This is a genomic window from Aquimarina rhabdastrellae (assembly GCA_947387485.1).
GTDB lineage: Bacteria > Bacteroidota > Bacteroidia > Flavobacteriales > Flavobacteriaceae > Aquimarina.
Window position 1 is genome coordinate 115,344 of record CANDNT010000005.1, and the last position, 57,671, is coordinate 173,014.

At 31.1% G+C, this 57,671-nt stretch carries 51 protein-coding genes and 1 tRNA gene (2 of these 52 cut by a window edge); 33 read left to right on the forward strand and 19 right to left on the reverse strand.

The annotated features are described in order from the left end of the window. The 4 genes in view from ACYEKI_RS10270 to ACYEKI_RS10285 are tightly spaced (at most 12 nt apart) and all read left to right on the forward strand, a layout consistent with a single transcriptional unit that may run on beyond the window. Nucleotides 1-435, forward strand: partial view of a hypothetical protein gene (locus tag ACYEKI_RS10270; RefSeq protein WP_459211100.1) — the 3' portion only. The gene continues 399 nt to the left of window position 1, outside the view; only the last 435 of its 834 coding nucleotides appear in the window; its start codon lies beyond the left edge, outside the window; it ends in the stop codon at nt 433-435. Nucleotides 436-447: 12 nt separating this feature from the next. Beyond that, the gene (locus tag ACYEKI_RS10275) at nt 448-1,329 is read left to right on the forward strand and encodes a DUF350 domain-containing protein (protein ID WP_459211101.1); all 882 of its coding nucleotides are present in this window, start codon (nt 448-450) and stop codon (nt 1,327-1,329) included. Further along, nucleotides 1,317-2,891: a polyamine aminopropyltransferase gene (locus ACYEKI_RS10280; protein WP_459211102.1), complete on the forward strand. Its 1,575-nt coding sequence runs from the start codon at nt 1,317-1,319 to the stop codon at nt 2,889-2,891. Before ACYEKI_RS10275 ends, ACYEKI_RS10280 begins: the two co-directional genes overlap by 13 nt. Before the next feature lie 12 nt (nt 2,892-2,903). After that, a complete protein-coding gene (locus ACYEKI_RS10285; protein WP_459211103.1) occupies nt 2,904-3,191 on the forward strand; it encodes an S-adenosylmethionine decarboxylase in 288 nt (95 codons plus the stop codon). A 3-nt stretch (nt 3,192-3,194) separates the two neighbouring features. Here the strand turns inward: ACYEKI_RS10285 and ACYEKI_RS10290 are convergent, their stop codons facing one another. After that, complete coding sequence (locus ACYEKI_RS10290; RefSeq protein WP_459211104.1) at nt 3,195-3,689, reverse strand: metallophosphoesterase family protein; 495 nt, start codon at nt 3,687-3,689, stop codon at nt 3,195-3,197. A 135-nt stretch (nt 3,690-3,824) separates the two neighbouring features. On the opposite strand from ACYEKI_RS10290, the gene truA reads away from it, so the two are divergent. Beyond that, nucleotides 3,825-4,583: a tRNA pseudouridine(38-40) synthase TruA gene (gene truA, locus ACYEKI_RS10295; protein ID WP_459211105.1), complete on the forward strand. Its 759-nt coding sequence runs from the start codon at nt 3,825-3,827 to the stop codon at nt 4,581-4,583. Then, complete coding sequence (locus ACYEKI_RS10300) at nt 4,576-6,348, forward strand: ABC transporter ATP-binding protein (protein ID WP_459211106.1); 1,773 nt, start codon at nt 4,576-4,578, stop codon at nt 6,346-6,348. The genes truA and ACYEKI_RS10300 overlap by 8 nt, the downstream gene beginning before the upstream one ends. A gap of 15 nt (nt 6,349-6,363) precedes the next feature. Here ACYEKI_RS10300 and ACYEKI_RS10305 read toward each other — a convergent pair whose 3' ends face one another. From ACYEKI_RS10305 to ACYEKI_RS10320, 4 genes are read right to left on the reverse strand one after another with little or no spacing between them, the layout of a single operon-like run. Further along, nucleotides 6,364-7,152, reverse strand: coding sequence for a DUF3667 domain-containing protein (locus ACYEKI_RS10305; RefSeq protein WP_459211107.1), 789 nt, complete (start codon nt 7,150-7,152; stop codon nt 6,364-6,366). Then, a complete protein-coding gene (locus ACYEKI_RS10310; protein ID WP_459211108.1) occupies nt 7,152-7,928 on the reverse strand; it encodes a diadenylate cyclase in 777 nt (258 codons plus the stop codon). The genes ACYEKI_RS10305 and ACYEKI_RS10310 overlap by 1 nt, the downstream gene beginning before the upstream one ends. Before the next feature lie 54 nt (nt 7,929-7,982). Continuing rightward, on the reverse strand, nt 7,983-8,813 hold the full coding sequence (gene folP, locus ACYEKI_RS10315; RefSeq protein ID WP_459211109.1) for a dihydropteroate synthase: 831 nt from the start codon (nt 8,811-8,813) through the stop codon (nt 7,983-7,985). 2 nt (nt 8,814-8,815) lie between these two features. Next, nucleotides 8,816-9,052: a hypothetical protein gene (locus tag ACYEKI_RS10320; protein WP_459211110.1), complete on the reverse strand. Its 237-nt coding sequence runs from the start codon at nt 9,050-9,052 to the stop codon at nt 8,816-8,818. 60 nt (nt 9,053-9,112) lie between these two features. Between ACYEKI_RS10320 and ACYEKI_RS10325 the strand changes: the two genes are divergently transcribed. From ACYEKI_RS10325 to ACYEKI_RS10355, 7 genes are all read left to right on the forward strand, one after another. Next, nucleotides 9,113-9,661: a DUF1599 domain-containing protein gene (locus ACYEKI_RS10325; protein ID WP_459211111.1), complete on the forward strand. Its 549-nt coding sequence runs from the start codon at nt 9,113-9,115 to the stop codon at nt 9,659-9,661. A gap of 100 nt (nt 9,662-9,761) precedes the next feature. Then, on the forward strand, nt 9,762-10,862 hold the full coding sequence (locus ACYEKI_RS10330; RefSeq protein ID WP_459211112.1) for a BT_3928 family protein: 1,101 nt from the start codon (nt 9,762-9,764) through the stop codon (nt 10,860-10,862). Nucleotides 10,863-10,872: 10 nt separating this feature from the next. Further along, nucleotides 10,873-11,955 carry an ABC transporter permease gene (locus tag ACYEKI_RS10335; protein ID WP_459211113.1) on the forward strand — a complete coding sequence of 361 codons (1,083 nt, stop codon included), beginning with the start codon at nt 10,873-10,875 and terminating at the stop codon, nt 11,953-11,955. A gap of 30 nt (nt 11,956-11,985) precedes the next feature. Beyond that, nucleotides 11,986-12,738, forward strand: a complete 753-nt coding sequence (gene tpiA / locus ACYEKI_RS10340) for a triose-phosphate isomerase (protein WP_459211114.1) — start codon at nt 11,986-11,988, stop codon at nt 12,736-12,738. Nucleotides 12,739-12,886: 148 nt separating this feature from the next. After that, on the forward strand, nt 12,887-13,726 hold the full coding sequence (gene prmA, locus ACYEKI_RS10345) for a 50S ribosomal protein L11 methyltransferase (RefSeq protein WP_459211115.1): 840 nt from the start codon (nt 12,887-12,889) through the stop codon (nt 13,724-13,726). An 86-nt stretch (nt 13,727-13,812) separates the two neighbouring features. Next, the gene (locus ACYEKI_RS10350) at nt 13,813-14,088 is read left to right on the forward strand and encodes an ATP-dependent Clp protease adaptor ClpS (RefSeq protein ID WP_459211116.1); all 276 of its coding nucleotides are present in this window, start codon (nt 13,813-13,815) and stop codon (nt 14,086-14,088) included. 541 nt (nt 14,089-14,629) lie between these two features. Further along, nucleotides 14,630-15,472 (forward strand): M57 family metalloprotease, encoded by an 843-nt coding sequence (locus tag ACYEKI_RS10355; RefSeq protein ID WP_459211117.1) that lies wholly within the window; start codon nt 14,630-14,632, stop codon nt 15,470-15,472. Nucleotides 15,473-15,574: 102 nt separating this feature from the next. Here the strand turns inward: ACYEKI_RS10355 and ACYEKI_RS10360 are convergent, their stop codons facing one another. Next, complete coding sequence (locus tag ACYEKI_RS10360) at nt 15,575-15,805, reverse strand: ferredoxin (protein ID WP_459211118.1); 231 nt, start codon at nt 15,803-15,805, stop codon at nt 15,575-15,577. Nucleotides 15,806-15,809: 4 nt separating this feature from the next. Continuing rightward, nucleotides 15,810-17,051, reverse strand: a complete 1,242-nt coding sequence (locus tag ACYEKI_RS10365) for a peptidase U32 family protein (RefSeq protein WP_459211119.1) — start codon at nt 17,049-17,051, stop codon at nt 15,810-15,812. A gap of 502 nt (nt 17,052-17,553) precedes the next feature. Between ACYEKI_RS10365 and ACYEKI_RS10370 the strand changes: the two genes are divergently transcribed. From ACYEKI_RS10370 to ACYEKI_RS10405, 8 genes are all read left to right on the forward strand, one after another. Further along, a complete protein-coding gene (locus ACYEKI_RS10370) occupies nt 17,554-18,033 on the forward strand; it encodes a hypothetical protein (RefSeq protein WP_459211120.1) in 480 nt (159 codons plus the stop codon). A 150-nt stretch (nt 18,034-18,183) separates the two neighbouring features. Beyond that, nucleotides 18,184-19,890 (forward strand): tetratricopeptide repeat-containing sensor histidine kinase, encoded by a 1,707-nt coding sequence (locus ACYEKI_RS10375; RefSeq protein WP_459211121.1) that lies wholly within the window; start codon nt 18,184-18,186, stop codon nt 19,888-19,890. Then, entirely contained in the window at nt 19,883-20,629 is a 747-nt protein-coding gene (locus ACYEKI_RS10380) for a LytR/AlgR family response regulator transcription factor (protein ID WP_459211122.1), read from the forward strand. Before ACYEKI_RS10375 ends, ACYEKI_RS10380 begins: the two co-directional genes overlap by 8 nt. A gap of 234 nt (nt 20,630-20,863) precedes the next feature. Next, nucleotides 20,864-21,718, forward strand: a complete 855-nt coding sequence (locus ACYEKI_RS10385) for a glycoside hydrolase family 18 protein (RefSeq protein ID WP_459211123.1) — start codon at nt 20,864-20,866, stop codon at nt 21,716-21,718. A gap of 79 nt (nt 21,719-21,797) precedes the next feature. Further along, a complete protein-coding gene (locus ACYEKI_RS10390) occupies nt 21,798-23,915 on the forward strand; it encodes an alkyl/aryl-sulfatase (RefSeq protein ID WP_459211124.1) in 2,118 nt (705 codons plus the stop codon). A 341-nt stretch (nt 23,916-24,256) separates the two neighbouring features. After that, a complete protein-coding gene (locus ACYEKI_RS10395; protein WP_459211125.1) occupies nt 24,257-30,073 on the forward strand; it encodes a hypothetical protein in 5,817 nt (1,938 codons plus the stop codon). 11 nt (nt 30,074-30,084) lie between these two features. After that, on the forward strand, nt 30,085-31,176 hold the full coding sequence (locus tag ACYEKI_RS10400; RefSeq protein WP_459211126.1) for a T9SS type A sorting domain-containing protein: 1,092 nt from the start codon (nt 30,085-30,087) through the stop codon (nt 31,174-31,176). Nucleotides 31,177-31,309: 133 nt separating this feature from the next. After that, complete coding sequence (locus tag ACYEKI_RS10405; RefSeq protein ID WP_459211127.1) at nt 31,310-32,386, forward strand: adenylate/guanylate cyclase domain-containing protein; 1,077 nt, start codon at nt 31,310-31,312, stop codon at nt 32,384-32,386. Nucleotides 32,387-32,456: 70 nt separating this feature from the next. Here ACYEKI_RS10405 and ACYEKI_RS10410 read toward each other — a convergent pair whose 3' ends face one another. From ACYEKI_RS10410 to ACYEKI_RS10465, 12 genes are all read right to left on the reverse strand, one after another. After that, complete coding sequence (locus ACYEKI_RS10410) at nt 32,457-33,203, reverse strand: hypothetical protein (protein ID WP_459211128.1); 747 nt, start codon at nt 33,201-33,203, stop codon at nt 32,457-32,459. A gap of 410 nt (nt 33,204-33,613) precedes the next feature. Beyond that, nucleotides 33,614-34,846 (reverse strand): metallophosphoesterase, encoded by a 1,233-nt coding sequence (locus ACYEKI_RS10415; RefSeq protein ID WP_459211129.1) that lies wholly within the window; start codon nt 34,844-34,846, stop codon nt 33,614-33,616. Further along, the gene (locus tag ACYEKI_RS10420; protein WP_459211130.1) at nt 34,839-35,528 is read right to left on the reverse strand and encodes an NAD(P)H-binding protein; all 690 of its coding nucleotides are present in this window, start codon (nt 35,526-35,528) and stop codon (nt 34,839-34,841) included. Before ACYEKI_RS10420 ends, ACYEKI_RS10415 begins: the two co-directional genes overlap by 8 nt. A gap of 2 nt (nt 35,529-35,530) precedes the next feature. Then, nucleotides 35,531-36,421 (reverse strand): oxidoreductase, encoded by an 891-nt coding sequence (locus ACYEKI_RS10425; protein ID WP_459211131.1) that lies wholly within the window; start codon nt 36,419-36,421, stop codon nt 35,531-35,533. Nucleotides 36,422-36,501: 80 nt separating this feature from the next. Further along, complete coding sequence (locus ACYEKI_RS10430; protein WP_459211132.1) at nt 36,502-37,050, reverse strand: cyclic nucleotide-binding domain-containing protein; 549 nt, start codon at nt 37,048-37,050, stop codon at nt 36,502-36,504. A gap of 350 nt (nt 37,051-37,400) precedes the next feature. Next, nucleotides 37,401-37,970, reverse strand: coding sequence for a nuclear transport factor 2 family protein (locus tag ACYEKI_RS10435; protein WP_459211133.1), 570 nt, complete (start codon nt 37,968-37,970; stop codon nt 37,401-37,403). Nucleotides 37,971-38,003: 33 nt separating this feature from the next. Continuing rightward, nucleotides 38,004-38,588, reverse strand: a complete 585-nt coding sequence (locus tag ACYEKI_RS10440; RefSeq protein WP_459211134.1) for an NAD(P)H-dependent oxidoreductase — start codon at nt 38,586-38,588, stop codon at nt 38,004-38,006. Nucleotides 38,589-38,691: 103 nt separating this feature from the next. After that, a complete protein-coding gene (locus ACYEKI_RS10445; RefSeq protein WP_459211135.1) occupies nt 38,692-39,558 on the reverse strand; it encodes a helix-turn-helix domain-containing protein in 867 nt (288 codons plus the stop codon). Between the two features lie 289 nt (nt 39,559-39,847). After that, a complete protein-coding gene (locus ACYEKI_RS10450) occupies nt 39,848-40,798 on the reverse strand; it encodes a bifunctional helix-turn-helix transcriptional regulator/GNAT family N-acetyltransferase (protein WP_459211136.1) in 951 nt (316 codons plus the stop codon). A gap of 337 nt (nt 40,799-41,135) precedes the next feature. Continuing rightward, nucleotides 41,136-41,212, reverse strand: a tRNA-Arg gene (locus ACYEKI_RS10455). A gap of 188 nt (nt 41,213-41,400) precedes the next feature. Beyond that, nucleotides 41,401-42,183 carry a hypothetical protein gene (locus ACYEKI_RS10460; protein ID WP_459211137.1) on the reverse strand — a complete coding sequence of 261 codons (783 nt, stop codon included), beginning with the start codon at nt 42,181-42,183 and terminating at the stop codon, nt 41,401-41,403. Between the two features lie 127 nt (nt 42,184-42,310). Beyond that, entirely contained in the window at nt 42,311-42,466 is a 156-nt protein-coding gene (locus tag ACYEKI_RS10465) for an SsrA-binding protein (RefSeq protein ID WP_459211138.1), read from the reverse strand. A gap of 163 nt (nt 42,467-42,629) precedes the next feature. On the opposite strand from ACYEKI_RS10465, the gene ACYEKI_RS10470 reads away from it, so the two are divergent. From ACYEKI_RS10470 to csgH, 12 genes are all read left to right on the forward strand, one after another. After that, on the forward strand, nt 42,630-43,577 hold the full coding sequence (locus ACYEKI_RS10470; protein WP_459211227.1) for a calcium/sodium antiporter: 948 nt from the start codon (nt 42,630-42,632) through the stop codon (nt 43,575-43,577). Nucleotides 43,578-43,782: 205 nt separating this feature from the next. Further along, a complete protein-coding gene (locus tag ACYEKI_RS10475; RefSeq protein ID WP_459211139.1) occupies nt 43,783-45,969 on the forward strand; it encodes a glutamine synthetase III family protein in 2,187 nt (728 codons plus the stop codon). A gap of 339 nt (nt 45,970-46,308) precedes the next feature. Beyond that, a complete protein-coding gene (locus ACYEKI_RS10480; RefSeq protein WP_459211140.1) occupies nt 46,309-47,907 on the forward strand; it encodes a hypothetical protein in 1,599 nt (532 codons plus the stop codon). Between the two features lie 69 nt (nt 47,908-47,976). Then, on the forward strand, nt 47,977-48,489 hold the full coding sequence (locus ACYEKI_RS10485) for a hypothetical protein (protein WP_459211141.1): 513 nt from the start codon (nt 47,977-47,979) through the stop codon (nt 48,487-48,489). A 10-nt stretch (nt 48,490-48,499) separates the two neighbouring features. After that, the gene (locus tag ACYEKI_RS10490; protein ID WP_459211142.1) at nt 48,500-49,222 is read left to right on the forward strand and encodes a CsgE family curli-type amyloid fiber assembly protein; all 723 of its coding nucleotides are present in this window, start codon (nt 48,500-48,502) and stop codon (nt 49,220-49,222) included. 1 nt (nt 49,223) lies between these two features. Further along, nucleotides 49,224-49,637, forward strand: coding sequence for a curli production assembly/transport component CsgF (locus ACYEKI_RS10495; RefSeq protein WP_459211143.1), 414 nt, complete (start codon nt 49,224-49,226; stop codon nt 49,635-49,637). A gap of 10 nt (nt 49,638-49,647) precedes the next feature. Continuing rightward, on the forward strand, nt 49,648-51,198 hold the full coding sequence (locus ACYEKI_RS10500; protein ID WP_459211144.1) for a CsgG/HfaB family protein: 1,551 nt from the start codon (nt 49,648-49,650) through the stop codon (nt 51,196-51,198). Nucleotides 51,199-51,245: 47 nt separating this feature from the next. Further along, nucleotides 51,246-52,736: a carboxypeptidase regulatory-like domain-containing protein gene (locus ACYEKI_RS10505; protein WP_459211145.1), complete on the forward strand. Its 1,491-nt coding sequence runs from the start codon at nt 51,246-51,248 to the stop codon at nt 52,734-52,736. A 355-nt stretch (nt 52,737-53,091) separates the two neighbouring features. After that, entirely contained in the window at nt 53,092-54,420 is a 1,329-nt protein-coding gene (locus ACYEKI_RS10510) for a hypothetical protein (protein WP_459211146.1), read from the forward strand. A 542-nt stretch (nt 54,421-54,962) separates the two neighbouring features. Further along, nucleotides 54,963-56,501, forward strand: coding sequence for a hypothetical protein (locus tag ACYEKI_RS10515; protein ID WP_459211147.1), 1,539 nt, complete (start codon nt 54,963-54,965; stop codon nt 56,499-56,501). Between the two features lie 72 nt (nt 56,502-56,573). Then, nucleotides 56,574-57,080 (forward strand): hypothetical protein, encoded by a 507-nt coding sequence (locus tag ACYEKI_RS10520; protein ID WP_459211148.1) that lies wholly within the window; start codon nt 56,574-56,576, stop codon nt 57,078-57,080. Between the two features lie 8 nt (nt 57,081-57,088). Further along, nucleotides 57,089-57,671: the 5' portion of a curli-like amyloid fiber formation chaperone CsgH gene (gene csgH, locus ACYEKI_RS10525; protein WP_459211149.1), read on the forward strand. Its footprint extends 137 nt past the window's final position; 583 of the gene's 720 nt are visible here — the first part of the coding sequence; its start codon is at nt 57,089-57,091; the stop codon falls past the right edge of the window.

The window sequence follows — 57,671 nt, forward strand, 5'->3', positions numbered from 1 at the left end:
CCAGCGGGATATGATCGATATGTTGGTAATGAACGCTATGGAAGATGGCAAACACATTCAAACGGAAGTTCATTTTGGGTGTTTTATGGACAATATCGCTTTTTAAGTGACTTGTTTTACGGACCATCATACCGTTATTATAGAAATGATTATAGAGATTATGATCGAAATTATAGAGGAAAGAAAGCGTATTATGGTTCTGGAAAAAACAAATATGGAACATCCTCTACAACTGCTCGTACTGCGTCTTCCTCTAAATGGAATTCAAAAAGTAGCTCTTTTAAACAACGAGTAAGAAGTAATGTAAAAAAGAGCGCTGCTGCAAGTAATAGTAGAAAATATAGTTCAGGTTCTAGATATTCAAAAACAAAAAGAAACAGCTCAAGATATTCAAGATCTTCATCAAGATCAAGAGGTGGAGGTTTTGGTAAATAAAAAACAAGACAAATGGAATTAATAACAACATATTTTCACTGGGAAGATATATTACATTCGTTAAGTTATATTGTATTAGCAAGTGTCATTTTTGGTATAGGAAAAATAGTATACCAAATGATACATAAAAACATAAAGGTAAATCATGAGCTAGTAGAAAAAGATAATCTAGCATTTTCATTTACGTATATAGGATATTTTGCAGGCTTGTTAATCGTTATTGGTGCAGCAATTGTAGGCGAAAGTTATGGATGGATAGAGGATTTAATAACAATAGGATACTATAGTATTTTGGGAGTTATTTTATTAAATATTTCTGTATGGGTAATGAATAAGTTTTTGACTACAGCTTTTGAAATAAAAAAGGAAATCATCGATGATCAAAATGTAGGAACAGGAGTGATAGAAGGTGGTATCTATATAGCTACAGCATTAATTCTATTTGGAGCTATAACAGGAGAAAGTGGTGGCGGATATTTACATGGAACCATAACTGCGGTAGGATACTGGGCTATAGGAATGGTGATTATGATCTTTACATCTAAGCTTTATGCAAAATTTGTTGGATATGATATTCACGCAGAGATAGAAAAAGATAATATAGCGGCAGGTGTAGCGATAACAGGAGCAATAATAGCAATTTCGATTATTATCATGAATGCATTGCTAGGTGATTTTGAAGATTGGATAACAACAGTAATAGAAATCGTAATCGAAGTACTTTTAGGATTAATGATTTTACCTTTGATGCGTGTGGTTGCAGATAAAATTTTATTACCAGGACAACGCCTTACAGATGAAATAGTAAATCAAGAAAAGCCTAATGTAGGAGCAGCTTTAATAGAAGCGTTTGCCTATATAGGATCTGCAATTTTGATTACATGGAGTCTGTAACACATAAGACCAAAAAGAATTCTAATATTCTTAAAATAGCAATCTTTGCAACTGGTTTTGCAGGTATTGTGGCAGAATATGTATTGTCAACTTTGGCTACATATTTTATAGGAAACTCAGTCTTTCAATGGACAATGATAGTTTCTTTGATGCTTTTTTTTATGGGTATTGGTGCGCGCTTGAGTAAACGAGCTTCAGGAAATTTAATAGCAAAATTTTTAATACTAGAAATAGTACTATCGATACTAGTCTCATTCTCATCGATGATAGTATATACATTGGCTGCTGTTTCTACCTATTATGAATTGGTAATTTATTTATTATGTGTCTCTATAGGATTACTTATAGGATTAGAGATACCAATTGTAGTAAGAATTAATGAACAATATGAAGATTTAAGAACGAATATCTCATCGGTATTAGAGAAAGATTATTATGGTAGTTTATTAGGCGGGGTCTTTTTTGGTTTTATAGGATTACCTTTATTAGGGCTAACATATACACCATTTATATTAGGTTTTGTTAATCTAGGAGTAGCAATTATTGTTGCTTATATGTTGTATAATAAGCTAGGAGCCAAACAAGGAAAACAAATAAGTGTTTTAATTATTAGTACAGTAGCAGTACTAGGATTGGGATTGTTTTATACTAAGCCAGTAATACGATGGGGAGAACAAAAAAAATATAAAGACAAGGTTATATTTTCTAAACAAACCAAATATCAAAAAATTGTACTTACAGAATGGAAAGATGAGCACTGGTTGTATTTAAATGGTAATTTGCAATTCTGTTCTATAGACGAAGAGATGTATCACGAACCTTTGATTCATCCTGCTATGGGATTAGCATCTAAAGCTCAGAATATTTTGGTTTTAGGAGGAGGAGATGGATGTGCAGTAAGAGAGTTGCTTAAATATAAAGATGTAAAGCATATTGACCTTGTAGATCTTGATCCAGAGATGACTAGATTAGCAAAAGAGAATAAGATTTTAAGAACTCTTAATCAAGATGCTTTTCTTAGCGAGAAAGTGACAATCTATAATCAAGACGCTTATACTTTCTTAGAACAGCAAGATAAAAAATTCTATGATGTAATTATAGTGGACTTACCAGATCCCAGAACAATAGAATTAGGGCGTTTATATAGTCATGAATTTTATACTATTTGTTATAGGAAATTAAGACCCAATGGTGTAATTATTACACAAGCAGGAAGCCCGTATTTTGCGACCAAAGCATACCAATGTATCGATGCTACAATGCAATCTGCTCAATTTAAAACAGTAGCAATGCATAATCAAGTATTGTCTATGGGAGAATGGGGATGGATTTTAGGTGTAAAGAATCATAATGTTAGTGATGAAATAATAAAGAAGCGATTAAAGACATTAAAGTTTTCTGAAATAGATACTAAGTGGATCAATAATGAAGCGATGCAATTATTAACATCATTTGGAAAACAAGATTTTTTTACAAAAGATGAAGATACAATCAAGATTAATAGAATTCATGATCCAGTATTGTATCAATATTATTTAAACGGAAATTGGGAAATTTATTAAAGTGATATAAAAATGGAGTTGGAAGCAAAAGAAATAGAGGCACAGATCTATAACCATCAAGAATGGGTAGAAGAAGTAGTGCCTGATATATTGAAAAATAAGTATGAAGAAAAACTAAAGAAAGCAGGGTTTACCATTATTAAATTTGATGAATATTACTTTCCAGAAAAAGGATATACTTGTTTTTGGCTATTAGCCGAAAGTCATTTGGCAATACATACATTTCCTGAAGCACAAAAATCTTATATCGAATTAAGCAGCTGTAATGAACAAAAGTTAAAAGACTTTATAAAGCAATAAAAATTATTTCTTTCCCAATTCTATTACTTCAAGATTTTCAATTTTTCCTTTATCAAGTGTAAATCTAAGCATGGTTCTAACCTTGTGAAAACCGTGTGTTCCTGCAGCACCAGGATTAAGGTGAATTAACCCTAATTTGTGATCAGGAATGACTTTAAGAATATGAGAATGTCCACAAATAAATAATTTAGGAGGATTAGCCCTAATTTCATCACGAGTATTTACATTGTATTTAGGAGGATAACCTCCTATATGAGTAATCCATACAGAAACACCTTCACAAACAAAACGTTGATGTAGTGGAAATGAAGCTCTAGCTACATGATCATCAATATTTCCATAAACAGCACGTAGTGGTTTTAATTCTTGAATACGATCAGTAACAGATAAATCTCCTATGTCACCAGCATGCCATACTTCGTCTGCTTCTTGTACATAATGTAGTATACGATCATCTATATAGCTATGTGTGTCACTAAGTAATAGGATTTTTTTCACGATAAAAAATAATAATTAAGAGTACTATTAATAGTGTCGATAACGATATAAATAAACAATAAAAAAAGTGTAAATAAATAATGCTTAATTAACCCTATCTTTGTACTCGATTTTGAGCAAAAATACCATATTAGATTGAGATATTTTATAGAACTTTCATATAATGGAACGCCTTATCATGGATGGCAAATTCAACCCAATGCGATCTCTGTTCAAGAAGTTATTGAAAAAGCGTTAGGTACATTATTGAGAACCACAATGACTATTGTTGGTGCTGGGCGAACAGATACAGGAGTGCATGCTAAACAGATTATGGCTCATTTTGATGTAGCACAAGAATTAGACGAAGCACAAATGAGGTATAAACTAAATTCTATACTACCTCCAGCAATAGCAATTCATAAAGTATATCGAGTACAAGATGAGGCACATGCACGTTTTGATGCTACGAGTAGAGCTTATGAGTATCATATTACATTAGCAAAGAATCCTTTCTTGACAGAGAGTGCATATTATATGAAAAGAGCAAGCTTAGATATCTCAAAGATGAATGAAGCTGCTAAATTGTTGTTAAACTATACCAATTTTAAATGCTTTAGTAAATCAAAAACAGATGTAAAAACGTATAATTGTACTATCACAGAAGCTTATTGGGAGCAACGTGGAGATCATTTGGTTTTTACTATAGCGGCCAATCGTTTTTTGCGTAATATGGTAAGAGCTGTAGTAGGAACGTTACTCGAAGTGGGGCAAGGAAAAATGGCTGTCGAAGAAATTCACGAAGTAATCAAAAGTGAAGATAGAGGTAAAGCAGGATGCTCTGTACCTGCACATGGATTATATTTAATAAAAGTGGATTATCCACAATCAATACGATACAACATAAATGGCTGAAAAAAGCAGAAGTGCATTTGATTTTAAATTATTTAGAAGACTGATTGGATATGCTAATGTATATCGATTAACTTTTTATTTTGTTGCCATAGGAGCAATATTATTATCTGCTTTTGGAGTACTTAGACCATACCTGTTACAACAAGCGATAGATAAAACTATAGTAGTAAAAGATGGATCACAATTGAGCTTTTACATCATTTTAATGATAAGTGCATTAATGATAGAAGTGATTGTTCAGTTCTTATTTATTTATAATGCAAACAAGTTAGGACAAGATGTAATACGTGATATACGTGTTAAGCTTTTTGATCATATGTTGGCTTTTAGAATGAAGTATTACGATACTTCTGCAGTAGGTAGGTTAGTAACAAGAGCTGTAAGTGATATAGAAACTATAGCAAGTATTTTTAGTCAAGGGTTGTTTATGATTATAAGCGATTTACTAAAAATGGTAGTCATCTTAGGATTCATGTTATATCAAAGTTGGCAGTTGACGTTATTGGTTTTTGTAGTATTACCATTAGTATTATATGCAACGAGAGTATTTCAGAAAAAGATGAAAGCTGCTTTTGAAGAAGTTCGAACTCAAGTTTCTAACCTCAATTCTTTTGTTCAAGAACGTATAACTGGAATGAAAATCGTTCAGCTATTTACAAGAGAAGATTCAGAGTATGAAAAATTTAAGGCAATTAATGACAAACATAAAAAAGGATGGATAAAAACTGTATGGTATAACTCTATCTTTTTTCCTATAGCCGAGATGTCTAGTTCGATAACTATAGGATTAGTAGTGTGGTTTGGAGGATTGCAAGCAGCACAAGGAGACGGAGTTACTCTAGGAACCGTGATTGCTTTTATTGAATTGTCACAAATGCTATTTAGACCATTAAGACAAATAGCAGATAAGTTTAATACATTACAAATGGGAATGATTGCTGCAGGTCGTGTATTTGATGTATTAGATACCGAATCTAGAATTGAAGATAAAGGAGAAACTATACTACAACAAATTGATGGGGCTATTGGTTTTGAAAATGTGAGATTTGGCTATAAAGATGATGAAGAGGTACTTAAAGGAATTTCATTTAATGTAGAAAAAGGACAAACAGTAGCAATAGTAGGAGCTACAGGAGCAGGGAAATCTACTATTATTAATTTATTAAATCGCTTTTACGAAATTAATAGTGGAGTTATTACTATTGATAATACAGATATTAAATCGATAAAATTAGCTTCGTTACGCAGTCATATAGCATTAGTACTTCAAGATGTATTTTTATTTGCAGATACGATTTTTAATAATATTACATTAAAGAAATCAGAGATCACTGAAGCACAGGTGCGCAAAGCAGCCAAAGATATCGGGATACATGATTTTATTATGAGCCTTCCTGGAGGATATCAATATAATGTAAAAGAAAGAGGTGCTATGTTATCTTCTGGACAACGACAATTGATTTCATTCTTGAGAGCTTATGTAACCAATCCTAGTATCTTAATTCTTGATGAAGCAACATCTTCAGTAGATTCACATAGTGAGCAATTAATTCAAAAAGCTACAGATAAAATAACTGAAGGAAGAACTTCTATTGTCATAGCACACCGTCTAGCAACAATAAAACAAGCAGATCGTATTATTGTGATGGATCAAGGTCAAATAGTAGAACAAGGAAACCATCAAGAACTACTTAAGCTTCAAAATGGGTACTATAAAAACTTATACGAAGTACAGTTTGCTAGTGTCGAAAATATAGATCGATAAAAAAAAGACTCAGTTTTATTTAGTTGGAGTAGGAGGTAAGGTATCTGTAATAAACATTAGTATTGCTGCACCAATAGATGCTATGATAAATAAAAAGAGTAAAATGACTAAGAATAATAGTGTTTTTAGAATAATTTGTTTTGTAGATAATTTAAATAACCTTTTTAAAACATAGGAGTGGTAGATGATATATAAGAGTATTTGAGCATATAATGTAATTAACAATGAATTAAAACTTCCAGCAAAAATACCGAACGCACCTATCAAACTCAAAACAGAAGCTATATGAGAATAAGAATATAGATAAATGATAATATGTTCTGTAAAATTATACTTTTTATAATTGTGAAAAACAACCATGGATATAAGCGCTAGAATAGGTATGGAAAGCGAAGATAACAATGCTTGATAGTCTGAAGAGAAATTAAATACAGAGTTGTTAAATGTAGCATTAGGATCTCCTTCAGAGGATAACGGTGTAATAGAAAACTTCCTTAATACAAAAATATAAAACCCAGCAATTGTTAATGATAGTGCAAAATAGCTAAAAGCGTTGAGGTATCGTTTTCTAAGTCCATTGATATATCCATCAATAACATTTTCTGGTGCAATCCATAAATCTCTAAAAGTTCTAAAAAAAGAATTATCGATATTAAAAAAACGTTCAATAGATTCATTTAATACCTTTTTTAAAGTAATACGTTCTGTAATTATTTTTGCACCACAAGTACTACAATAATTATGATCAGAAGTTAAGTATTCATTACAATTTTTACAACGCTTAAAAGTAATAGGAGGAGACATTATGAAAGATCTTGTTTTAGTTTTTCGATTAAATCATCAGAGGATTTATACATGACAAATTCTCCATTTTTGATATAAGAGATTTGTCCAGTTTCTTCACTTACTACAAGAGCTAAGGCATCTGTTTTTTCTGTAATACCTATAGCAGCTCTATGACGTAATCCAAAACGCAAGGGGATAGCACGATCATTAGATACAGGTAGAATAACTCTAGTAGCGACAATAGTATTATTTTCGATAACCATAGCGCCATCATGCAAGGTGCTATTTTTAAAAAAGATGCTTTCGATTATTGGTGAATTGACCTTTATGTCCATAGAATCACCTGTAGTCTTTATAAAATCTAAAGGCGTATTGCGTTTAAGGATGATTAACGCTCCAGTATAAGTACTTCCCATAGTGAGACAAGCTTGAATAATCGAGTTTACATCATAATCAATATCTTTAGGGATATCTCGCATCCATTTTAATTGACGTAAAAACTTGCGGCGTCTCCCAAAATTTGTAGAACCAATCATCAATAAGAACTTTCTGATTTCTTGTTGAAAAACGACGATAAGAGCAAACATTCCAACACCTATAAATTCGCCTAGCACACTACTCAGCATTTCCATAGCTAAGAATTGTGTCAATTTCCAGACGAGATAGATAATAACAATACCAATAAAAATATGGATAGCAGCAGTTCCTTTAACTAGTTTATAGACATAGTACAGTAATACTGCTACTAATGTAATATCTAAAACATCTAATATTCTAAGGTTGATTAAATCCAAATGACAAGGTCTTTACTGTAAAAATAGAAAAATAAAAATACCTACAACTTATGATTATGCCTTTTGCATGGCAGCGATCAAAGAAATACATTCTATGGCTTCTTTTACATCATGAACTCTAAGAATAGAAGCACCTTTTAATAGCGCGATAGTGTTAAGAACACTGGTGCCATTTAAAGCTTCTTTAGGTGAAATAGCTAAGGTTTTATAAATCATAGATTTTCTAGAAACACCAGCTAATACAGGAACATCTTGTATAGCCAATAGATCCATATCTTGAAGTAATTTAAAATTTTGATCAGTGTCCTTAGCAAAGCCAAAACCTGGATCAATAATTAAGTCGTGAATACCTAGAGCCCTCGCTTGTGCAATTTTCTTTGAAAAATAAAACTGTATCTCTTTAATCATATTTTCATAAGAAGTAAGCGATTTCATAGTTTGTGGCGTACCTCTCATATGCATCATTATGTAAGGTACATTATGTTGTGCCACTATAGCCATCATTTGAGAATCTAGAGAACCAGCAGAAATATCATTAATCAAAGCAGCACCAACTTGAATACATTCATGAGCTACGTCACTTCTAAACGTATCTATAGACACAATAGCTTCGGGAAAAGAACTAAGGATTTTGGTTAAAATTGGTAAGATTCTCTTTTTCTCTTCATCAATAGAGATATCTTGAGCTCCTGGTCTAGATGAATAAGCACCTATATCTATAAAAGTAGCACCATGAGAAATCATAGTTTCAACTTGATTCAATATTTGGATTTCATCCTTATATTTTCCGCCATCATAAAAAGAATCAGGAGTAAGATTTAAAACCCCCATAACCTTGGGAGAAGAAATGTCTATAAGAGTTCCTTTACAATTTATAGTTTTCATATTTAAAATCCTTTGATTTTATTATAACCAGTACGCAATAAAAAGAATGCACCAACCCAATAAGCGAGATAGAAGAATACTTTAGTAATACTTTTTGTAAAGAGATCACCATTAAAACGTCTAGAAAAGGCTTTCCCTATATCAGAAAAAGCATCTAATAGGCTAGGAAATAAAACGATATTTAATATGATAACAGCAATTCCTAAAATAAGGACTACAATCCCTGTTGTTTTATTCATTGAAATATATTAGTAGAATTAATAAAAATCATCGAAATTTACACAAAAATTAATTGATTCATGCAAGATACTTCACAACAATACGATGCTATTGTAACAACATGTCGTGAACTGTATAGTAATAAAATGAAAGATTATGGAAGTGCTTGGCGAATATTGAGATTGCCATCGCTTACAGATCAGATATTTATAAAAGCACAGCGTATTCGTAGCTTACAAGAGAATGAAATACGTAAAGTGGATGAAGGAGAACGATCAGAGTTTATAGGTATTGTAAATTACAGTATCATGGCTCTAATTCAGTTAGAAAAAGGTGTTGTAGATCAACCAGATATTGACGTCGAAGAAGCAGTAGCGTTGTATGACAAACATATTGGTATTACCAAAGAGTTAATGATGAAAAAAAATCACGATTATGGCGAAGCGTGGCGTGATATGAGAATTAGCTCTCTTACAGATTTGATTTTACAAAAGCTTTTAAGAGTTAAACAAATAGAAGATAACAAAGGGAAAACTTTGGTGAGTGAAGGAATAGATGCAAATTATCAAGACATGATAAACTATGCCATATTTGCATTAATTAAAATGGGAGAAGCAGAAATAGCATAAAACTTCGTCCACTAAAAAAATGTTAAAACTAACTTCAATGGAGAAAAAAGAAAGTTTCTTCTTGTAAATTGTCACCATTACCATAAAAATTGATAAGAAAATGAAAGTATTAGTTGGATTTTCAAGAATCTTTGTAGGAATATTATTCTTGATTTCAGGATTTATAAAACTTAATGACCCACTAGGGTTCTCTTATAAACTTCAAGAATATTTTAGTGAAGGAGTTTTAAATCTTGAATTTTTAATTCCTTTTGCATTATTACTTTCAGTTTTTATTGTGGTATTTGAGGTTATAGTAGGGATTATGCTGTTGATAGGATATTTGCCTAAATTTACAGTATGGTCATTGCTACTCATGATAGGATTCTTTACCTTTTTGACGTTCTATTCGGCTTATTTTAATAAAGTAACAGATTGTGGATGTTTTGGTGATGCTATGCCATTAACACCTTGGCAGTCATTTACCAAAGATGTTATTTTATTGATTTTTATTTTAATCCTTTTTGTAGGAAGAAAATATATTAATCCTATTTTTCCTGTAACATCACATAAGTGGATCATCTTTGTAAGCTTTTCGGCATGTTTAGCTTTTGCTTATCATGTATTGATGCATTTACCAGCAATAGATTTTAGAGCATATAAAGAAGGCGTTAATATTAATGAAGGAATGCAGGTGCCAGAAGGAGCACCAGAGGCTAAGTTTGAATACCAATGGAAATTTGAACTTAACGGAGAAGAAGAAATAATTACAACTACAGGAGATTATCCTAAAGTATCGGCAGATTTTAACTTTATTAGCGTTGAGACTAAAATGTTAGAAGAAGGATACATTCCGCCAATTCATGATTTTGCAATAGAAAAAGATAATGTAGATCATACAGCAGACTTCTTAAAAAAAGATAAATTAATCATGTTGATTATGTATAATTTATCTAAGTCAGAAATAGAAGGATTACAAGGACTGTCTGATGTGGTTAATAAAGCAAAAGCAAATGGATATGAAGTTATCGCTTTGACAGCATCAATTGGAGATGCTATTCAAAAAGTAAAAGCAAATCACAATATCAATGTAGATTTCTATACTTGTGACGAGACCGCATTGAAAACTATAATAAGATCAAACCCAGGAATTGTAAAATTGAATAAAGGAACAATTATTCAAAAATTACATTGGAACGATAAAGACGATCTTAAACTATAATTATAACAATATGATATACTACTTCCTTAATAAATTAGGCTATGTAATACTAACGTTATGGGGAGTAGTAACTGTTATATTTTTACTATTTACCTTATTGCCAGGAGATCCAGCACAAATGATGTTGGGACAAAATGAGAGTGAAGAACAATTAGCTATTATAAATCAAAAATATGGTTTTGATAAGCCATTATTAAAGCAATATCAATATTATATTAATGATGTTTCTCCTGTTTCATTTCACAGTACAAATCCATCTGATTTTACATATTTAAAAGAAGGCAAATATACAGCTCAACCTCTTTTTAAAATAGGTTCGATTCAAGTGGTTCTCAAGTATCCATATTTGAGAGAATCGTTTCAAAAAAACGGAAAAAAAGTAAGTACTGTAATACAAGAAACTTTGCCTAATACAATAGTTTTGGCAGTTTCGGCAATTTGTATTGCGATGCTTTTAGGTGTTTTCTTAGGAATTATTAGCGCTTTAGCCAAAGATCAATGGGTAGATAAACTAATTCAATTAGTAAGTACAATTGGGATGAGTGTTCCATCATTTTTTAGTGCAATTTTATTTGCATGGCTTTTTGGTTATGTATTACACAAATACACGCATTTAAATATGACTGGAAGCTTATATGGAATGGATGATTTTGGAGAAGGAATACATTTGCAGTGGAAGAATATCATTTTACCAGCAGTTGTATTAGGAATCAGACCTCTTGCGGTAGTGACACAATTAATGAGAAATTCGCTATTAGAAGTATTAGCCCAAGATTATATTCGTACAGCAAAAGCCAAAGGGTTAAGTATGTTTCAGATTATTAAAAATCACGGAATCAAAAATGCATTAAACCCAGTAGTAACTGCAATTTCTGGATGGTTTGCTTCAATGTTAGCAGGAGCTGTATTTGTAGAGTATATTTTTGGATGGAATGGATTAGGAAAAGAAATTGTGGATGCATTAAATACATTGGATTTTCCTATTATAATGGGAGCAGTGCTGATAATAGCAGTAATGTTTATCATGATTAATATCTTTGTTGATCTTATTTATGGATGGTTAGATCCAAGAGTGAAAACATTTGAACAATAGAAACCAAACTAAGAACTAAATATAAATTTAATGAGAAGAAGAATTGTAGCAGGTAATTGGAAAATGAATAACAATCTTTCTGATTCTACAACTTTATTAGAAGACTTAAAGACTCAAGATTTTAAAGATGAAAATGTTGAGGTATTTGTTGCTCCTTCATACACAAATTTGGCTTTAGCAGGAACTTTGCTTAAAGACTCAGCTATAAAAGTAGCAGCTCAAAACATGCATCAAAATGATGGTGGAGCCTTTACAGGAGAAGTATCTGCAACGATGTTAAAAAGTGTGGATGTTTCAACAGTAATTCTAGGACACAGTGAGCGTAGAGCATATTTTAATGAGACTGATAGTTTATTGGCAGAAAAAGTAAATGCAGCATTAAAAAATGATATGCAAGTGATTTTCTGCTTTGGAGAAGAATTAGAAGATCGTAAAAGTGAAGCGCATTTTAAAGTAGTAGAAGACCAACTTAAAAACGGACTTTTTCACATAGAAAAAGAAGTATGGAAGAATATTATCTTAGCATACGAACCAGTATGGGCTATAGGTACAGGAGAAACAGCATCTCCAGAACAAGCACAAGAGATGCATGCATATGTAAGAAATACAATTAAGGCAACTTATGGAGAAGAAATAGCAGCAGATGTTTCTATTTTATATGGAGGTAGTGTAAAACCAGCAAACGCTTCAGAGATTTTTGCAAAACCAGATGTAGATGGAGGATTGATAGGTGGAGCAGCATTAGATGCAACAAGCTTTGCTGCAATTGCTAATGCTTTTTAAGATTAAAGAGTTTTAATACTAAGACAAAAGGAAGTATATGATATACTTCCTTTTTTTATATATAATTGTGAAGCAAAACTAAATTTTAGAAAGTAATGTTGAGGTGAAAAAAGTATAAGGTGTACCTTTGCAAGCAAATAAAAAGAGCATGTCAGCAAATACTATATATATAGGATATAATTTTACAGTAACACCTGTTCAACCAGCTACAGAAATATTAATAGCAGAATTAGGAAATGCAGGCTTCGAAAGCTTTGTAGAAAATGAAACAGGAGTACAAGCTTATATTCAGAAAGAATTGTGGAATGAAAGTATTTTGGAAGATATTTTTATTCTTGATTCAGAGGAGTTCACCATAACTTTTACTTTTGAAGAAATAGAGCAAGTAAACTGGAATGAAGAATGGGAGAAGAATTTTTCTCCTATATCTGTAGATGGTAGATGTAGTGTGAGAGCTCCTTTTCATGAAAAGAATGATGACCAATACGATATTGTTATAGAACCTAAGATGTCTTTTGGAACAGGACATCATGAAACTACACATATGATGATTCAGCATCTTTTAGATCATGAATTAAAAGATAAAAAAGTATTGGATATGGGATGTGGAACAGGAGTTCTGGCTATTTTGTCAGAAATGAAAGGTGCACAACCCATAGATGCAATAGATATAGACAATTGGTGTTACCTTAATACACAAGAAAATATCGAACGTAATAATTGCCATCATATTACAGCTATACAAGGAGATGCTTCCATATTGAAAGGAAGAAACTACGATGTGATTATAGCGAATATCAATAGAAATATACTACTAAATGATATGAAACAATATGCCTCATGCTTAGGTGCAAATGGAGATTTATTTTTAAGTGGATTCTATATAGAAGATTTAGAAATTATAAAAGAAAGTTGTGCTAATAATGGTTTGACCTATGTAAAACATTTTATTAGAAATAACTGGGTAGCAGCATATTTTAAAAAATAATAAAAAGAGGAATTTACGTTATGTATATACGGTATTAGTATAACTGTTTGTAATTCTTATATTTGTAAAAATAAAGTTCTTAAAATATGAGTACACAAGAAGAAGTGTTAGAAGAAGTATTGGAGAAGGTTGTAGAACAGAAAAACAATGAGATTGTGTTATATAACGATGATGTAAATACATTTGACCATGTTATAGAAACATTAATATACACTTGTGAACATACCCCACTTCAAGCAGAACAATGTGCACTGATTGTTCATTATAATGGAAAATGTACAGTAAAAACAGGTCCTTATAAAGAATTAAAACCTAGATGTTCTAAATTATTAGAAGCAGGATTAAGTGCTGAAATAGTATAGGTTATATTTTAAACCAATATAAAAAAAACGCTAAATGAAAAATCTCATTTAGCGTTTTTTTTGTATATAATTCTGTTTAATATGATATATAAGTTTATTTATTGATGTAAATAAAAGATTACAATTATGATAAAATTTTATAAGAATTAAATACAATTAACATAAGTAAGAAAAAGACTACTAGTGTGATTGTTTTTTACTAAATATAGAATTTTTAAAAACTCTCATAATCCTATAAGATAAGTAGGTTTATAAGGGGTTAGAGGATATCTAAAGGATGTTTTTTATCGAAAAAATGTGTTTTGTTGAAGATGATGTATATTTACTTATTGATGGTTTTACATGAAATTAATTTATGGTTTTACCGTATTTATGAAGAATAGTTTAAAAAATTAACGTTTTTTAGTAAAAAAATTATATCTTCACCATGTTGAAATTTAAAGTTCAAAGCTGATTTTTAACAACAAATATAGACGAAGTAAGCCCTAACTAAGCTTACTATATATAGTCATTAATAACTACACAAACTCAACTTATTAAAATGAAAAAGATAAAAGTATTAGCACTTGGTGCTCTTTTAGCTGGATTCTCTATTTCTTGTCAAAAAGATGCAGTTACAGCAGACAATCAAGAATTAACCAAAGAAGTATCACAAGAAATCTTAAGTAAATTATCATCTGTAGGAGTTGATCCTACAGGCGCTAAGTATGACGTAATGGTATTACCAGGAGGTGAAACTAGAGAGGTTATAAGTGTTAGCGATTTAAACTTCGCTGTCGATGAATTAAAAAAGATGGCTGACTTAGCGGTAATGGAAGACGGATTGAATAGACAATACCGTACAACAAACTTGGTTTCTAGTTCAAGAAGAACTATTGATATTTTAGGATTTACAGGATCAGGTAACGCTTTAACAAGCAAAATGAGAACAGCTTTACAGTGGGCTGTTAACAATTATAACAGAATAAATACAACACTGAATTTTAGATTAACATTCGGGACGAATCATACAGACTCTAGTATTGACATGGTTGTTTATAACAATAACCGTTCTGGAGGTGGAGGAAGCGCTGGTTTCCCTACTAGTGCAGGAGCTCCTCATAAATACATTCAAATTAACGCTGGAACAGACAGCTTTAATACAAATGTTGTAGAGCATGTAATGACTCACGAAATTGGACACTCTATTGGTTTACGTCACACAGATTATTTTAATAGAAACTGTGACGGAATCAATGAAGGAGACGGAGGAGTAGGAGCAATCCATATTCCAGGAACTCCAACTGGAATTGATTCTAGTTCTATTATGATCTCTTGCTTCAGCGGAAATGAAGACGGAGAATTTAATGGAAATGATGTTACTGCTTTAGAATACCTATATTAAGATATAGCCTAATAGCATAACATTTTAGTATAAGCTTTGAATTTTAAACGAAACAAGAAGAGCCACTTTAAAGTGGCTCTTTTATATTTTGAATAGTATTTTTTATAGCAATTTTGTTGTGATAATTTTTACGGGGCACGCTTTTGCAGCTTGATCACATTCTTCATAAATAGCATTATCTGGAGATTTTAAAGTATAAAATCCCTTTTTTTCTACAGCATGTAATAGAACAGATTTACCGTCTTTTTTTGACATTCTAAAATGCTCTGGAGCTAACTCAACACAATAATTACATCCAATACATTTATTACGTTGTAAAGTAACAACAACCATAAAGTTAGTTTTTTACAATTTTGTATAATTTATCTGATAAGCGAATTCTAAAGTCTAACGGAATTGTACAAGAATCACCTTTTTGGGCTGTAGCTAGCGATTCATCATTTACTAACATTTCTTTTAACTCAAGCTCTTTTACACCAGTAGTTGGTCCAGTAATTAAGATCGTATCACCTATAGAAAGATCATAAGCTTCAATTTTAAATTCAGCGATTTGAGATTTAGGGAAATAATGTTGTCCTTTTCCTATATATACTTTCTTTTGAGTAGCTTTTGAACCGTCAACAGCACTCCATTCCCCAAGCTTTTGACCTAGATAGTAACCACTCCAGAATCCACGATTATAAACTTTTTTAAGTTCGGTCATCCAATCGGTAACTTTTTCTTTGGTAAAAGAATCATCATAATAAGCATCAATAGCTTCTCTATAAGTACGAATTACTTTGGCAACATATTCAGGAGCACGACCTCTACCTTCAATTTTAAGAACTTTAATACCTGTGTCAATCACTTGATCTAGGAAATCCAAAGTACACAAATCTTTAGGAGACATCATATATTCGTTATCCAATTCGATTTCAAAACCACTATCTTGATCAATAACAGTGTATTTTTTTCTACAGTTTTGTTTACAAGCACCTCGATTTGCAGAAGAATTATGAGAATGTAAGCTTAAATAACATTTACCAGAAACGGCCATACATAAAGCACCATGTCCAAAAATTTCTATTTCGACTAAATTTCCAGAAGGTCCTTTAATTTGTTCTTTTTCGATTTGATCAACTATAGTTTTTACTTGACGCAAACTTAATTCCCTACTCAAAACCATAGTATCTGCAAATAGCGCATAGAACTTAACTGTTTCAATATTAGTAATATTAATTTGAGTAGAAATATGAATTTCCAACCCAATTTGTCTAGCATATGATATTACAGCTTGATCCATGGCAATTACGGCAGTGATTTCGGCTTTTTTTGCTGTATCAAGAATCGTTTTAATCACCGATAAATCATGATCATAAATAATAGTATTTAAAGTAAGATAGGTACGTATATTTTTAGGTTTACAACGCTGAGTGATCTCAGCTAAATCATCAATAGTAAAATTCATGCTAGCTCTAGCACGCATATTAAGTTGATCTACACCAAAATAAACAGAATCTGCTCCATTATCAATTGCAGCCTGCAAAGATTCAAAATTTCCGGCTGGAGCCATAAGCTCAATTTTCCCTGTTGTTGTCATAATCCAAAAATAAATTGCAAAAGTGTAGAGATCTATGAAGCTAAAAAATGACAATTATCAGTTTTAAAGAATAAATAGTAGTGAAAAGGCTGATTTTGAGAAGATATTGAGATAGAAAGTTAAGTGATAGAATAGTATTAAATAAAGTTGAAAAAATATGTTATTGAGTAAAAATTAAGGTTAAGCATTATTAAGATTACGGTTAAAAAATACACTGTTTTTTAAAAAGAAAAGAATGACGTAATTGATAGATATACCGTTTATTACGACGGATATTTTGATAAAAATAAATTATCAAAAATTAATAGATTAACTAGGAAAAAGTCTTTAAAAAAAATTAAATTTATAATATAGAATGTCAATCTAATTTATTAAAAATTATAAAATATAAGACTACTTAGTGCCCAGTATGATTAATAATTTTTAATTCAATCAGTACAGTACATTTTTTATCTCCCCCACCATAATAGCATAACATATTAACCATTTAACAAATACTTATATGACAACGAGTACATGTAATATTATACTTCCGCCTGGAAATATATTAAATACACCAGTTTTGCTTAAATCTGCAGGGAAGATAAGTTTTACAAATAATCCAGAACAACCTCTTTTACCTCATGTAGAAGCGTATAGAAATAAAGATGAATCTATAGCGATTAGGGCGTTAGTATTTATCAATTCTTCCGCTGAAAATCCTGAACTTAAAATATCCCAATTATTTTCGATAAACAGTTCAGGAAAAGGGCAACTACAGTTTTTTATTCATTGTGATGTAGAAGAAATAGAGCGATTGATGAGTGAGAATACAAAAGGCGAATATTATGCCTATACAGTAGAATTTACAACTCAAGACACCTATAATTTTCCTTATGGTATTGGTTTAGAACATATAGAAGTTGTACAAACGTTTTTATGGAATATAGATCCAAAAACTTCAAGAGGTACAGAGACTGTTGTACAAACTACAGATGATTAATTTTTGAGTGTTTTTCTGTTTTCATTTAGATCAAAATAACACATAGAAGAATGCTTCTATAAAATGATTAATGCTCATGGGAAAAGAAACTAAAAACTTCTATACTATGAGCATTATTCTATTATATAATAATTAAAAATATAGCGCTTAATGCCTTTTATAAAAACATTTTTGTTTATCATATGTTTTGGACTTTCATTTCAAATACAATTACAAATAAAAGAAGAAAGAAATACTACAGCTAGTGATGTTCTAATAGAAGTTGATAGTAGTAAAGCCGAGCAGTTTTTTATCGAAAAAAACTGGGATTCTACAATAGTGTATACAGCCAAAGTATTGACTATAGCTAAAAAACAAAATGTATTAGATCGTTTTCATTATATAAGAGGATTTAGTTTTATGAAAAAACGATTATATGATGAAGCTGAAAATGAATATAGTCACGTATCAAAAGATTTTAGTTCCTATTATAGAATCATACGTAATTTGGGAGGAATAGCTTTGGAACAAAATAAATATAAAGAAGCTATTTGTTATTTTGAATCATTAAGAGATTATCCTAATTATAAACTTATAAAGAGTTCTGTACTTCACGATCTAGGCTTATCATATTTTCATCTTGCAAAGTTTAAAGCAGCAGAAAAATACTTATTAGAAAGTAATACGTTACAAGAAAAAGAACAAGATACCTCATTGTTAATTGGTTCGTATACAGATATTGCAAATTTATATTATGAACAGTATAAAGACGATTTAGCGATTCCGTATTTTGAAAAAGCATATCAGTTATCAAAGAAAATAAAGAGTTTTAAATTAAAAAGGAAAACATCTTTAAACATGGCTGTGGTCGAGGAGAACAGAAAGGATTTAAAAAAAGCATTGGTATATAGAAAAGAGTATGAAAAATGGAAAGATTCTTTAAACGATCAAAGTAAAGTTTGGGCTATTGCACAAATAGAAAAGAGGCATGCTGTAGATCAAAAACAAAAACATATAAAAATACTTAAGTCAGAAAATGAAATAAAGGTAATACAACGTAATGGATTTATTTTTTCATCGGTAATATTGCTATTATTTCTAAGTGCAGGAATTTATTTTTATGATCAAAAGAACAAAAACAATAAGATTATTCTTGCTCAAAAAGAAGAATTAGACGGGTTAAATGCTACAAAAGATAAGTTGTTTTCTATTATTAGTCATGATTTACGCTCGTCTGTAAATGTCCTACAAAAAGGAAATACAAAACTTTTAAAAGATATTGATAAACAAAATTATACAGCAGTAAAAAAAACAGTACTCAAGAATTCTTCTATAGCAAATAGTACTTATAATTTATTAGAAAACTTATTGCAATGGGCAACTATACAAACACATAAATTATACTTTGCTATAGAATCGATTGATCTCTATACAGTGTTACAACAGTTAGAATATAATTATAAACCATTATTTGAAAACAAAAGTTTGATCTTTGAGAATAAGATACCTAAAGCAGTATTTGTTTTGGCAGACTTGGATTCACTTAAAATTATCATACGAAACCTATTAGATAATGCGATTAAGTTTTCTGAAGAAAACGATACGATATCCATATATACTTATGCAAAAAATGACAAACAATATTTGGTTATAGAAGATACGGGAATAGGGATGAGTCAAGAAACAAAAGAAGCATTACTTAAAGAAGGAACTCACCTCAATAAGAAAAAAGATCAAAAAGGAATAGGTACAGGTTTAGGAATTCAACTCTGTAAATCTATGATTAAAAAAAATAAGGGAGAACTTTTAATAGAAAGTAAAGAAGGAATTGGAACTAAAATGATTATTACACTCCCAAAATCACAACAGTATGGATAAGATAAATATACTGATAATAGAAGATACATCAGAAGATGCCCTAGAATTAAAAGAATTATTAGAAGATAATAATTACCATGTGGTAGCTATAGCAAGTACGTATCAAGAAGCACTAACCTTATTTTATCAATTGCCTATAGATCTTATTATAATAGATGTGTTTTTAAATGGAAATCCAGATGGTATCACTTTTGCCGAAACCATTTCAATTACGCCTAACATTCTTAAACCATTTGTATTTTTAACAAGCTCAAAGGATCGTCAAATTTTTGAAAGAGCAAAATTAACTAAGCCTTTTAGCTTTTTACTTAAACCATTTAATGAATTAGAAGTCTTATATGCTATCGAGATGGCAGTAGAAAAGTTTCATGGACAACTCAATGTGTTTTCAAGCGAAGATAAAGACACAGTTGTTAGTCAAGAATACTTATTTATAAAAAAGAAAAATGCTTTAAAAAAAGTAGAACTCTCAAGTATCATGTATATAGAAGTAGATGATCGTTATTGTCATATTGTGACCGAAAAAGAGAAGTTTATCATTCAGATTTCTTTAGGGAAAATCAATGACGTATTGAATAACCAGATTTTTATACGTACACATCGAAAATATATAGTGAATAGTAATGCTATAGAACAAATAGTATTAGCAGATAATCTTCTCTTATTAAAAGGAAATCATAAAGTAACCTTTAGTGGTAAGTATAAAGATCTCATTAAAAGTTTCCATGTGTTAAAGTAAAAAGTAACGCTAAATAATATTTAAAAACCTTCTCTATGAGAAGGTTTTTTTTATGTCTATATAATAACAATAAATCACCGTAATTCATTCACGAGTTATTTTCTAGCATTCACAACATAAAAACCATGATTGACCACATTTACCTAAAAATAACTGGCGTTTAAAGGTAATTTCATATCAAGATTTAATAATCAAATCACTAAAAAATCAAAAGTATTAACTAAACAAATTATTATGAAAAAAAGAGTAATAGGTTATTTCAACAATTGGATAACAGTAGAAGATGTGAAAAAAAAGTGTGAAGGATATACAGATATATTATTTTCTTTTTGGGTTAGTCCAAGTGAAATATCTGGTGCGGCAGAAGCTGTAGAAGAAGATCCTGAAATTATTGAGTTTTTAAAAGGTAATAATAAAAAATGTATTCTTGCTGCTGGAGGAGATACGATGAACCCTATAAATTATAGCGCATCAGACTATGGTATTCAGCTAGCTAATTATGCCATAGAAATGGGATATGATGGAGTAAACTTAGACATAGAACATATTCCAATGGATACAGCAGGAATAGCTTGGTTAACCGAAGTTACCATGGCTGTAAAATCCTTGAGTATTATACGAGAGTATGAGCTAGAAATTTCGCATGCACCACAAGCAACATATTTTAAAAATCGTGATGGTTATAGCGAAGTAGAAAGAAGAACACAGGGCATAATAGCATATTATAATATCCAATATTATAACCAAGGTACTTGGGGATATCAAGAGTATGAAACATATGAAACTATGTTTGAAAAAGAGTTCAATGATAATGGACAAATACTTCAAAATGCTACTGCAATACCTAGTATTATAGATCAAGGAATACCAGGAGAAAAGCTTATAGTAGGAAAACCTATCACGTATAACGATGCTTATAATACAGGTTATATTCCTGTAGAAAACTTACAAAGCATTTTAGAAAAAGCTAATAATGATTCAAGTTTTACTTATGGAGGCGTAATGGGATGGAAAATCGATAGTGATATTGATGGAGCATGGGGTAAAACCATGTCTGAAACTCTAGCACCACAGGCAGTAAAATTATAGTATAGAAAGCTTGTAGAAAAAGAGGGATTACTCTTTTTTCTACAAGCTGATCAACACAAATCAAATTTTTATTAGACTTATGAAATATCAAAATTACGTTCTAGGGGGATTAATTGTATTTGGAGTGCTGTTTTCATGTAAAGTAGAAAAACCAATAGCTGTTGAATACGAATTCAATGATGAACAAAAAGACGCTACAACATATACTACAGAAAAGCAAGAGGCTGTTAAAGAATACTTGAAATTTGATCCTGATGATATTACAAAATCAAATGATTATATAGCTGCTACAAAAGGAAACATAGATACTATATCTGTAGATTATATTCCAGATGAAGCAAATGCAGTATACAATACAAAAGAATATGATTTCCTTAAAAAAGAAGATGCAGCACCTACCTCTAACCCTAGTTTATGGAGGCAGAGTAGATTAAATAGAATAAATGGGTTATTCGAAGTTGTCGAAGGAGAAATCTATCAGGTTAGAGGTTTTGATTTGGCTAATATGACTTTAATTAAAGGAGAAACGGGGTGGATAGTGGTAGATCCATTAAGTTCGCCAGAAACGGCCAAAGCAGGATTGGACTTAGCTAATGAGAAATTTGGTAGACGAGATGTATCAGCTGTGATTTTTACGCATAGTCACCTAGATCATTTTGGAGGAATTAAAGGAGTAATGCAAAACTTTGGTAGAAAAGCAGTACCAATATATGCACCAAAAGGCTTTTTTGATGAAGCTGTAAGCGAAAATGTAATGGCAGGAAATACAATGGGAAGAAGAGCTTCGTATATGTATGGTAACATTTTGGATAAAAACCAAAAAGGAACTTTAGGTACAGGTTTAGGTCAAACTACATCTACAGGAATGGCAGGTATTATGAAAGAGACTCATATTATTGATTTTGATGTTAAGGAAGAAATTGATGTAGATGGATTAGGTATCAATTTTATATATACACCAGAAGCTGAGGCTCCAGCAGAAATGATGTTTTATATTCCAGATCATAAAGCATTTTGTCAAGCAGAAGAGATTAATCATACGTTACATAACTTATATACTTTACGAGGGGCAAAAGTAAGAAATGGACAAAAATGGAGTCAATATATAGATCAAGTAATACAAAAATGGGGAGACGAGGTTTTGTATTCATTTGGATCTCATCATTGGCCAACTTGGAATGAAGCAGGAGGAGAAAATAAAATCAAAAAATATTGGGAAAATCAAAGAGATTTATACCGTTTTATACATGATCAAACATTACGTCTTGCAAATAAAGGATATACCCCAATAGAGATAGCCGATACATTACAATTACCTACAGCTATTGATACGGTTTTTGCTAATCGAGGGTATTATGGTACAGTAAGTCATAATGCACGAGCGCAGTACCAATTGTATTTTGGATGGTTTGATGGTAACCCAGCGAATCTTAATAAACTACCACCAACAGAAGCAGGTGAAAATTATGTAGAGTTTATGGGAGGTATTGATCGTGTTTTGAGAAAATCGATTGATAAGTTTAAAGAAGGAGAATATCGTTTTGTTGCTGAGGTTTTAAACCATGTGGTTTTTGCAAAAGAAGCATTTACTACTCAGGAAGAAAAAGCATCTTATAAAAAAGCTAAATACCTATTAGCAGATACGTATGAACAATTAGGATATCAATCAGAATCAGGACCATGGCGAAACTTTTATTTATCAGGCGCAAAAGAGTTAAGAGCGATTAGAAAACCGGGAGCAGGAGAAGCTTCATTAGTAACAGCTAGTCCTGATATGGTTTCTGGAATGTCTAATGAGTTATTATTTAATTATATAGCTATGCGCTTTAATGGATTAAATGAAAATGCACAAACTATCTCAAGTAATTTTCAAATTATCTTTGAAAATCAGGGAAGAACGTCTGATGAAGTAGATGATAACCATGTAGCATTAATAGTAAAAAACGGAGTAGTCACTCCAAGAATAGGATACGATTTAAAAAGCAGTGAAATAACCGAAATAATTAAATTAACTAGAGAAGATTTAAATAATCTGATTATACAAGATAGAGAGTCAGGAAATATAACAACTATCGATGATATAATAACAATTACTGCAGTAAATGGAACAATTATAGAATATAACAATTCAAAATTTAAAGAATTTGTAGCTAACCTAGACCCATTCGATTTCTGGTTCAATATAGTGACTCCTTAGATTTGATTTTATGATTGAGTTGATTTGAATATTGTGTTCGTTATTAATGAACTATTTCAAGAAAAGCCTACATTAACAAATGTGGGCTTTTACTATTTTAATATTAGATGATGATTATAATTCTAGAGATATAGATATGGATGGTCATAAATTAGATAGCAATACCATAAAGAAGATTACTATAACTGAAGAGTGACAATTTTGTGCTAATAATTATACTCTGCCACTTTTTGACACCTTTGAATTACCTTTCTTGTAGCGGGTTGGGCTATTTTTGTAAGTATGCTCAAGGATTACAGTTTGTAGATTTTGTAATCTAAAAACCTATAATATTCTTTATTATGAAGAGAAACTTACTCGTTGCTTTTTGCTTAGTATTTAGTTGTTTTATTTGGGGACAAGAAACCTATGTTCCTGATGATAATTTTGAAAACTATCTTGAAACTCATGATATCAATGGTAATGTAGTTGCAATTGGAGATGCTACTAGTTTGGGTAACGGAATAGCAAATGATGATTATATTACTACTTCAAAAATAGTAGCAATTACTTCGTTAAATATTGCTTCAGAAATGATAGCAGATATTACAGGGATTGAGGATTTTGAAGGGTTAGAAGTCTTAGATTTTTCAAACAATGGAGTAGGGGATTTTGACCTGTCTAGCAATATAAACTTAAAAGAGTTGAACTGTGCTTCCAATGGAATAAGTAATATGGATATTTCGTCCAACATAAACTTAGAAATTCTCAATGCTTCAGATAATGGTTATACAAGTTTTGATGTAAGCACGAATAGTAAACTAAAGTTTTTGGATATATCCAATAGTGGAGCGACAACTTTAAATTTGGGTACTATAAGTGCTTTAGAAGAACTTCATCTTAGTCATAACCAGCTAACAACTTTAAATATTAGTAATCTAATTAATTTAGCTGTTTTAGACTGTGAAGCAAATTATAATTTAAACATTACAGACTTTAGTACACTTATTAACTTACGAAATTTAAATTGTACCGATACCAATTTAAGAAGCCTCGATTTATCACATAACCTGTTATTAGAAACAGTATCACTTAATAACTTGTCAGGATTTGATATTGATCTTTCTAGTAATACAGCATTGACTAGCATTTCTGCTATGAATAGTGATTTGACTAGTCTTAATGTCAAAAATGGAAATAATGTAAATATTATTTCGTTTGATGCACGCTTTAATCAGTTTAGTTGTATTCAGGTAGATGATCCTACAGCTAGTTATTTAAATACATGGAGAAAAGATAATACAACAACATTTAATCTAGATTGTAGTGAGACCAATATACCAGATCTTGATTTTGAGTACTATCTAGAACATCATGATGCAAATGGAAATATGGTGACTGTTGGTAGTCCAAATAGTTTAGGAAATGGAAAGATAGATGATGGATATGTGTTGACGTCTAGAATTGCGGGAGTCACTTCATTAAATATAGCCGAATTAAGTATAGGGGAACTAATCGGAATAGAAGATTTTACAGCTTTAGAAATATTAGATGTATCTAGAAATAATTTTAATGATATAGATGTTTCGAGTTTATCGAATTTGAAGGAATTATATTGTCATAATGTGTTTGTACCCATTATTGATGTATCGTCTAATCTTAATTTGGAAAAGTTAATTATAAATGAAGCTAACTGTACACAACTAACATTGGGTGAAAATACAGCATTGAAAGAGTTAAATATTAATACTAATTCAATTACAGCACTAGATATAACAGATTTAACTGCATTAGAAATTTTTAATGCTGCTAATAACTACAGACTAGAGATTACAGATTTTAGTAGTTTAACAAATCTAAAAAACCTAAATTTTAATGATACAGGTATAAGAAGTTTAGATGTGTCTTCTAATACAGGATTAGAAGTGCTATCAATCAATAATGTAACAGGCTTTGATGTAGACCTTTCTGCTAATACAGCCTTGACGAGTTTCTCTGCAAATGAAAGTGATTTAAGTAGCATAAATATTAAGAACGGGAATAACACTAACATTACTTATTTTGATGCTCGTTTAAATAGTCTCACTTTGAGTTGTATCCAAGTAGATGACCCTAATGCAAGTTATTTAAACACATGGTTAAAAGATGCTAATGTAAGCTTCAGTTTAGATTGTAGAGAAACTAATGTTCCCGATGATAATTTTGAAAATTATCTCGAAACTCATGACGCAGATGGTAATACAGTGGTCATTGGAGATGTAACAAGTATGGGTAATGGTATAGCTAATGATAATAAGGTATATACTTCGAGAATAGAAAATGTAGTGGATCTTAATATTTCTAACTTAGGGATTACTGATGTGACTGGTATATCGGGATTTAAAGCTATACAGAAATTAAGGTGTAATGATAATAATTTAACGAGTTTAGATCTTTCAGAAAACTTGGCTTTAGAGAATTTAGATTGTTATAAGAATAATTTATCTTCTATAAACATTTCGCAGAATAGAGCACTGACTATTATTCAATGTTTTAGAAATGAGCTAACAACATTAGATGTTAGTAATAATATAGCTTTAACAAGAATAGATGTGTTTAGAAATCAATTATCTGTATTGGATATTTCTAATAATACAGAACTTACTTCTTTAAGTTGTGCTAGAAATCAAATAGGAAATCTAGATTTATCCAATAATTCAAAGTTAGAACGATTGAGTTGTTACGATAATAATTTAACGAGTTTGGATACAACAAACCTACCAGCATTAACCAATTTGGACTGTGTAGAAAATGACATAACAAGTTTAGATCTTTCTCAAAACCCAGAATTACAATATTTACAAGTTTATGAAAACCAGTTGACAAGTTTGGATGTAAGTAAAAATGTAAAGTTAATTGAATTGTATGCTGAGTATAATGAGATTACAAGTTTAGATGTCTCAAAAAACACTGTTTTAAAAGATTTATCATGTTATTCAAATCAATTGACGTATCTCAATATGAGAAATGGAAATAATGTAAATCTAGATAGTCGTGATTTTGATATTACTGATAATCCAGGATTAACATGTGTTGCTGTCGATGATCCTACATATGCAACAACAACCTTTACAGATAAAGATTCACAAACAGTCTATAGTACATTTTGTAATACGATATATGTACCAGATGATATCTTTGAAGCATATCTTGAAACGCATAATTCGACTGGAGCGACGGTACCGGTTGGTGATCCTACAAGTATGGGTAATGGGATTGCAAACGATGATTATGTAGGAAGAGAACCTATTCTAAATATTACTTTTTTAAATATTTCGAATCAAAATATTGTCGATTTTACAGGTTTAGAGGCTTTTGAAAACCTAGAAGAGTTAAGGTGTTTTAATATCCCAATTACAGATTTAGATCTAAGAGCCAATACAAAATTGAAAGTAGTAGAAGCAAATAGTATGAATCTAAATACTATAAATGTAACAGGATTAACTAATTTGACTGCACTTAGAATAAATACCAATAACTTGACCAATCTTGATGTTTCTACAAATCTGGCTTTAGAAAACCTAAGTTTATCATATAACTCACTAACAGCAATCAATATAAGTAATAATATAGCATTAAGAGACTTGAGAATAGTTGATAATGGTCTTATTACTCTCGATGTATCAAATAATAGTAACCTTGTTAGCTTATATTGTAGTGAAAATGCATTAATGGCATTAGATGTAAGTAATAATTCAATGTTAGAAACTTTGAGTTGTGGAGGAAATCAAATAACATCAATAGATGTAAGTATGCTTACTAATATAACTGACTTATTTATTGATGATACGCCTACGCTTACTGCGCTAGATGTATCTAGTAATCTAAATCTTGAAGATATAGGAGTAAATAATACAGCTATAGCACTTTTGGATTTAACAAATAATACAAAATTAATTGAAGCGTATATTAATGATACAGCTATAACTACATTAGATTTTAGTAACAGTCCAGATATCGAATATATTGAGTGTAGGAACAATGAGTTAACTACATTAAATATAAAAAATGGAAATAATAGCAGATCAATAGAATTGTATGCTACAGGGAATCCAAATTTAACCTGTGTTGAGGTTGATGACCCTACAGCATCGTATTTAAGTTCTTGGGAAATAGATCCTACGGCAAGCTTTGCAGAATACTGCGAGTTAACTTATGTACCTAATGATAATTTTGAAGCCTTATTAGAAGCAAGAGGTTTAGGAAATGGAATTGACAATGACGATTATGTTTATACAGGCTTAATTTCTGTAGAAACATCACTAATCATTCAAGATCAAAATATAACTGATGTTACAGGAATTGAAGATTTTGAATCTCTTGAATTATTATTGTTACGTAGATCCAATGTCGCTAGTATAGATTTGTCTCAAAATACTAAACTAACACACTTAAACCTTACTGATAATAATCTAACAACTATTGATCTCGCAAATAATATTATGCTAGAAGAATTATATATAGATAACAATACATTGGGAGCTATAGATATTTCTTCATTAACGGCATTAACAACATTAGGTGCTTCGAATACGGGGATTAATACTTTGGATATTTCAAATAACTCAGTTATAAGAGTATTAGCTCTTAATGATAATCAATTAACTAGGTTAGATGTTTCTGCATATCCAAATATAACTCAAGTAAGAGTCGCAAATAACCAATTAGAATCTTTAAATGTAGCAAATGGAACTAATACTGGTTTTACGTGGTTTGATGCTTCTGGTAACTCGAATTTGACCTGTATAAAAGTGGATGATATAAATGGAGATTTTAGTTTATGGACAAAAGATGATATTGCTACTTATGCCCAGTATTGTGAATTGACCTATGTGCCAGATGATAATTTTGAAAACTATTTAGAAACACATGATACTTCAGGAAATGTTGTAAGTATAGGAGATGCCACTAGCTTAGGAAATGGAATTGCTAATGATGATCAAGTTGCTACCTTAAAAATAGAAACGGTAACTACATTAAATATTGAAAGTCAAAGTATAGCAGATCTTACAGGTATAGCCGATTTTATCGCACTAGAATCTCTTAATTGTGACTATAATGACTTAACTACTTTAGGCATAACACACAATACTAACTTAAAGATTTTAAATGCGGCAGAGAATGATTTTACAACAATAGATTTAACACCTAATACCTCACTTGAAGAAGTAAACTTAAGATCAAATAAGATAACTAGTTTACTAATTGATAACAATCCTAATTTAAAAGAATTAAATGTAGGTAAAAATCGATTAACAACATTAGATGTAACGTCGTGTATACAAATAGAAGAACTTGTAGTACATCAAAACCTATTAACAACACTAGATGTTAGAAATGGAAACAATAATTTGATCACTAATTTCTTTGCATTGTATAATCCAGATTTGAGTTGTATAAAAGTAGATAACCCATCAGCAGGATATTTAGCAAGTTGGGAAAAAGATGACACAGCTAGTTTTAGTGAAAATTGTGAACTAACGGTAGAACCTTATGTGTATTTACAAGGGGCGTATATCAACCCTAATAGTGGAGAAGAGCATTTAATGAGAGATGATTTAAGAATAGCAGGGTTGATACCTACAACATCTCCATATACAGATGCGCTTACTTGTGATACTAGTGTATTTAATACAGAAGGGAATACAGCTGTAGTAGATTGGATTGAAATGCAATTGAGAGACAAGAATGATCCTTCGATAATTATTGAAGCAAAGTCAGCATTTTTATTACGAAATGGGGCTATCGTAGCGGTAGATGGAATCTCTAAGGTGACTTTTACGGCAGAAGAAGGAGACTATTTTATAGCAATACAGCATAGAAATCATTTACCAATAATAACAAATGAAGCAAAGACTATTGATTTTTCAGCAGCATTTACTTTAAACCTTAATGATGACCCTTTAAAAATAAGAGGAGGGACTAATGCAGTTATGGCTATGGAAAATGGTGTTTTTGCTATGATTGGTGGAGATTATAATAAAAATGGTCAAATACAAAATTCAGATGTTATTTCAGTTATTCAATTATTAGGAGGAGCCGATTATAACTCTGGAGATCTAGATATGAATGGTCAAATTCAAAATACAGATATTAATAATATAATAAATCCAAACCTTGGGAAAGGACAGCAATTTTAAAACCTACTACTATGAAAATTAAAAATGTTCTAACGAAACAAATAACATTCATTTTATTGATGTTATTAGGATGTAGCAAAATGATTTCTCAAGATATCAATTTTACTTTTGCAAATGCTCAAGTGACTAGTGATGGGGTAGATCATTATTATGATGCAGATATAATGATTGCGAGCACCATCGATTTTAAACTAGGATCGGGACAATTATACTTGACGTATAATACCGCTGCTTTTGGCGAAAATATTCATGCTAACAATGCAATAACATACTCACAACCTAACGGAACTATTTTAGCCGAAGAATATGGAGGTTTTGAAGCATATAAAGATTTTATCCAAAACGATAATACTTCATCTAGAGTTTCTTTGGCTTTTCAGCAAGGGCTAAGTGCTGGAGCTATTACAACCAATAATGTCACAGCAACGCCTAGAGCTTTATTACATATTAGAATTAAGTTTATAGATGTTAACGAAGAGCCTATGATTGCTTTTGAAACAGGAGCAGTATATCTCGATCAGTTCTATACTGCATGTGGACCTACAGTCAGCAGTGATTTTGCAAATTGTACAGGAGCACCAGGAATGCAATTAATTAATGATACTTTTGATTCCACAAATTCACCAGATACAACAGCACCAGTCATTACACTTACAGGTGATAATCCACAAGAAATTTTATTAGGTTCTGGTTATACAGAATTAGGAGCGACTACAGATGATGGATCAACAGTAACAATTAATGACTCAGCCTTTGTTGATGCAATTGGAGCATATACAATTTATTATGATGCTACAGATATAGTAGGTAATACAGCCATGCAAGTATCAAGAGAAGTTAATGTGGTAACCGTATTAAGTGTTGTAGATCATGAATTGAATCAAATACAATTAACTCCAAACCCAGTCACGAATCACTTTAAGATTTCGGGAATATCAAATAATGCTCAAATCAGTATATATGATATGAATGGACGTAACTTGAAAAAAATACATATGACTAATGATCAATTAACATCAGTAGAAGAATTACCTATAGGGGTATATTTTGTTAGAATAACTCAAGGAAACGAAAGAAAAGTTATTAAGGTGGTTAAAAATTAAATTAAAAATTGAGATAACAGCTTATGAAAATAAAAAATCTAGTTTTGTATTAATTAGATCTTTTGAATTAAATTATAAAAAAGGATTTGAATTTTATATATTCAAATCCTTTTTTAATGATAATAAATTGAATTTGAAAAACAGTATTTATAATTACATTAAAGTATTTAGAGAATCAATTATATTCTGGACAATAATGTTAGGAATGTTTTCTGTATTCAGGTACTATGGAGTTCCAGATGAGGCTGGTGTGCAGATAAGTAAAGAATATGAAGGTGCTTATGAATTACCAAGATCATTAATTATTTTCTCAATTTTCGGTTTTTTAATAGGTATAGTTAATGCCTGTATAGAAATTATTTTTGATCGATTTGTACCCAAACGATTACCTATATGGTTTAATTTGTTTATTACTTCGTTTGCTTATTTAACTATGGTAATACTTATTGCTACAGTAATAATCGAAAATATTAATAACATCTACAATTTAGATTTAAATAACGATTTTGGATGGTGGAGACAGGACAAAACGTTTAGAGTAATAATGCTCTATATCTTTTTTATGGGAACCCTATACGCTTTTATTAAAATAGTGAATGATAAATTCGGTAAAGGAGTATTACTAAAAATGTTATTAGGAAAATATAAAACACCTAAAGAAGAAAAACGCATATTTATGTTTTTAGATTTAAAATCATCAACGACATATGCAGAACGATTAGGACACCAACGATATAGTCAATTTATACAGGATTGTTTTTATGACCTTAATGATATCGTAGAACAATATGAAGCAGAAATTTATCAATATGTAGGGGATGAAGCAGTGCTAAGTTGGCCTTATAAAAAGGGAATAAAGCGTAATAATTGTATAGCACTTTTCTTTTCGTTTGAAGAGAGATTACAAGGTAAAAAAGATTATTATATAAAAAAACATGGAGTATTTCCAGAGTTTAAAGCTGGAGTACATGGAGGCGTACTCATCGTAGCCGAAGTAGGTATTGTTAAAAAAGAACTAGCCTACCATGGCGATGTGATTAATACAGCAGCACGTATACAAGGAGAGTGCAATAATTATGAAGCAACATTAATAATCTCTGAAGACTTATTAACCCAATTAGATACAAAAGATTACCAAGAAAAACATCTAGGAAATGTAAGATTAAAAGGGAAGAAAAAAGAAATAAATATTTATAAGATTACTTCTTAAAAATAGATTAATAAAAACCAATAAAGCATAGCTTGATAGCTATGCTTTATTGGTTTTATAGCTTTTATGATTAAATCAAATGAATTTCTCCTGTTTCAAGATTTAATAGATAAGAATTTCCATTAGTAAAATCAATTTGAGCTTCATCTTCGTTTAAAAAAGTAACCGAACCATTAAATGAATTAACAGTATCACTTTCGCTATAAGCGGCACTTAAAGTAAAGGTAGAAGTACCAGAAGTGATATAACTAGTAGACTTGTCAACATTTAAACCTGTAAAAGACATGGAATAAACCGTATCTAAGCTATCTTGATAAACCTTTGAAAACCAATTTCCATCACGACGATAAGAACCACTATAAATTTCATGTGTAGTAGTATCTTCTAATCCAGTTACAATAAAACTAGCTTCAACATCTTCTTGAGAGGTGAAATATATTGCATCGGTATTTTGAAGTGCTGTAATGTTATAGGAAATTTGTTCGACAGGAATACAAGATTTGGCATAGCTTTCGTCAAATTGATAAATTGAAGTAACATTTCCAAAAATTGAAGAATAATGTAATGTACCGCTATTAGATGCTTGTTCTTCACAGTTGAGGTTATTAGCTATTTGAGTACTTACATAATTAATATTAGAAGCGATACCATAAGTATTATATGCTAGAGAAGTCGCCACAATTTCGGCAGCTCTTTCTTCAGATACTATAATGACAATAGTGTTATCATCATTTGTATCACAAGCTGTAAATGATAGTCCCAAGACAGCAATAACGATTAATGTTAATTTGTTAAAATTACTTTTTAGTGTTTTCATTTTTAATGTATTTAACTTTTAAAAAAAGAGACTCTCTTTTACAAGAGCCTCTTTTAAAACCTAATTGTTCAACAGTGTACTTAAAATGTCAACAAACTATTATCAAAATTGTAGTTAAATGTAATCGATATCTTAATGAGTTATTCTATTTATGAATATCGCAAGCAATAAAATAAAATCATAGAGGGATTATAGTAACTGATAATAGCAATTGATTTAATTACACAGTTCAAAAGTATCGTCTAACTTTTCTGTAATTAAGGAAAAGAAAGTGAAGCGACACAAAAAGAAAGTGAAATGACTAAAGTGGGAATTGAATAAAAAAGGGTATGTCAGATAAAAACTTTCAAATACAAATTAGGATTTTTTTAATCGTTGAACATTAATGTTATAATATAGCAGGCTAGTGATCAAATAGGTTTAATTCCTTTTTTAAGATTGATTACTGTTATTTCTGGCCAAATACCAATTCTACCTGGATAAGCTAAAAAACCAAAACCTCTATTTACATTTAAGAATCTATTATTTTCTTTATAGATACCAGCCCAATATTTGTAGCGCCATTTGATGGGACTCCACTTAAACCATCCAGGTATTTCTATACCCATTTGCATACCATGAGTATGGCCACTCAGCGTTAAATGATAATGAGTTTTATGTTTTACTATTTTTTCTTCCCAATGGGTAGGATCGTGACTCAATACTATTTTAAAATCACTAGAAGATATTCCAGCAGAAGCGAGATTTAAATCGCCTTTTTGTTTAAATCCTTTTCCCCAGTTTTCAACACCAATAATAGCAATACGATCGTTATTTTTAGTGATAAAACGATTCTCATTAAGCAAAAGATCAAAACCAATCTCTTTTTGAATAGCTTTTAAAGCTTCGAGATTTTGTTCTTTTTGCATAGCATTTTCCCATTGTACATAATCACCATAATCATGATTCCCTAGAATAGAATACATACCATCTTTGGCATGAAGTTTAGTAAATACAGCTTTCCAAGGTTCCATTTCTGTAGCAGTAAGATTTACCATGTCACCAGTAAATAGTATAACATCAGATTGCTGTTTATTTATTAAGTCAACAGCATAAGTTATCTTTTCTTTATTGTCAAAACTACCACTGTGTAAATCACTGATTTGAGTAAGTTGATAGCCATTGAAAGCTTCAGGTAAATCTTCAAAATACAAGGTGTATTTTAATACTTTAAAGTTATATTTTCCTTTAATGATGCCATATAAGAGTGACGTAAAAGGAATTGCAGCCAGTCCTAATGCCAATTGCTTTACAAAAATTCTTCTAGAAGGGATGTAAAGTGTTTCTTTAGTCGAGTTAGAAGTGCTTAAATATGTATAAAAAGCCTTTATAAACCTAAACAGATCCTCGCCTAGAAATAATAAAGCTATGACCAATTTAGAAATATAAACGATAAGAAAAATACCTGTAATGATATTAGATGTTTGAATAGATAATGAAGATCTACCAATAGTATAAATATAAAGAATTCCTCCTAGTATTAATACACTAGAGAATATATAACTTATTTTAATCCAGATATGATGAGAAAAAGACTTTATAAGTTGAAAACCATAAAAATCTATTATGGCAATAGCAAGGCAAAAAAGAAAGAATCTAAGCATCTGTAGTTGATAATTTATTGTCCCAATTAGAAAGTGTTAGTACCTCGTTTCGAGAATAAGATACTATTGGAGTTTGATTTTTTTTATAAAAACTATTCAGCATTGCTTTGGCTACCAGTTTAGCTTTTATAGGTTGATGTTTTTGTAGTGAAGGGAATAGTTTTGAAAGCAATAAAAATAGAGGTAGCGCTAGTTTTTCGCCTAATCGTTTTTGAGTTCTTTGACCTAATAATCCATTAGGCTTAATAAATGTTATTGTTTTAAATGGGAGTAATTTAATTTGTTCTTCTAATTCAGCTTTCATTTTTCGATAATAATTAACAGTATTTATTTTTGCCCAAGGAGAAGAAACTAAAACATAATGCGTAACGCCGTTTTGAACCCCACATTTAGCTGCTTGATATTGATACATATAATCAACTAATCGTTGTTGCTGTTTACTTCCTGCTTGTTTTAAAGTAGTACCTAGAGATGAGAAAAGAACATCTCCTTTAATATACCTTAAGTAATGATGAGTGTTATTAAAATCAATAATACATTCTGTTATTTTGGGGTGATTAAAATTAGTTTTTCTACGCGTAATTAATTTTAATTCTTTGCAGTTAGTATCTTCAATTAAATAGCGTACTAGATGACTTCCAGTTAGTCCAGTTGCCCCTAGAATAATAGCAGTAAACCTCATAATCAAAAATAAATACCAGTTACTTGTTCAGATATGTTCCAAAGGTGTTTAGCAGTGTCTTTATCCAATGTTTTTTTGTCCATTTTTGCAAATGAAGGATAACCGCTAATGCCATACCTGGGCCCATAATAATCCAATGGTTGTACATGAGGATCGGTAGCAGCTCTTAAAGCTGGTAAAGCACCTTTCCATACAGGTTGAGCCATTTTTTTGGAGAGCCATCCACCTATACCTTTTGTCTGCTGGCGTTCTGTAGCTGTAAGACCAGGATGTGCAGCAACAGAAATTGCAGAAATACCATCACTATCAAACTTGTGTTGTAAACTACGAGCAAAAAATAAATTGGCTAATTTGCTATCCCCATAAGACTTGGTTCTATGGTAAGGACGTCTTTCCCAATTTAAATCATCAAAATTGAGATCACCAAATTTATGACCACCACTACTCATGGTTACTACTCTAGCATCGGGTGTGTTTTTTAAAACTGGATAAAGTAATCCTGTTAAAGCAAAATGGCCATAGTGATTAGTAGCCATATGCATTTCTAAACCAGTTGGGGTTATTGTTCTATTTTTTAGATTTACAACAGCAGCATTATTGATTAATATATCTAATCTTGAATAGGTTTGATTAAAAATTGAAGCAAAGTTATGTATAGATTTTAAATCCGTTAAATCTAGAGGAATTGTAACAACATCAATGTTGTTATGTAATTGTTGTTTGATTTTTTCTACAGCTTCCTTTCCTTTTTGGGCAGAACGGCAAGCAATGATAAGTATAGCATTTTTCTTTGCTAATTGTAAACTGATTTCAAAACCTAAACCTCTATTACCGCCTGTGATAATGACTACTTTTCCTGTTTGATCAGGTATATGTTGTGTATTCCAGTTCATAAATAAACACTAATAAGGATGAACTGCAAAACTCTTTCTTTTCCTGTATTTAAATCTGAAACTAATTTCAGAAATGAGTACTATAATTTATGTTTTAATCTGCTTAACCATTGAGGCGATATTCCTAAAAAGTTGGCGATATATTTTGAAGGAATATGTTGTAAGATTTGAGGGTAATGAAGATGTAAATATTGAAACATTTCAAGAGAATCTAAACTTATAAGCTGTGCGCGCATGGCATTTTTCTCGAGCAAGGTTTTTATTCCATAATCTTGAATAAAAGCAGCATGTTTTGAGGTTTGTAAAAAATGATTAAAATCTTCTTTTTTGATATGAATTACAGTAGTATTTGTAAATGTTTTTAAATGATATTTTGACGGCTCATTGAGATAGAAAGCTTCAGCAATACTGGCAATAGGATGAAAGTTAGGAGTGAAAAAATTAATAGCTCGTTCTACCATAGTTTTAGGATGAACATGAAGCAGTACTAAACCACCATCGAGTACAAGAAATAGTTCGTTTACTTTTTCTCCTAATTGAATCAAAGAATGATGACTTTTTAATGTTCTTTCAATTCCTATTGTAGAGAGTTCTTTGATTATGGTATTAGGTAATTCACTTTTAAACATATTAAGAGGGATGCTTTTAATATAAATGTACCTTTTTTATTGTAAATAAAGCAGATTTCACAAGTTTAGTAGTAAAATCCGTTTTATTTTGTTATTTCATGTTATCAATTAGTATTTGTTGTGCATGTATTGTCTCTAAATATTCTCTTGCTGTTTTAATTTTTCCGTTTTCAAATTCAAAAGCAAAATGATAGAGGCCTCGATATTCTTTACCTTTAATTATTTTACAACTAATAGTATATAAAAGGAAAATTATAACGATTTAATATTTCTGAATATAAGAATCCCATTATACAGTATCTTTTAAAGAATATATAATGGGATATTGAATGATATTTAAACGATATTTATTATTGAAATATATTAGCAATCATTGATGGAAGGTTATCATACATAATAATACGTTCTTTAACTAGCCAACCTCTATCTTCGGTTTTAATCCAAGTATCGTTAAACGTCCCACTAATTATTAGAGGAAGAGCTTCTTGATTAACATCTCCGAATAATGAAAAAGTATAGCTTACTTTTGTTTTTGCAATGGACTCTGTCAGCTCTTGGACTGAAATTTTACTTAAAACGTGCCTAATAGCGCCATTTTCTAAACCTCTATTCAGTTGAGTTCTACTATCCATATTAGCTTGTAAACCGTCTACACGATAAAGCAATTCTTTGTTTAATGGCTTATAAACCTGAAAAGAAATATCTTCGGTATAGAAGTTCTTAAATTCCTCAGGGCGATTTTCATCCCAGGCAAAGGTATAATCAACTATTTTTTCTTTTAAGTCTGATATCTCTAAAAGTATTTTTATGTCTTTTTGTGTTTTGGTTAAAACATCATTGTTTGACCTTATCTCCTTGTTATTACAAGAAAAGATTGCTAGACTTAATGCCGAAAAAGCTAGATATTTAAGTATTCTCATAATTCTTTTTTTGTTTACTGATTATATATGTTATTAAGTAAATAGGTGTTGTAAATGTGTATCAAAGCGTTTAAAGTCATCTTCAATTGTTGGGTTTTTCATAACATCATAGGCGGCAAATGTTGGTAATGCTTCTGCTGCAAAAAATCGCATATTCATATGCATAGGAAAGAATAAATCGTCTACAGATTTTCCTTGAAATAAGTATTCTTCTGGATTATTAAATGCTTCTTTTGGCGCATTAAAAGTAACAGAAAGCATATATTTAGTACCATTTAATTGTCCTCCAGTTCCATAATTCTTTTCTGGATTACTTTCAGAACGACCATCGTTTTGACATAAGATTCCGTTTGTTCCAGAACTGTATATGATATCTATATATTTTTTAAAACTCCATGGCATTCCCATCCAATTTACTGGAGCTTGAATTAAAATAAAATCTGCCCATATGTGCTTGTTCAGTTCTTCATTTACATCATGTTCTTCTTGCATAGTGGTGATTTTTATGTCATAGCCTTTTTGTAGAAAAAAAGACTTTGCTTTTTCGGTAAAACTTACATTTAGTTTTCCTTCAGAAAATGGGTAATATTGATGTGCATTGATAATTAATACGTTCATGACTTTTGGTTTAATTAATAATGTCACAAAATTATTAACTAGCACAGGTGAGTATTATAGACATTTTACTGAAAAACAGATACAATGTACTGTAGACTAAAGGTTATTTGTTACTACGGAATTGTGAAGGAGAAATGTTTGTTCCTTTTTTAAAAAAGCGAGCAAAGTAATTAGGGTAGTCAAAACCTAAACGATAGGCTATTTCAGAAATTGACATTTTTGTTTGGAGTAATAGGATTTTTGAAATTTTGATGATTTTATTATCAATATGTTCTTTGGCAGTTTGATTTGTATTGCTCTTAATGATATCACTCAAATAATTAGTTGAAGTATTTAATTTATCAGCAAAATAACCAACGGTAGCAAGTCTTTTTATTTCTGAATTAGGAGTATAATAATTTTCAAGTTCATTAAAAAAATCATCAACTAATCTGTGATATTTATCTTGTTGTGAGTTGAATTGACGGGTATAAAACCGCTCGATATAACTGAAAATTAAATTACAATAGGCTAATAAAACAGTTAAAGATTCAATATTGTTATTGTATTCTTTTACAGTATCCTGAAATAGGTTTATAAGTTGAAATTCTTCAGCTTTAGTTAAGAAAAGTGCTTCGTGCCCGCCATAATTCAAAAAACTATGATTCAAAAACGGATTAGTGTTAATTAATGAAGGACATATTTGAATATAAAATCCAGAGGCATTTTCTTTTAAGTCCCATTCAAGCTTAGTTCCAGGAGAAGAAAAGAACATTTGCCATTTTCCAATTTGATTGTTATTTACACCAAATGCCAAAGGATCAACAAAATCAAACTTTAATGAAATACGATAAAAATCAAGATATATAGGAGGTGATTTAAGTAGTTGATTTTCAATTTCGTCATAAATTCCAACATCTATGTTATTATATTTAGGTGGTTTTTTACCAAAATAGGTGTTGAATTCTGATATGGTTTTTACACGTTCCATTATTAGCTATTAAAAAACAAAAATAATTTTCATTTTTTGCTTGAAATGATACAAATTACTTTTTTTAGGATACAATGTACTTTTCATTTTGTACATAGCTTTAATGTTAGCTGAGTATATGTCATATTTATTTATAAAATAGAGGTAAAGGCGATTGTGTAAGTCAAATGAATTTCTGAAAATTGTATTGCTACAGAACTAGCTAAGAATGAATCTACATTTAATTTTTCCAATCCATTAAGTCATCTTTTATGACCATTGCTATTTTATTTTTGTAGGTCATGTTTCATTATAATCTAAGTTCCATTTGAATATTACATCGCTGATAAGGTGTATAATGCCCAACTATTTTTTGAAACCCAAGTTTTTTGTAAAGTGATATAGCAGGTTTTAGTATAGTGTTACTCTCAAGATAAATATGTGAAGCATGTAGAGATTTAGCTTTTTCTATTATTGCTTTGCCTAATAAATATCCAACACCTTTCCCTTGTGCTAGAGGAGAAACTGCCATTTTTGCAAGTTCATAATCATACTTTTTATCTTGCATTTTAATAAGAGCACAAACCCCTAAGATAGTACCGTTTTCTATGGCTACTAGAATTGCACCACCTTTATTTATGATGTAATCTTCAGGATTATCTAATGCTTTTCTATCGGCATCCTCCATTTTGAAATAACGTTCAATCCACTCTTTGTTTAGCTGTTTAAAAGCAGTATGATGTTCTGTGGTGTACTCAATAATTTCTACCTCTTGAGATTCCCTAATTTTTTTTTGTTCCTTTACTCTATTTAATAATGGTTTTTCATTTAATAAATACTCGAATTCTTGAATTGCTAACCAAATATTATGTCTTGTTTGCTTTAAAGCCTCCTGTATAGCTTTTTCAACATCGGTATATTGTTCTTTTATTTTTTCTGATATAGCTATTCCTTTTTTAGTTAAAATAATATTGTTTATTCTTCCATCAGATTTATCTTTTTGCTCTTTTACTAGATCTGATTTTGACATTTCTCTGACAATTTTTATTACAGAAGTATGAGAATGTCCAATTCCCTTAGCTATTGAAGTAATTGACTTTCCTTCATTTTGATTTGAAAGAAAATAAAAAACAGGAAACCATTTAGGTTTTAATTCTATATCATAAAGTTTGTAAATTAATTGGGCATCGTCTGTAATCCTATTACTTAAATCTCTTAACCTACTACCTAATGCCATTTCTCCGATACTATCAAAATCCATTGTAATATATGTTTATGGTTATGTAACTAGTTTCAAATATATAAAATTAATTGATATTGTAGTTTGAATTAATTTTAAAATCAAGAAATAAACTTTTTGTTTTTGGAATGTTTTGTATTAATTCTTCCTTAAGATTTAACAGTATCAATCACAAAAGTTGTAGGTGAATTATGTTTATGGATAATAAATATAGATTAATGATTTTGGTTCAATCGAACTTATCCCTAATCACTCTTTACTTAAAAAAAGATACAACAATTGTTTTTGATTTGTGAAATGGATAATTTACGCAAAAGTGTATAAAAATAAAAAACTCCAGTAAGTACTGGAGTTTTGTTGGTGACCTCGGCAGGATTCAAACCTGCAACCTCTTGAGCCGTAATCAAGTGCACTATTCAGTTATGCTACGAGGCCGATATGTTTTGCAAAACGTTTGTTTGTTTTTGCGGTTGCAAATATATGTACTTTTAGAGTTATGACAAAGAAAAAAGCTAAAAAAATATAACTTTTTTTAGCTTTCTCTGTTTAGTTGTGGTTAATTCTTTGTATTTTAATAAGTTAATTTTGTTGTGGTGGAAAATATTTTTTGCGTTATAATAAAATTACTTTTTTGTAGTCGCTACAATAGCGCCATCTTTTGCTTTTTTGCCATAGACACTCATTGCAGTTTTAGGTTTAAGAAAATCTACAACATCGAGTTCATCAGCTTTAGCAAGTTTATCTAATGTTTCAAAATCAGCTTCTTTGCCATCTATGATAATAAGCTTATCAATATCTGGATTATCTACAAAGTGATATTTATTTTTTGATGAAAATTGATTTTGAAAAGAATTGAAATGATTCATAAAGTTTTGCCCTTTTTGACTTTGTAAAGCTTCTTCAACAATCTTATTGATATTAACCATTTGATCATTAAAAGAATCGTGGTCAAATTCAAAAACAAAACCATTCTTTTGTAGTAAACTATCAATATTAGGAATATGCTTCATATTCCCTTTAGAGAAAGCAAACATAGAATTACTCTTTGTAGTTACAAATAGAGCACCGTCTTTTACTCCTAATTCAATATCGGGTATAGCTTGAGTAGAAGAAGATGAGTATTGACTTCTATTATTTCCTTGTTCGATAATGATATGAATACCTGTAATTTCATTATCTGTATTAAATTTGATGTTCTTTAATTCTAATTTAATACCATTTTCTTCAAAAAATGACTTTAGATCTTCAAGTTCTTTCTCTGAAGTGTTTTTGGTAATTACAGCTGTGATTTCATTATCAGAAATAACTGTAGCTACACTGTTTGAATGAGTTGTTGTAGTCGATGCAGAAGCCGAAAAAGAAAGCATTCCTAAAATACCAACTCCAATAAGAATATATTTTTTCATGAGTATGATCTATTTTTTAATAACTGACACTCTAATGACTTTGGAAAACAGAAGATGTTGCAGAGAATGCTCTAAAAAATAAAACAACCCTTAAAAAGAGATGGTGAAATATAGGATGTAATACTACTTATTCGCCTAGAGCACGTTTAGTTACATACAATCGCCAAGCAAAAATTGCTAATTGTATTTTGGAAGCGTTTGCAAGATCCAAACGTTTTTTAGTAAAACTTGGTAAAATAGCTTTATTGATTTTGGCTAATGATTTATAAAAAGAATGTTTCAAGATGTTGATTTTGAGAGCAAAAATAATAAATAAAAAAAGATTTCAAAATGAGTGAATAAAGATGAAGATTAGAAAATTACAACGAATTATTTTAAATAAGAACTAGGCGAACTAAACTTCATTGTTATATCTTCGCATCTACAAAATTTATAAAATTATGATGATAAGTATACTATATGTAATTATAGGATTTGTTTTATTAGTTGTTGGAGGAGAATATTTAGTAAGATCTTCTGTAGGATTGTCGTTCAGATTACAATTATCTAAGATGGTAATAGGGCTTACTGTAGTATCTTTTGCAACCTCTGCACCAGAGTTATTAGTGAGTTTACAAGCTGCACTTGATGGATTATCAGATATGTCTCTGGGTAATGTAATCGGATCTAATATTGCTAATATAGGTTTGGTTTTGGGGATAACAGCAATCATAGGACCATTAGCTATCGATCGTGATTTTTATAAATTTAATTGGCCTGTAATGGTATTGTTATCTTTTGGACTATATGTGATTTTGGATAATGACGGAATAATAAGTAGAGAAGAAGGAGGCATATTATTAGCTGCATTAGTACTGTATTTAGTACTCTTAATAAAAAGAGCGCGTAAAAATTCAGACGCAGTCGTAGAAGAAGTAGACGATGCTTTAGCGAAAGTATCTAGTTTTAAAATAATCATATGGTTATTGATAGGAGCAGTAGCCTTATATTTTGGGTCAGAGTTACTGGTAAAAGGAGCCGAAGCTATTGCTAAAGCAGCAGGAATTAGTGATGGTGTTATAGCAGTAACATTAATAGCAGTAGGAACAAGTGTACCAGAATTAGCAGCCTCTGTAATCGCAGCACTAAAACAAGAAAAAGCAATTTCGTTAGGAAATCTAATTGGGTCTAATATTTTTAATATAGCTTCAGTTTTAGGACTTACAGCTTTAGTTCAACCAATTAAAGCTAATGAACCAGCTTTAATGGATGTAAATATTATATGGATGTTAGGTTTTGCCTTGGTTTTATTACCATTAGCATTTATTCCTAAGCAAATGGTCATAGGAAGGCTTAAGGGAGTTATCATTTTTGGAGCCTACTGTATTTTTGTAGCACTTGTCTTTATAAAATAAAGAAAAAATACGATATATAGATTAAATTAAAGCAACCAATTGGTTGCTTTTTTGTTGTATTGGTGTTTTGAATTTGTGTTTTTAGTGTTTTTATGGTGGGGTGTATTTTTTGTTTTTATGCTTTTTTATAAACACACCCCTGTTAAAAACAGGGGTTAATGTTTTTTAATTGCGAATATTTATATATTTGCATAAAAACTAAATCATGTCAACACTAAGATTTCAAGCTTTAAAAGAAACATTAAGTAGAGAACCAATTCACATTGATGAATCAGAACGTCGTTCTGCAATTTTTGGAGAAAATGTATTTGATCAAAATACAATGCTACAATATTTGACAAAAGATGCCTATAATAGTGTTATAGATGCTATTGATCATGGATCAAAAATAGATCGTAAGGTAGCAGATCAGATTTCTTCGGCAATGAAAGATTGGGCTTTATCTAAAGGAGTAACACATTATACACACTGGTTTCAACCACTTACAGGTGCAACAGCAGAAAAACACGATGCATTTTTTGAAACAATAGGTAATGGAAGAGCTATAGAGAAATTTGGTGGAGGACAATTAGTACAACAAGAACCAGATGCCTCTTCGTTTCCCAATGGAGGTATCCGTAATACTTTCGAAGCAAGAGGATATACTGCATGGGATCCTACATCGCCAGCATTTATTTATGGAACAACATTATGTATTCCTACAGTATTTGTATCGTATACAGGAGAAGCATTAGATTATAAAACACCTTTATTAAGAGCATTACAAGCAGTAGATGGAGCAGCAACTGCAGTAGCTAAGTATTTTGATAAAAATGTTAAAAAAGTAAATGCATCTTTAGGATGGGAGCAAGAATATTTCTTGATTGATAGCGCATTAGCAGCATCAAGACCTGATCTTGTAATGACAGGAAGAACATTGTTAGGACATTCTCCAGCCAAAGGGCAACAATTAGATGATCATTATTTTGGTAGTATACCTGTGAGAGCACTAGCATTTATGATGGATCTAGAAATGGAGTGTATGCGTTTAGGAATACCTGTTAAAACAAGACATAACGAGGTAGCACCTAATCAGTTTGAATTAGCTCCGATATACGAAGAAACAAACTTGGCAGTAGATCACAATTCCTTATTAATGGATGTGATGGATAAAGTAGGAGCAAGACATAATTTTAAAGTATTATTACACGAGAAACCATTTGCAGGAGTAAATGGATCGGGTAAACATAATAACTGGTCATTAGGAACAAACACTGGAGTAAATCTATTAAGCCCAGGAAAAACACCTATGAGTAACCTACAGTTCTTAACATTCTTTATCAATACGATCAAAGCAATCTATGAACATGAAGAATTGATGAGAGCTGGAATAGCATCGGCTAGTAATGATCACAGATTAGGAGCTAATGAAGCGCCACCAGCTATTATTTCTGTATTTATTGGAGATCAATTATCAGCCGTATTAAAAGAATTAGAAGGTGTAACAGACGGTAAGTTATCACCACAAGAAAAAACAGACTTAAAATTAAATGTAGTAGGTAAGATTCCTGAAATATTATTAGATAATACAGATCGTAACCGTACTTCTCCTTTTGCCTTTACAGGAAATAAATTTGAGTTTAGAGCCGTAGGATCTACAGCAAACTGTGCAAATCCTATGACGATTTTGAATACTATAGTTGCAAAACAATTACAAGAATTCAAGAAAGAAGTTGACACATTAATAGACGAAAAGGATCTTAAAAAAGACGAAGCTATATTTAATGTTCTAAGAGAGTATATCAAGCAATCAAAAGATATTCTTTTTGAAGGAAATGGATATGGGCAAGAGTGGGAAGAAGAAGCTGCTCAACGTGGATTAAGTAATAACAAAACGACTCCAGATGCTTTAAAAGCAAAAGTTTCAGACAAATCAATAAAGTTATTTGATGAAATGGGAGTAATGAGTGAAATAGAAACCAAAGCTCGCTATGAAATTGAAGTAGAAGAATATGTAATGCGTATTCAGATAGAAGGAAGAGTACTAGGAGATATCGCTAGAAATCATGTAATACCTACAGCGATTAGATATCAAAATATCTTAATCAATAACGTAACAGGATTAAAAGATCTTTATGGAGATGACTACAAAAAATATGCAGGAGAACAATTAGAAATAATAGAAGCTATTTCTAAACATATTCATAAAGTAAATGTAGGAGTTACTACGATGATTAACGAACGTAAAAAGGCTAATAAACTAGAAGATATCGAACAAAAAGCTCATGAGTATTGCTATAAAGTGAAGCCTTTGTTTGACGAAATACGTTATAGTTGCGATAAAATGGAGTTAATGGTTGAAGATGAACTATGGCCATTAACAAAATATAGAGAATTATTATTTACTAGATAACGAAAGAAAAAACCTACAAAATTGATTTTTTTAAAAGAAATTTTAAATTTTAACAAAATCTTTTGAATTACGGAAAAACCACAATAAGAGCAGATTTTATTGTGGTTTTTCTGTTTGTATTTCATCGAATAATTTGTTGACAATGTTGAAGTTAATTTTAATTTTTGTAATTTAGGACTGTTGAATTAGTAAAACAATTTAACCCCCTCACCCTTAAAAATCCCAATATTTAATTCCCTACCCCCTTATAATAATATAGAGATTAGTCATTTCTATTTACTGTCGTCATCGTATACCCTATATAAAGTTGATTTTTAACCAATTTAAATATATTACACGATGAAAAAGTTAATATTAGGCATTGCAGCGATGTTAGTATCGGTGGCTCTAGTTGCTCAGGCGAATACAAGTACTGTAAATCAGTCAGGAACGTCAAATGGAGCTACAGTATCACAAGCAGGAACATCAAATAATTCAGACATTAATCAATTTGGTTTAAATGGACCAGGTAGTGGTATTGGAAATCAATCTGCAGTAAATCAAATAGGAACAGATAATGATTCTAAGATTAAACAAGCAGGAGATTACAACTTAGCAGATGTGTTCCAATGGGGAGCAAGAAACTCAGCCGAAGTAGATCAAGGAGTAGGATATGCAGAAGATAATAGCGCTGCGATTACTCAGATTGGAGATGATAATAGCGCATTTCAACGTCAGCGATTTGATAACAACTCGGCGAGTGTGACTCAAATAGGGAATAACAATAGTTCAAGACAACTTCAAAGTAGTGGACCTAATCAATCTCCAGGAAATACCGCATATGGTGAACAATGGGGAGACGATAATGTCTTACTTCAAACACAAAATGGTAATAGTAATAGTGCAACTTCTTATCAAGGAACTGGATTAGCAGATTCAAGCACAGGTGGTTTTGTACAACAAGATCAGGAGGGAGATGATAATACAGCTTATGCAGAGCAAGAGCAAAATGATAATACTATTTATCAAGAACAATTAGGAGATGGAAACTATGCTAGAGCTACACAAAACTTATCTACTTCTGGAGGAGACAATGAAGCAGATCAATATCAAGAAGGAGATTATAACAGAGCATACTCAAGTCAAGAAGGATCAGATAATGATGTAGATCAGGATCAAATTGGAGACCGTAACTGGGCAAGATCAGCACAAAGAGGTGATGATAATTCAAGTACAATAGACCAAGATGGAGATCGTAACTGGGCACATTCAAGACAAAGAGGTGATGATAATTCTAGTGATATAGAACAAGATGGATATAGAAACCGAGCAAGTATGCGTCAAATAGGTGATGATAATATAGCTTCTCAAAGTCAAGATGGAGTATTAAATAGAGCTAGTGGATTACAAAAAGGAGATGGTAATAGCTTAGTACAAGATCAAGATGGGTTTAGAAATAGAGCAAGATCTGTTCAAGGAGATATGGCAGCAGCTTCTAATAATGGGATAGTAATGCAATATCAAGATGGAGTACGCAATGATGCTTATGCAGAACAACATGGAGAAAGTAATGAGATTTATCAAGTTCAAGTAATGAGAAATAATAGTGCAAGTGCTATTCAAAATGCTTCAACCGCTGGAGGAAATAATGTAGCAGGACAATTACAATATGGAATAGGAAATACAGCTACCATTAGCCAAGAAGGATCAGGATTGATATTAGGAGAGTCAAATGCTGCTGGACAAGCACAATTTGGAATCAATAATACAGCTACAACTACACAAAGAGGTGCTTATAATGTAAGCGGAATGCTTCAAATAGGAGTAGATAATGTGGCAACTGATATGCAGACAGGATTAGGAAACCTTAGTTTAGTTGGACAATTTGGTACAGGACATATGAGTTCAGTAATTCAAAGTGGATTAGGAAACACATCATTTGTAACACAAAGTAACTAGAATACGATAGGAGTAATGAAAAGGAGTACACTATTTAGTACTCCTTTTTAATTTTAAATATAAGTAAGGATGAAAAGCAAGAGAAAAAATAAATGGAATTTCTTACTTATTGTGTTGATAATTTGTAACTTAGGAAGTGCGCAGGAACTATTTGTAATAGATGACGCTGGAGTAGCTAGAAGAGATTTAAAAATACTTAATCAAGTACAAGAAAATGCTCTTTTACAGCAACAAACACAAATAATAAATTCATCTGTTTTTATACAACAAATAGGGGTGAAAAATAATATCCATACTCAAGTTGAAGCAGCATATACACAAATTGAAGTATATCAAGAAGGGACTTTAAATAATATAGAAATTGATGAAATTTCAAAAACTGTATTAAAAGATATTAAACAGATTGGAAATGAGAATAGCATCACGGATTTTTCATTTAATCCAGAAATTACAACACAATTAGAACTAAACCAATTAGGCGATAATTTGACTTTTGAACGATTTGGGACTAATGAATTAACAAAAAGTCTAAAGTTCACTATGATGGGTAATAATAAAACAATTATAGTAAGAAGTTTTTAAAAATGTTGAAATGAAATTAATACCACATATGATATTTATAATGTTATGCTGTCAATTAGGAGTGGCACAAATAACGAATAAAGATGTGGTAGCCAAATTTAAAATCAAGCAGTTAGATGATAGCTATACGATAATAAGTACAGCAACAAATACAACTGAAGTATATAAAAGTCTAAAATATTCTTTATTGATAGTACAAACAGCAAAGAATACAGGAGAAGTGACCAAAACTAATCAAGAAGAACGATTTACTCTAGAAGCGAATGAAACCAAAGAATTAGGAATAACAACTGTAGACAAAGAAGAAAAAGATAAGATCGTGATTGTCCTTTTGATTTATGAAGAAGATGAAATTATAGGAAAAGACCGTATCGCGATTAACGAAAAAAAAGAAAAACCAAAGCAAGAAGAAGAACAAAATGACGGGATAGAATTAAAGGGGATTGTTATAGAAGAAACCAAAACAAAACCAGGAAGAGATTTTTATGAAGCATTTTATAATGCCTATACCTTTAGTAATATCAATGGAAATAAAATAGTAGGAGTCTATGAAACATTAAGCTTTGGGAGAAGTACGATTATTCAAGTAAAAATAGAAGATGTCTTAATTCAAGAATTTATAGGCAAACCAGATCAAGAATATTTAACGCAAATGGCAAATGTTACTTTAAGAAAAGTGTATAAATATTTTAAAGATTTAAAGAAACAAGAAAAGCATATAAAACAATATTGATATGATGACGAAAAATATAATTTTTACCGTGATTATAGGGCTATGCTGTATGACAAGTGTACAAGCACAAGATTTAGTATATAGACCAAAGAATCCTGCATTTGGAGGAGATACGTTTAATTATCAATGGTTGTTAAGCTCAGCCGAAGCACAAAATAAATTTACAGAAGAAACAAACACAGGACGTGAAGAACGATCCGATTTGGAGCGATTTACAGAAAACCTAAATAATCAATTATTGAGTCAGATATCTCGATCATTATTTAGTGATCAGTTTGGAGAAGATGGACTCACAGAAGGAACCTACACTTTTGGAACCTTATTTATAGAAATCTTTCCTTCGTCAGAAGGTTTGGTAATCGATATACTCGATACCAGTACAGGAGATCAGTCACAAGTAATAATACCAAATTAACAGAGACAGTATGCAGAGCAAAATGTTTAAGGGAATCTTATGGTTAATTTGTATGTGTACATTGATAAGTTGTGGAGCATATTTTAATCAACCTATTGCCCAAGAAAATGCACGATTGGGTGAAATTACACCAGTTACAACTACATTAAAGGAGTTACCTTTACCAGTAGAACCTGTGGTAGTAGGAGTGTATAAATTCAGAGATCAAACAGGACAATACAAACCAACAGATAATGGAAGTACCTTTAGTACTGCAGTAACACAAGGAGCTACGACAATATTGCTTAAAGCACTTGAAGATTCAAAATGGTTTGTACCTATAGAGCGAGAAAACTTGAGCAATTTACTTAACGAAAGAAACATCATACGCTCAACACGAAAAGAATATCGTAAGACTAAGAATCCTAATGAGCCGCAATTACCACCATTATTATATGCAGGAATATTATTAGAAGGAGGAGTGATCTCATATGATTCAAATATCATTACCGGAGGATTAGGAGCAAGATATTTTGGGATAGGAAGTTCAACACAATATAGACAAGATCGTATCACAGTATATTTAAGAGCAGTATCAACGTCAAGCGGAAAAATATTAAAGACAGTCTATGTCTCCAAGACGATATTTTCACAAGCATTGGATGCAAACTTTTTCAGGTATGTAAAGTTTAAGAGGTTATTAGAAGCCGAGACAGGATTTACCAAAAACGAACCAGGACAATTAGCGGTAAGTGAAGCCATAGAAAAAGCGGTAGAAGCGTTAATAGTAGAAGGAATAGAAGATAGGTTATGGAAACCAAAAGCTTCAAATGCAGAGATAAATAATTTGGTAGCAAATTATAATGCCGAGAAAAATGAAGCAGAAAATACAGGATTATACGATAGGTATTTTCAAGAACGTAGAGGAAAGAAGTCCGTATTTGTAAAAGGAGGAACAGCCTTAATTAGTGGAGATTATAATGATGCGGAGTTTTCATATTCAGCAACTGTAGGAATGCGATGGTATATAAGTCCATATGTAAATGTTAATGGTAGTTTAAATAAGTTTGAATTAAGGAATGAGCAATTTTTTTCAGAAGGATTTAATGCCTTCAATGCCAATGCAGAATTGACTTTATTGCCTTATGAGAAATTGACTCCATTTATGTTTGGAGGAGCAGGAGTCGTTAATAATGATGGATTTGATCAAACAGCATTTAAGCTGCAATATGGAGGAGGGCTTGAATATCAACTAACGGATAAAGTAGGAATAATGGCAAGTGTAACTCACAATTTACCACTGAGTGATAAGTTGGATGGAGTGGTACAAGGAAAGTTAGATGATCAATACTTTAATTTTTCGGTAGGATTGAATTGGTATTTTGATACTCCAATCATAAGAAATAAGCAGAGAAGGTTAGTCCAAAGAAGCACAGATCAAGCTATACGAAGAAAGAGTAGGGCAGTAGAAACATCGGCAACAGAATCCAATAGAGCCTTTAGGAGAGAAAAGAGACGAGCATTACGAAAACTAAGAAAGCGTAATCGAGATTTAATGGATAAGTGGTTAAGAGATTACTAATAATTAAGAGAGTCAGTATACAAGAAGATAAGTTAAAAAGAAAAGAAATGAAGAAACGTTATTTATTATATATAATAGGTCTCTTGATTACATTTTTGATGACCAGCTGTAGTGAAGATACTATCGATGCAGAAGGCTTAGGAACTATAAAAGGGAAGGTCGTAATGATGGGAACAAATGAACCTTTGGCAAATGTAAAGGTTTCTACCAATCCTAATACTAGTACAGTGTTTACTAACGAAGAAGGAAACTACGTATTAGAAAATGTACCAGAAGGAGATTATTCATTAAGTGCAGAGCGAGAAGATCTTTTGACAGAATTTGAGGCAGTTTCAGTGATTGTAAATAGCGAAGTAGAAATTGTTTTTGAAATGGAAATATCTACAGCTAATAATAAACCCGCAGATGCACCAATATTGAATAGCCCTGCAGATAATGCTACAGAAATACCAATTACTACAGAATTAAAATGGAGTGGAAGTGATCCAGATGGAGATACATTGACTTATACACTGACTATTCGTAATGATGAAGATAGTACAGTAGAAGTTTTTGAAAATATAACAGATACCTTATATACCGTTTCTAATTTGGATTATGGGACAAAATATTTTTGGCAAGTAGCGGCTAGTGATGGAATTAACGCAGCAACAAATAGTGCAACTTATGCTTTTGAAACAGTAGTAGTACCTAATAATAGAATTATTTTTACGAGAAGTATTGATGGAAATAATGTGATTTTTTCAACAGATGATGCTGGAAATGAAATACAATTAACTCCTAGTGACCGTAATAGTTTTAGACCTAGACGTAATCCTACCGTAGGTAAAATAGCATTTTTACGAACTATAGGAGCAGAAACACATTTGTTTACTATGAATGAAGATGGAATGAACGAGCAACAAGTGACATCTAGTGTTCCTATTGCTGGTTTTAACCTAGCAGAGATAGATTTTTCATGGGATGATAATGGGGCAAAATTATTATATCCTAATCAAGATAAATTATATAATATCAATATAGACGGAAGTGGATTAACATTGGTTTATCAAACCACAAACGGAAATTTAATTACAGAAGTAGATAAAAATATAGCAACAGGAAAAATAGCTTTAAAAACTAATGATTTGGATGGGTATAATGTCGAAATTTTCACCATAAATAATTCAGGGGTAATTCAAGATGTTATTCTCACAGGAGAATTAGGAGCAGCTGGAGGTCTTAATTTCTCTATAGGAGCATCGACATTGTTGTACACAAGAGATATATCAGGGTTTGAAAATGCAGGATATAGACAATTAAACACACATATATTTCTATACAATTTCAATGACAATTCTACAGTTGACCTTTCCGAAGAAAAAACAGAAGGAACAAATGATTTAGATGTACGATTTTCGCCCAACGAAGCTTCTATCATTCTAATGAATACTTCTAATGATGGAGTATCGCAACAAAATCTTTTTATAATAGAGATCGACAATATAGATAATAGAACCTTATTTAAAGAAAATGCAGCAATGCCAGATTGGGAGTGATTTTTTATGTATTTGATTTTTAGAGTGTTAAAAAGAAAGAAACAGCTTACATACAATAAATTTTTAAAGAAAAAATAAAAATTTAACATTTAGCTATAAACCGAATTATACAGCAGAAAACTATATGTTTTTTGCTGTTTTTTTTGCTGCACTTTATCGAGTTTTTGGTTAATATAATATTGTTATATGGATAATTTTGTACATTAGTGTTGCTGAACTGAAAGAAAGTTCGCATACTTCAACCCCCGCCTAAAATCATCTTCACGTAAAAAAACGAACGTGTTTAAATACAGGATAAAAGTTATTGTGAAAACCCATAAGCATAGAATTTTTACCAATTTAAATATATCACACAATGAAAAATTCAATTTTAGGAGTAGCAGCGATATTGATATCGGGGGCTATGGTTGCTCAAACTAGTACGAGTAACGTTAATCAATTAGGAAGCTCAAATGCTTTAACAGTAAGTCAGACAGGAATGAATAATACCTCATCCATAAATCAGATGGGATTTGGAGAAGGTATAGGTGGACTCGAGAATATGGCTGTAGTGAGTCAAGATGGAGTAGAGAATACTTCAAATATTAAACAAGAAGGTGATCATAATGAATCCAATGTTTTTCAATTAGGAGCTCGAAATACAGTTGATGTTCTTCAAGGTATGGCACATGTTACAGGAAATGTCTCAATTGTTGAACAATGGGGAATAGATAATACGGCAACTCAGAGACAAACAGGAACTTCAAATGAAGCTATTGCAATTCAAGGTAGTGCGATTTTTACTTCTAGAGGAGGTATAGTGGAACAAACGCAGGAAGGAAATGATAATAGTGCTTTTGCGCAACATGAAGAGGATCGAAATCAAGTATATCAAACTCAAATAGGAGATCGTAATAATATAGAATCATTACAAAATATATTTACGTTTGGAGGTGATAATATATTGACGCAAGATCAACTAGGAAACGGAAATGGAATTATAACAGAGCAAGACGGATCATTTAATACCGCAGATCAAGATCAGATAGGTGATTTTAATATAGCTTTTATAACTCAAGAAGGACTTCGTAGTAGTATAATACAAAGTCAAGAAGGAACGAGTAATCGTTTGAATGCAGAACAATTTGGACCAGATAATGAACTTATCCAGATACAACTAGGTACAGAAAATAATGCTGTAGCAGGTCAAGGTAGTTTTTTTACAGAATCTCGTAACGGATTTATAGGTCAAGCCCAAAATGGAGAAAGAAATAATGCGATAGCATTGCAAGAAGAGGATAGAAATGAAATTTTTCAGATTCAAGAAGGAGCGGATAATAGTGCTAGAGCTACTCAAAATCTCTTATTTTTTGGCGGAGATAACTTAGCCGTACAGTATCAAGTAGGAGAAGGAAATTTAGCAACAATAAGTCAAGAAGGATCTAGTGAATTTGGAGAAGGATTGCTAGGAAGTAATAATATAGCGTTTCAAGTACAATTCGGTACAGAAAATAGAGCTGTAACCGCTCAAAATGGACAAGGAAATATAAGCGATATACTTCAAATAGGAAGCTTAAATAATGCAGAGGATACTCAAATAGGAATTAATAATTCTAGTTTAGTGACTCAAATAGGGACCTCACTTAATAGTAATATAATACAAAACGGGATAGGTAATATTTCTGAAGTAATACAAACTAATTAATCTAAAAATCAAAATTGTGAGTTAAAATAAGAGGAGTATTTAAATACTCCTCTTAAAATTAATGATAAAAAATGATCAAATAAGAATATAAAAAAGAACCATTTTTGAATATCTAATGGTATTTAAAAAATAAGAAGGGGGAATTGTACTAAAATAAAAGGGGCTAAACCCCCTAAATACGTGATTATACGTGAGATGAAGCCGAAAGAAAAGGCTTACAAAAGCTTTTTTAAATAATGTTAAATAAAATTTTAACATTTCCGTTAAAACCGTATTAAAATTGCAGGAAACAATACTTTTTTATACAATTATGAAAGATGCATTTTGTCGAATAGTTAGTGAATATAGTATTGAGATTAGTTTAATTTTATACTTTAGTACTGTTGAATTATTGAATGGTTCACACATCCCAACCCCCACCCTAAATTATCCCCATATTAAAAACACCCCCAAAACGTAAACGAACACATACGTGTTCGGAAGCAGTCATTGTTGTACCCCGTTAATAAAGAAATTTTTAACCAATTTAAATATATTACACAATGAAAAAGTTAGTTTTAGGAGTAGCGGCGATATTAGCATCATCTGCTATGGTAGCTCAATCAAATTCGAGCAACGTAAATCAATCCGGGACTTCAAATGCAGCAACTGTAAATCAAACAGGAACAAGCAATACCTCAGACGTTAGTCAGTCAGGACTTAATGTAGCAGGTAGTGGGATTGAAAATGTTTCTGTTGTAAATCAAACAGGAGCAGACAATGCATCAAAAATTAAACAAGCAGGTGATTATAACCTTGCAGACGTTTTTCAATTAGGAGATCGTAACAATGCAGAAGTTGATCAAGGAGTAGGGTTTGCTGAAGATAATACTGCAATAGCAACTCAAGTAGGAAACGGAAATGACTCTTTCCAGAGACAACGTTTTGATAACAATACTGCAGAGATTGCTCAAGTAGGAGATAACAATACATCAAGACAGTTACAAACAAGTGGTCCTAATCAATCTCCAGGAAATGATGCTTATGGTGAGCAATGGGGAACAGATAACTCATTAGTTCAAATGCAGTCAGGACACACAAATTCTGCAGTTTCTTTACAAGGTAGTGCTCTTTTTGACTCAAGAGAAGGTACTGTAGAGCAAACTCAAGAAGGAGATGATAACTCTGCGTTTGCACAACACGAAGAAGATAGAAACGAAATCTATCAAACTCAAATAGGAAACCGTAACAGTGCTACAGCAACTCAAAACTTAGCTACTTTTGGAGGAGATAACGATGCATTCCAAGATCAAAACGGAAATGGAAACTCAGCATTTTCTTCTCAAGAAGGATCTTTTAACTTAGTTGATCAAGATCAAAACGGAGATTTAAATGAGGCATCATCTACTCAAGATGGAAACAATAATTCTAGTGCTATCTCTCAAGTAGGAACTTCAAATGTAGCTACAATGTTACAAGTAGGAGATGGTAACAGAGCTACTCAAACTCAAAATGGAGAAGAAAATACAGGAACTGGAGTACAATATGGTACAAACAACGAATTAATTCAAGGTCAAGTAGGAGTAGGTAATAACGCAGAATCTATCCAAGGTAGTGCTGCATTTGATTCTCGTGATGGTTTTGTATTACAATCTCAAGATGGTGAAGGAAATAGCGCTTTTGCACAACATGAAGAAGATAGAAACCAAATTTATCAAATTCAAGATGGATCTAATAACAGTGCTACAGCAACTCAAAACTTAGCTTATTTTGGAGGAGACAATTTTGCAGGTCAATTACAAGTAGGTGAAGGAAACTCTGCTTCAATTAGCCAAGAAGGAACTGGTGATTTTGGAGGATTAACAGGAGAAGGTAACGAAGCGAATCAAATACAATTCGGAACAGAAAACTTGGCTATTACTTCTCAAAATGGTCAAGGAAACTTAAGTAATATGATTCAAATAGGAAGCTTAAACAGTGCTCAAGATACACAAGTAGGAATCAATAACTCTAGTACAGTTATTCAAGTAGGAAGCTTACACTCTAGTACAGTATTACAAAATGGAGTAGGAAACACATCATTTGTAACACAAAACAACTAAGATCCTACCTAACCAATACATAAAAAATGAGAGGAACGCTTTAGCGTTCCTCTTTTAAACGTTATAAATAGGATGAAAAATATAGTAAAGTACATAGGTTTATTACTCTTTATTTTAGGAGGAGTAACTACAATATCTGCTCAAGATATTACAGACTCAGATTATAGAGAGTTAAAACAAGAAGAATTAAATATTATATCTCAATTATCAACTGCATCATTAAATACAACACCAGCAGTAACCGGAAATACCATATTTATTCAGCAAATAGGAAATCAAAATTATGTGAATGCTCAAATAAAAGCAGAGCGATCTACCATTAACCTATATCAAGAAGGAAAGTTTAATGAAATTGAACTTCAAGAAACATCAAAAGAAGTTTTTAAAGAACTTAGGCAAATAGGAGATGATAATGTTATTGTTGATTTTTCATTTAATCCAGAGCTTAATACTCAACTAGAGTTAAATCAAATAGGTAATAACCTCACATTTGAAAGAATAGGTACTAATGAACTTTCTAAAAGTCTGAAATTTAATATGAAAGGTAATAATCAAACAATTATTGTAAGAAGTTTCTAAATAGATTAATGAAGACTTTAATATATATAATTACACTTTGTTTTGCTCCTGTTATTTGGGGGCAAAGTACCAATACAGAAGTTGTTGCAAAAATTAAAACAAAAAAAGTAGACAATACTATTACAATTATAGGAACAGCAACAAATACAACAGAAGTATATAAAACACTAAAATATTCACTGTTAGTAACCAAAACAGGCGTTGTTTCTGGTAACACATCAAAAAACACACAAGGAGGAAGATTCACGCTTAGTGAAAATGAAACTAAAAAATTATCGACCATAGGAATTAATATGGCCGAAAAGGATAAAGTCATAGTGCTGCTCTTGATTTATGAAGAGGATCAAATTATAGGAAAAGATCGTATTGCTTTTAACGAAAAAAAAAAGACTAAAAAGAAAGTAGAAAAAAATAATGATGGTATTGAATTAAAAGGAATTGTTATAGAAGAAACCAAAACAAAACCAGGGAGAGATTTTTATGAAACATTCTATAACAAATATACTTTTAGTAATATCAATGGGAATCGTATTGTAGGCATATATGAGAAATTGAGTTTAGGAAGAAGCACCATCATTCAAGTCAAAATTG

What these genes read in the sequence shown, in the direction of transcription:
- ACYEKI_RS10360 (WP_459211118.1), bottom strand. Translation starts at nt 15,805, where the DNA reads ATGGTTGTTGTTACTTTACAACGTAATAAATGTATTGGATGTAATTAT.
- ACYEKI_RS10325 (WP_459211111.1), top strand. Translation starts at nt 9,113, where the DNA reads ATGCAAGATACTTCACAACAATACGATGCTATTGTAACAACATGTCGT.
- ACYEKI_RS10425 (WP_459211131.1), bottom strand. Translation starts at nt 36,421, where the DNA reads ATGAACTGGAATACACAACATATACCTGATCAAACAGGAAAAGTAGTC.
- ACYEKI_RS10380 (WP_459211122.1), top strand. Translation starts at nt 19,883, where the DNA reads ATGGATAAGATAAATATACTGATAATAGAAGATACATCAGAAGATGCC.
- tpiA (WP_459211114.1), top strand. Translation starts at nt 11,986, where the DNA reads ATGAGAAGAAGAATTGTAGCAGGTAATTGGAAAATGAATAACAATCTT.
- prmA (WP_459211115.1), top strand. Translation starts at nt 12,887, where the DNA reads ATGTCAGCAAATACTATATATATAGGATATAATTTTACAGTAACACCT.
- ACYEKI_RS10285 (WP_459211103.1), top strand. Translation starts at nt 2,904, where the DNA reads ATGGAGTTGGAAGCAAAAGAAATAGAGGCACAGATCTATAACCATCAA.
- ACYEKI_RS10305 (WP_459211107.1), bottom strand. Translation starts at nt 7,152, where the DNA reads ATGTCTCCTCCTATTACTTTTAAGCGTTGTAAAAATTGTAATGAATAC.
- ACYEKI_RS10335 (WP_459211113.1), top strand. Translation starts at nt 10,873, where the DNA reads ATGATATACTACTTCCTTAATAAATTAGGCTATGTAATACTAACGTTA.
- ACYEKI_RS10350 (WP_459211116.1), top strand. Translation starts at nt 13,813, where the DNA reads ATGAGTACACAAGAAGAAGTGTTAGAAGAAGTATTGGAGAAGGTTGTA.
- ACYEKI_RS10505 (WP_459211145.1), top strand. Translation starts at nt 51,246, where the DNA reads ATGAAGAAACGTTATTTATTATATATAATAGGTCTCTTGATTACATTT.
- ACYEKI_RS10495 (WP_459211143.1), top strand. Translation starts at nt 49,224, where the DNA reads ATGATGACGAAAAATATAATTTTTACCGTGATTATAGGGCTATGCTGT.
- ACYEKI_RS10515 (WP_459211147.1), top strand. Translation starts at nt 54,963, where the DNA reads ATGAAAAAGTTAGTTTTAGGAGTAGCGGCGATATTAGCATCATCTGCT.
- ACYEKI_RS10445 (WP_459211135.1), bottom strand. Translation starts at nt 39,558, where the DNA reads ATGGAACGTGTAAAAACCATATCAGAATTCAACACCTATTTTGGTAAA.
- ACYEKI_RS10330 (WP_459211112.1), top strand. Translation starts at nt 9,762, where the DNA reads ATGAAAGTATTAGTTGGATTTTCAAGAATCTTTGTAGGAATATTATTC.
- ACYEKI_RS10500 (WP_459211144.1), top strand. Translation starts at nt 49,648, where the DNA reads ATGCAGAGCAAAATGTTTAAGGGAATCTTATGGTTAATTTGTATGTGT.
- ACYEKI_RS10300 (WP_459211106.1), top strand. Translation starts at nt 4,576, where the DNA reads ATGGCTGAAAAAAGCAGAAGTGCATTTGATTTTAAATTATTTAGAAGA.
- ACYEKI_RS10355 (WP_459211117.1), top strand. Translation starts at nt 14,630, where the DNA reads ATGAAAAAGATAAAAGTATTAGCACTTGGTGCTCTTTTAGCTGGATTC.
- ACYEKI_RS10370 (WP_459211120.1), top strand. Translation starts at nt 17,554, where the DNA reads ATGACAACGAGTACATGTAATATTATACTTCCGCCTGGAAATATATTA.
- ACYEKI_RS10375 (WP_459211121.1), top strand. Translation starts at nt 18,184, where the DNA reads ATGCCTTTTATAAAAACATTTTTGTTTATCATATGTTTTGGACTTTCA.
- ACYEKI_RS10435 (WP_459211133.1), bottom strand. Translation starts at nt 37,970, where the DNA reads ATGAGAATACTTAAATATCTAGCTTTTTCGGCATTAAGTCTAGCAATC.
- ACYEKI_RS10475 (WP_459211139.1), top strand. Translation starts at nt 43,783, where the DNA reads ATGTCAACACTAAGATTTCAAGCTTTAAAAGAAACATTAAGTAGAGAA.
- ACYEKI_RS10490 (WP_459211142.1), top strand. Translation starts at nt 48,500, where the DNA reads ATGAAATTAATACCACATATGATATTTATAATGTTATGCTGTCAATTA.
- ACYEKI_RS10420 (WP_459211130.1), bottom strand. Translation starts at nt 35,528, where the DNA reads ATGAGGTTTACTGCTATTATTCTAGGGGCAACTGGACTAACTGGAAGT.
- ACYEKI_RS10400 (WP_459211126.1), top strand. Translation starts at nt 30,085, where the DNA reads ATGAAAATTAAAAATGTTCTAACGAAACAAATAACATTCATTTTATTG.
- ACYEKI_RS10510 (WP_459211146.1), top strand. Translation starts at nt 53,092, where the DNA reads ATGAAAAATTCAATTTTAGGAGTAGCAGCGATATTGATATCGGGGGCT.
- ACYEKI_RS10485 (WP_459211141.1), top strand. Translation starts at nt 47,977, where the DNA reads ATGAAAAGCAAGAGAAAAAATAAATGGAATTTCTTACTTATTGTGTTG.
- ACYEKI_RS10460 (WP_459211137.1), bottom strand. Translation starts at nt 42,183, where the DNA reads ATGAAAAAATATATTCTTATTGGAGTTGGTATTTTAGGAATGCTTTCT.
- ACYEKI_RS10275 (WP_459211101.1), top strand. Translation starts at nt 448, where the DNA reads ATGGAATTAATAACAACATATTTTCACTGGGAAGATATATTACATTCG.
- ACYEKI_RS10430 (WP_459211132.1), bottom strand. Translation starts at nt 37,050, where the DNA reads ATGTTTAAAAGTGAATTACCTAATACCATAATCAAAGAACTCTCTACA.
- folP (WP_459211109.1), bottom strand. Translation starts at nt 8,813, where the DNA reads ATGAAAACTATAAATTGTAAAGGAACTCTTATAGACATTTCTTCTCCC.
- ACYEKI_RS10320 (WP_459211110.1), bottom strand. Translation starts at nt 9,052, where the DNA reads ATGAATAAAACAACAGGGATTGTAGTCCTTATTTTAGGAATTGCTGTT.
- ACYEKI_RS10450 (WP_459211136.1), bottom strand. Translation starts at nt 40,798, where the DNA reads ATGGATTTTGATAGTATCGGAGAAATGGCATTAGGTAGTAGGTTAAGA.
- ACYEKI_RS10365 (WP_459211119.1), bottom strand. Translation starts at nt 17,051, where the DNA reads ATGACAACAACAGGGAAAATTGAGCTTATGGCTCCAGCCGGAAATTTT.
- ACYEKI_RS10385 (WP_459211123.1), top strand. Translation starts at nt 20,864, where the DNA reads ATGAAAAAAAGAGTAATAGGTTATTTCAACAATTGGATAACAGTAGAA.
- ACYEKI_RS10395 (WP_459211125.1), top strand. Translation starts at nt 24,257, where the DNA reads ATGAAGAGAAACTTACTCGTTGCTTTTTGCTTAGTATTTAGTTGTTTT.
- ACYEKI_RS10390 (WP_459211124.1), top strand. Translation starts at nt 21,798, where the DNA reads ATGAAATATCAAAATTACGTTCTAGGGGGATTAATTGTATTTGGAGTG.
- ACYEKI_RS10440 (WP_459211134.1), bottom strand. Translation starts at nt 38,588, where the DNA reads ATGAACGTATTAATTATCAATGCACATCAATATTACCCATTTTCTGAA.
- ACYEKI_RS10520 (WP_459211148.1), top strand. Translation starts at nt 56,574, where the DNA reads ATGAAAAATATAGTAAAGTACATAGGTTTATTACTCTTTATTTTAGGA.
- ACYEKI_RS10480 (WP_459211140.1), top strand. Translation starts at nt 46,309, where the DNA reads ATGAAAAAGTTAATATTAGGCATTGCAGCGATGTTAGTATCGGTGGCT.
- ACYEKI_RS10280 (WP_459211102.1), top strand. Translation starts at nt 1,317, where the DNA reads ATGGAGTCTGTAACACATAAGACCAAAAAGAATTCTAATATTCTTAAA.
- ACYEKI_RS10410 (WP_459211128.1), bottom strand. Translation starts at nt 33,203, where the DNA reads ATGAAAACACTAAAAAGTAATTTTAACAAATTAACATTAATCGTTATT.
- ACYEKI_RS10415 (WP_459211129.1), bottom strand. Translation starts at nt 34,846, where the DNA reads ATGCTTAGATTCTTTCTTTTTTGCCTTGCTATTGCCATAATAGATTTT.